This window comes from Pseudomonas sp. NPDC087612 (genome assembly GCF_044743505.1).
Lineage (GTDB): Bacteria > Pseudomonadota > Gammaproteobacteria > Pseudomonadales > Pseudomonadaceae > Aquipseudomonas.
The window spans coordinates 396862-454096 of the sequence record NZ_JBIUWO010000006.1 but is presented as its reverse complement, the minus strand read 5'-3'; the positions used below and the strand labels follow the sequence as shown (position 1 = coordinate 454096).

Below are 57235 nucleotides of genomic sequence, written 5' to 3'. Positions count from 1 at the left end.
GATCAGCGAATGCCGCAGCCTGAACGGCCGGGTCGATGCGCTCGTTGATGCCCTGGTAGAACTTGCCCCACAGCCTTGGCATGGAGAGGAATATGGTCGGCCGTGCACGGCGCAGGTCTGCGCTGAAGGTATCGAGCCCGAGATTGAAGAACACCCGGCAGCCGCTGAACAGCGACACCGCTTCGACCACGGCCCGCTCGGCAGTGTGCGCCAGGGGCAGGTACGACAGCAGGCGGTCGCCGCTGGAGGTGCCGCGGCCGTTGGCATACATGCAGCCGGTCACCGCCGGCGCGGCATACAGGCCGGCAAAGCTGTGCATCACGCCCTTGGGGTCGCCGGTGCTGCCGGAAGTGTAGATGATGGTTGCCAGGGCTTCGGGGGCAGGAAGCTCGACGGCCTGCAACGGCTCGGTGCCGGCAATGATCTGCTCCCAGGCCAGCCCCTGGTTGCAACTGGACATCGGCAGGTCGATCAGCGCCAATTGCTCGGGAATCGAGGCGCAGATCGCCTGCCAACCGGAGGCCTCGCCCTCCAGGCGGCCGACGAACAGCAGCTTGATCTCGGCATGCTCCAGCACATAGCGCACGGTATCGCTGCTGGCGGTGGTGTACAGCGGCACACTGACGTGGCCGGCCATCCAGATCGCCAGGTCGGCGATGATCCAGTGCGCGCTGTTCTTGGCATAGATACCAATGGACGAACCGGCCGGCAGCTCGAGGCGCTTGAGGTGGGCGGCGACGCGGCGTGCCTGATCGCCGACATCGGCCCAGCTGAAGTCCTGCACGCTGCCATCGGCCAGGGGTTGGCTGAGGTAGATGGTCTCGGGGGTAGTGCGCTCCCAGTGGAGGAAGCGATGCAACAGGGTGGTCTGATTATTGTTATTCATTGCCGATCCTGGATCTGGAGGGTGGTGTACCACCCATTGATATTGTTCTGTTCCGGGCGCGTCCTGGTGCATGTCGCTGCTGTCGCTCAGTCGCGCTGGTAGAGCGTGGCAATCACCGTGCCTGCGTCGGCGGTGTGTTGCTGCAGGGCAGTTCGTGCGTTATCGACCTGGCGTCGACCGGCACTGCCGCGCAACTGCTGGACCAGCTCGATGCATTGTGCCAGCGGGCTGGCGGCGCCAGCCAGTCCAAGCGACAACAGGCCGCCGCTGGGGTTGACCACCAGGTTGCCGCCATAGGTGTTGTCGCCCTCCTCGACCAGCTTTTCTGCACTGCCTTCAGGGCAAAAGCCCAGCGCCTCGTACAGCAGCATCTCGCTCAAGGTGCTGGCGTCGTGCAGTTCGCACACCTGCACATCCTGTGGCCCGATGCCCGCCAGTTCATACAGCTCGCGGGCCGCGGCCACCTGGGTGTCATAGCCGATGTCGACAATGCCCTCTGTCGGGCTGGCGCTGGCCAGGGCGAGGATACGGACCTGCGGGCCGGGGCAATGAAGGCGGGCAAAATCGGCGGAACACAGCAGCACGGCGGCAACGCCGGCGCTTGGCCAGGCAAACTGCGCAGAGGTCAACGGCTCGGCGAGCAGGCGGGCTTGCAGCACCTGGTCGAGGGTCAGCGCCCGCCTGAACGCGGCCTCCGGGTTGAGCGCCGCATGCTGGCAGGCCTTGACGGCGATCATCGCGAAGGTTTCCGGGCGCGCCTGGTATCGCGCCATATAGGCGCGAGCGCTGGCTCCCAGGTGCTCCAGCAGCGCATCCGGGTAAGGCCATGGGCCTATAGCACCTTGCACACCCACCACCAGAATGGCTTGGGCCTGGTCTTGCACCAGCGCCTGCCAGGCACAGGACAACATCAACCCGCTGTCTTCGCTGTCCGGCGCAAACTGCCGCACCGCCACCTGGCCCAGCCCGCAGTGCTCGAGCGCCCGCTGCAGGCTCGCGTCGCTGTCTGTTGCGGCATACACCGCGCTCAGGCGGCTGGCGGACAACCCGGCGTCGAGCAGTGCCAAGCGGGCCGTGCGCCCGATCAGGTCGGCCAGGCCCGGGCCCGCTGCTGCGGGGCTGAAAGCGGACATCCCTACGCCAATCACATTGACGCAACGTTGCATCGTGCTCTCCTGAAATACAAAGTTGCCGCTAGCACAACCGGCCAGCGGCAGGTGGCCAGGGATCAGGCCGGCACGGACTCGAACAATTCGACCGCGCCATTTTTCAGCACGATGACGTCACGCTCCACGGCACGCATCTGGACGATGATGCGCGTGGGCGATTCACGCCACATGCGGGTTTCCAGGGTGTCGCCGGGCATCACGATCGAGGCGAAGCGTGCGCGCACGCTCTTGAACAGCCGCGAATCGTTATCGCAAAACGCCTTGATCACATGCCGGCCGAGGTAGCCGAAAGTGCACAAGCCGTGCAGGAACGGCTTCTCGTAACCGGCCCTGGCGGCGTAATCCGGGTCGACGTGCATCGGGTTCCAGTCGCCGCACAGGCGGTAGAGCAAGGCCTGGTTGACCTCGGTGGCATCGGCCAGCACCGCGTCGGGTGCGCGCAACGGCGGCACGTTGAGCTCTTCGCTGGCGACCTGCTCCAGCCCGGCCCCGGGCACCCCCGGGTAGAACCCGGTGACTTCGTTGTAAAACAGCGGCGTGCCGTGTTCGTCGGTGGTCTCGATGGCCAGGATGCTCACCGAGCTCTTGCCTTTGTCGATGGCCGCCTTCAGGCGCATGGTGTGCTTGAGCTTGGCCTTTGGCGGCAACGGCCGGTACATGAAGGTGTACTGCTCGCCATGCAGGCCCTTGGCGAACGGCAGGTTCAGACCCTCCAGCTGCGGCTCGCCGGACTTCGCCGCGCGCAGGAACACTTCAGTGGCCGGCAACACGGCCATGGTCGGCAGCACGCGGAAATCGTCGCCGGCAAACTCGTTCACATACAGCAGCTCAGTGCGGTCCAGCGGGTCCTTGGCGGCGCCGACGGCCAGGGCATAGAGTGCGGCATCGTTCTGGTCATACTCGGTTTCAAGGTAAGACACCGCCTTGCCCGCCACCTCCATGTCGACAAAGGCATTGCCACCTTTGGTCGGTGCGTCCATGCGCTCGAACAGCTCCTTGAAAGCGTCGGCGCCATCGGCGTGATGCACGCTGTGCTGGTCGAAGCGGGTAATGCGCGACCAGTTGTCGCGAACCAGTTCCGGGCTCAGGCCCTGGGTGTGCAGGAACCGCCCCTGGGAACGCTGCCAACGGTACTTGGCGTGGAAGCCGCCACCGACTTCGAACAACTCGCCGCTGTCCTCGCAGGTTTCGCTGCACAGCCAGGCCACCAGTGGCGCGACGTCTTCGACTTTGAGCTTGTCGTGCAGCGCCTGGGGGAAGATGCCGCTGGCGATCACCATGCGTGAGGCGGCTATCGGGGCGATGGTGTTGACGCGAATGTTCTTGCTCGCGCCTTCGATGGCCAGCGAGCTGGCAAAGCCGATCAGGCCGGCCTTGGCGGTGGCATAGTTGCACTGGCCGAAGTTGCCGAAGATGCCGGCACCCGAGGCGGTCATGACGATACGCCCGTAACCCTTGTCGCGCATGATCGGCCACACCGCGTGGGTCAGCCGGTAGGCGCCCTTGACGTGAACATCCTGGATCAGGTCCCACTGCTCTTCGGTCATCTTGTGGAACGAGGTGTCGCGCAGGATGCCGGCGTTATTGATGAGGATGTCGACGGTGCCAAAGGCTTCCAGCGCGGTGGCGACGATCTTCTCGCCCTCGGTCACCGAATGGTGATCGGCTACCGCTTCGCCGCCCAGGGCGCGAATTTCGGCAACCACCGCGTCGGCCGCGGCGCTGGATTGCCCCAGGCCATCGGTACTGACCCCCAGGTCGTTGACCACCACCCGGGCGCCGCGCGACGCCAGCAGCAACGCATGGGCACGGCCCAGGCCGTTGCCGGCGCCGGTGACGATGGCGACTTTACCGTCAAAGCGAATTTCTTGAGACACGTGTGCACTCCTCTGTCTGATCGCGCTCACAGGGTGCGAGCGATGATTTCCTTCATGATTTCGTTGGTACCGCCCCAGATGCGGTTGCCGCGGGTGTCCAGGTACAGCCTGGCGATCGGGTACTCGGTCATGTAGCCGTTGCCGCCATGCAGTTGCAGGCAGGCATCGACTACCCGGCTGCTGAGCTCGGCGGTCCAGTACTTGGCCACCGCTGCGGTCTCGGCGCTCAGCTCGCCGCGCAGCAACAAGGCCATGCAGCTGTCGACCCAGGAGCGGCCGAGCTGTATTTCGGTTTTCAGTTGCGCCAGGACGAAACGCGAGTTCTGGAAATCCAGCACCGGCTTGCCGAACACGATGCGCGAGCGGGTGTAGTCGAGGGTGTGTTCCAGCGCCGCCTCGGCCTGGGCCTGAAAGCCCACCGCGCCGATGATCCGTTCCCAGGCCAGGTCATGCATAAGCTGGTAAAAGCCCTGGCCCTGCTCGCCGCCGAGCACGTTCTCGACTGGCACGCGGCAGTCGTCGAAGAACAGCATGCTGGTGTCCTGGGCATGCAGGCCAATCTTCTCCAGCGGCTGCGAGCGCTCGAAGCCCGGGCGCTCCTTCTCGACGATGACTAGTGAGATATCTTTGGCACTGCCGCTGTTGCCGGTCTTGCACACCACCAGCGCCAGGTCGCAGGACGCGCCGTTGGAGATGAATGTCTTGGAACCATTGAGCACGAAGTGCTCGCCATCGAGGGTGGCGCGGGTGCGTACCGCTTGCAGGTCCGAGCCGGTGTTGGGCTCGGTCATGGCGATGGCGCCGACAGCTTCGCCGGCAATCATCTTCGGCAGCCAGGCCTGCTTTTGCGCCTCGGTGCCGTAGTTGAGGATGTAGTACGCCACCAGCCCATGCACGCCGAAGCCGATCAGGCCAGTGGCGCCGATGCGCATGAATTCTTCGCAGAACACCATGTCGAACAAGCGGTCGGCGCCGGGGCCGCCGTACTCTTCCGGCATCGATGGCAGCAGCATGCCCAGCGCGCCGGCCTTGCGCCACACCGCGCGGGGGACGCACTTGTCCTTCTCCCACTGGGCGTGAAACGGCGCCACCTCCTCTTCCATGAAACGCCGGGCAGCGCGGCGGAACTCGTCGTGCTCGGTGCTGAACAATGTACGGGGGATCAGATATTGCATTGGGTAGTCCTCAGTGGCCCGGCTCAGAGTGTGCGGCCGACCAGATCTTTCATGATGTCGTTGGCGCCGCCGGCTATGCGCAGCACACGGTGATCCAGGTAGTGGCGGGCCACCGGATACTCGAGCATGTAGCCGTTGCCGCCGTGCAGCTGCACGCACTCATCAACGACACGGCTATACAGCTCCGAGCACCATAATTTGGCGGCTGCTGCCGCTTCCGGGCTGAGGGTGCCGGCCAGGCATTGCTCCATGCAGCGGTCGACGTAGTTCTGCGACACCGCCAATTGCATCTTCAGGTCGGCCAGTTTGAACCGGGTGTTCTGGAAGGCGAAGATCGGCTTGCCGAACACCGTGCGGTTGCGTGTGTAGTCCAGGGTGCTTTCCAGTACCGCCAGCGAGCCGGCGACGCTGCTGACGGCAATCGACAGGCGCTCCCAGGCCAGCTCCTTCATCAACTGGATAAAACCTTGCCCCGGCACGCCGCCCAGCAGGTTCTCCCTGGGTACCCGCACGTCTTCGAAGAACAGCATGGTGGTGTCCTGAGCGTGCAGGCCGACCTTGTGCAACGGCCGCGAGCGGCTGAACCCCGCACGCTCGGCCTCGACCAGGGTCAGCGAGATGTCGTCGGCGCCTTTGCCCGAATTGCCGGTCTTGGCCACCACCACCACGAGGTCGCAGTTACTGCCGTTGGAGATAAAAGTCTTGGCGCCGTTGATGACGAAGTGATCACCGTCCAGCACCGCGCGGGTCTTGACTGCCTGCAGGTCGGAGCCGGTGTCCGGTTCGGTCATGGCCACCGCGCCGATGGCCTGGCCGCTGGCCATTTTCGGCAGCCAGGCGTGCTTTTGCGCCTCGCTGCCGAAATTCACCAGGTAGCCGGCGACAATGTCATGTACACCAAAACCGATCAGCCCGGAGGCCAGGCCTGCGCGGTAGATCTCTTCGCTGGCGACCATCGAAAAGCGCCGGTCCAGGCCCAGGCCTCCGTAGGCTTGCGGGGTGGTGGCATTGAGCATGCCGAGCGCGCCGGCGCGCTGCCAGATTTCACGCGGCACCCGCTGATCGGTTTCCCATTGTTCCTGGCAGGGTGCGCATTCCTCGGCCAGGAAGCGTCGCACGCTGTCGCGAAACGCCTCGTGCTCATGATCGAACAGGTTACGCGCAATCATTGAAGGTTCTCTCCTAGGCTCATCGTTCTGCCGCCCTAGCGGGGGCTGTGAATCGATCATAGGAGGCACTATCGGCGGGCTGCCCCCTCACGCCGGGGGGGATTGGCGGGCAGGAGCCGGCGGGAGACCAAGCCCCCCCGTGCGGGGTTGGCCGCTACGTCGGCGGCTGGCTTAGGCTCAATCGGCAAGATTACCCGGGTACGGGGCAGGCGAAACGTCCACGCAACGTGCCGGATGCCTGGGCCCGGGTGATTTTGCGCTTACTCGAGCACACCGTGCTTGCGTGCCCAGGACACCGCGTCATAGCGGCTGGAGACGCCGAGCTTGGCGTAGATGTTCTTCAGGTTCCACTTCACCGTTTCCAGCGAAATGTTCAGCGTCAGGGCCACGCGTTTGTTGGCCATGGCCTGGCTGATCAGTTGCAGGATCGCCAGCTCCCGCGGTGTCAGTACCGAGTGGGCGCCATTGCCTGGCAATTCGCTGCAGCGCCCGGCATAGGCAGGCCCGAAGCCTTCCAGCAAGCGGCCCAGGTATGCCCCGTCTTCATCCGCCAGGGCTTTGCCGGCAAGCTCGGCGAGCATCTTGCGCAGCGCCTCGCCCTCATCCAGGAAGGTGCGAACCAGGCCCAACTGGCGGCCCTCGACAAGCGCCGCCAGCAGATGCGCCTGTGCCCGCTCGGGCTCAAGCAGGTCAGCCTGGGCGCAGGCCAGCAGCAACTGCGCGGTGACCCGCAACTGGCCGCGGCTGAACGCCTTGGCATAGCTGTACAGCACCTCAAGATCGGCCAGCGCCTTGTCCGGGTAATGGGTGGCCAGCAGCAGGCGCGCCCGCGCCAATGCTGCCATAGGCACGATGTCGGCCTTGAAGCCCTTGGCCGCAAGGTAAGGCTGGGCCAGGGTCTGCAGGGTGGCGACCGCCTCGGCGGCCAGGGTCTTGTTATTATCGAGCAAGGCGATGCGCGCCTGCTCTGCCAGGCAATGCACCAGCGCACGGTCCTGGCCGATGGTGCGAAAGTGACGCACCTGGCGCTCGAGGAAGGCCATGGCAACCGCCGGGCTGTCCTGCAGCAAATCCAGGCGCGCACGGCAGATGGTGGCGCGCAGCATGGTGTCGGGCATGGCCCATTGCAGCAGGCCGTTGCGGTTGGCGAGAATCTCCCGCGCCTCGTCGGTGCGGTCCAGTTCGCGGTACACCTCGGCCAGGGTTGCGCCGCCCAGATAGGCGCTGGCCGAACGATGCCCGTGTACTGCCACGGCACGGGCCAGTTGCGGCGCCCCGGTACGCTCGGCATCCAGCACCCGCCCGGCCTGCAAGTAGCAGAGCGTGCGCGTGCCTTCAGCGACCAGGGCCATTTCGCCATCGCGCTCGGACTCGGGTATCGGGCTCTGATCCAGGCATTGCAGGGCCTCGTCGATGCGCCCGGCCGCCAGGTAAGCGATGCCCAGCAACGCCGGCGCACCAAAGCGCGTGACCGAATAGTCGTCCGGTAACGGCTTGAAGTTTTTCAGCAGCTCGATGATCGGTTCGGTGCGGTCGCGTTGCACCTCGATGGCGGCTTGCACCAGCGGCAGCCGGTAGGCGACGTCGGCCTGCTGCGCGGCGCCACTGCGCTGGAACTGCTCCAGCCAGGCTTCGGCCTTGGCCGGTCGGGCGGTCAGGGCGTAGGCCAGGCAACCAAGAAAGAACAACCGTGGCCGCGAGAACAGAATGTCTTGTGGCAGGCGGTCGAGCAGACGCAGCAGCGGGCTGAGCTGGCCGAGGCTCCAGGTTGCCGGGGCGGCGCGCTCGATCAGTTGCGCGGCAAAGCCCAGGTCGCCCGCTTCGGTGGCATGGCGTACGGCCTCGGCGAGCAACTTGCGCTCGGCGAACCAGCGCGCCGCCCGGTCGTGCAGCGCGCGTTGCGCGTTGCCTTCACGCCGCGCCAAACGGGTGGCGAGGAAGTCGGCAAACAGTGCATGGAAGCGATACCAGGGTTGGCGGTCGTCGGCTTCGACGCGAAATATCAGCAGGTTCTCTTCGTCCAGCCGCTTGAGCAGCGCCGTGGCCGCCTCGCAGCCGGTAACCGCCTGCGCCAGGGAGGCATTGAAACGCCGGCAGATACTCACGCTTTCCATGAACCAGGCAAGCTCGGCCGGCAGGTGCGCCATGACGTTCTCGGCCAGGTAGTTTTGCAGGTCGTCGGAACGCCAGCCCATTTCGCGCAAGGTGCCGCGGGCGCCGGGGTCATTGCGCAGGAGGATGATCACCAGTTGCAGGGTGGCCGGCCAGCCGCTGGTGAGCTCGTGGATCTGGTGCAGTTCTTCCGGGCTCAGCTTCAACACCGCCAGGCTCTGTTCGAGGAAGGCGCGCGACTCGCTCAGGTCGAAGGGCAATGCCGCGCAATCGAGCTCGACCAGTTGCCCGCTCAGGCGCAGGCGACTGAAGCTCAGCGGCGGCCCGACCCGCGAGGAGATCACGAAATGCAGGTTGTCCGGGCTGTGGTCCAGCAGCTTCTGCATCAACTGGTGGGCGCGCGGGTCGCAGACGTGCTGGTAATCATCGATCACCAGGTACAGCTCTTTGTTGACGCACGCCGCCCCCTCGACGATGGCCGCGACCACCTCGTCGATCAGTTCCTGGCGCGAGCCTTCCAGCGGGATGCCGCTGTCCAGGGCAATGCCTAGACGTTGCAGGGCGCCGCGCAGGTAGGCGAAGAAGATTGCCAGGTGCTTGTCGTCTGCGCTCAGTGACAGCCAGGCGACCTCGGCGCCCGAGCGCATCATCGACTGGCGCCATTGCGCCAGCAACGTGGTCTTGCCGAAACCCGGGCTGCCGGTGATCAAGCCTACGCGGCTTTGCGCCATGCTGCGCAGCTCTTCCAGCAGGCGTTGGCGCAGGATGGTCTGGGTGCCGATGCGCGGGGGTGCGAATTTGGTCGAAACGAGCAGCTTGTCGCTATGCATGGCCTGACAGGTCTCCGATCCGAACGCATCGAAACAGCGAAGCGGGCGCTGGACGAATTGGCTTGCGTGGCCACGTTCTGTTGTTTTTATGTCGGATTTTGTACCTGAAGATCAGCCAAAAGTCAGCCTCCCCCCCTTAAGTGAGGGGGGAGCGCCAGCTCTGTGCGCTCAGAGCGTGCGGGCCACCAGTTCGCGCATGATGTCGTTGGCTCCGCCATAGATACGGTTGACCCGGCTGTCCAGGTAGTGGCGGGCCACCGGGTATTCGAGCATGTAGCCGTTGCCGCCGTGCAGTTGCAGGCACTGGTCGACCACCTTGGAGTACAGCTCGGTACACCACAGCTTGGCCGCCGCAGCCGCTTGCGGGCTAAGCTCGTGCGCGAGGATCAGTTCCATGCAACGGTCGGTGTAGGTCTGGCCAATTACGACCTCGGTCTTCAGCTCCGCAAGCTTGAAGCGCGAATTCTGGAATTCGATGATCGGTTTGGCGAACACCTTGCGCTCGCGGGTGTAGGCAATGGTTTGTTCCAGTACCGCCTGGCTGGCGGCAATAGCCAGGATGCCGATGCTCAGGCGCTCCCAGGCCAGTTCTTTCATCAGCTGATAGAAGCCCTGGCCCGGCTCGGCGCCGAGCACGTTGGCCCTGGGCACGCGGACGTCCTGGAAAAACAGCATGGTGGTGTCCTGGGCGTGCAGGCCAACCTTGCGCAGCGGCCTGGACTTGCTGACCCCGGTGCGGTCGGCCTCGACCAGAATCAGCGAGATGTCGCGCGAGCCTTTACCGCTGTTGCCGGTCTTGGCGATCACCACGATAAGGTCGCAGTTGGTGCCGTTGGAAATAAAGGTTTTGGCGCCGTTGATCAGGTAGTCGTCACCATCGAGCACGGCGCGGGTCTTGACCGCCTGCAGGTCTGAGCCGGTGTCCGGTTCAGTCATGGCCACGGCGGCAATCACCTCGCCGCTGGCCATTCTCGGCAGCCACTCAAGCTTTTGCGCCTCGGTACCGAAGTTGATCAGGTAGCCGGCACAGATGTCATGCACATTGAAACCACTCAGCCCCGACAACCCTGCCCGGGCTACCTCCTCCACCGCGACCATGGAAAACCGCCGGTCCAGGCCCAGGCCGCCATAGGCCTCCGGTGTCGTGGCATTGAGCATGCCCAGCGCGCCGGCACGCTGCCAGATCTCCCGGGGCACCCGCTGATCTTCCTCCCACTGTTCGTGGAAGGGGGCGCAGGCTTCGTCAAGAAAACGCCGGACCGTGTGGCGAAACGCCTCGTGCTCGGGCTCGAAAAGAGTGCGTGGGATCATGCTGACCTCAGAGTGGCAGTGGATGCGATGGCTTCACCTTAAGCCGTCGTGTGCAGGGCACGCCCCCTCCTGGCGGGTAGGTCGGCGCTGCGTCGCCCTTGCCCACCCTTCCGGGGTGGGCGCCTGCCCTGGTTCGATCTGTTGAACTTGCCCTCAGCGCCTGTACGGACATACCACCTTTTCGGAGTCTTCATGAGCCTCAACAACATCGGCCAGGGATCCAGCCATGAGTGAATACCACGCGCCGCTGCGCGACATGCAGTTTGTTCTCAACGAATTGGGTTACCTGGAACAAGTGCTGGGGCTACCCGGCTGCAGCCACCTGGACGTCGAGCTTGTCGACGCCATCCTCAGTGAAGCCGGCAAGTTCGCCCATGGCGTGTTGGCGCCGCTGAACGTCAGCGGAGATCGTCAAGGTGCGCGCTGGCTCGACGGCGAGGTACGCACCGCCAGCGGTTGGCGCGAGGCTTACCAGCGTTTTACCGAGGGTGGCTGGAACGCCCTGTCCTGTGCTCCCCAGTTCGGTGGCCAGGGCTTGCCGCGGGTGGTCTCGGCGCTGGTGGAGGAAATGTGGAACGCTGCCAACCTGTCGTTCGGCCTGTGCCCGATGCTCACCCGCGGCGCCATCGAGGCGATCGAGTTGCGCGGCTCGGCTTACCTCAAGCACACCTACCTGGCGAAGATGATCAGCGGCCAGTGGACCGGTACCATGAACCTCACCGAACCCCAGGCCGGTTCCGATCTGGCGGCGGTACGCACCCGTGCCGAACCGGCAGGCGACGGCACGTTCCGTATCAAGGGCCAGAAGATTTTCATCACTTACGGCGAGCACGATCTGGCCGAGAACATCGTCCACCTGGTCCTGGCCCGCACCCCCGGGTCACCGGCCGGGGTCAAGGGGATCTCGCTGTTCGTCGTGCCGAAATACCTGGTCGAGGCCGACGGCCGCCTGGGCGCGCGCAACGATGTGCGCTGCACTGCTATCGAACACAAGCTGGGCATCCACGCCAGCCCGACTGCAGTGCTCGCCTTTGGCGACGGCGATGGCGCCACCGGCTGGCTGGTCGGCGAAGAGCACCGCGGCCTGGGATACATGTTCATCATGATGAACGCCGCCCGCTTCAGTGTCGGCATCGAAGGCGTCGGCCTCAGCGAGCGCGCCTACCAGCGAGCCCGTAGCTATGCCCGCGATCGTATCCAGGGCAGCGAGATTGGTGCATCAACGCGCAGCGATGTCGCGATCATCCGCCACCCGGACGTACGGCGCATGCTCCTGTCGATGAAAGCCCGCACCGAAGCCATGCGCGCCCTGGCCTGTGAAGTCGCCGCGGCAATGGACTGCGCCGAACGCCACCCAAGCCCCGCCGCCCGCCTGGAATGGCAGGCGCTGGTGGAGCTGATGATCCCGGTCGTCAAGGGCTGGAGCACCGAAAACGCCGTCGACATCACCTCACTTGGCATCCAGATTCACGGTGGCATGGGCTACATCGAAGAAACCGGCGCCGCCCAGCACCTGCGCGATGCGCGCATCACCACGCTGTACGAGGGCACCACCGGCATCCAGGCCAGCGACCTGATCGGCCGCAAGATCGCCCGCGACGGCGGCAAGGCCATCGCCACACTTGGCCAGCAAATCCAGCAGGTGATCGAAGCGCTGACGGCGACGGACGATGCGCAGCTGCAGGCTAACGCTGGCAACCTGGGCAAGGCCCTGATTGCCCTGAATGCCAGCGTCGCATTCATCGTTGCTCAATTTCCCCTGCAGCCTGCCCGTGTTGCCGCCGGTGCCGTGCCGTTCCTCGAGCTGCTGGGCATCGTCGCTGGTGGCTGGCAGATGGCCCGTTCGGCGCTGGTCGCGCACCGCCAGCTCAAGGTCGGCAACGCCGACCAGGGCTTCTATCGCGGCAAGTTGCTTACCGCGCGCTTTTACGCTGATCACTGGCTGCCGCAGGCCGAGAGCCTGTCGCGCATCGTCGTCCAGGGCGCCGATGCCGTGCTCGAGATGCCAGACCAGCAGTTCTGAATCCTTTTGTTTGACCCTGGCCGCGCCGTCAACGGCGGCGGGCCGACCTGTACGAGACACGACGATGACCGACGCCTTGTTGAACGAACGTGAACTGCAGTTCCAGCTCTACGAACTGCTCGATACCCAGGCACTGCTGCAACGCCCGCGCTACGCCGAGCACGACCGGGCGGTGTTTGACGCCACCTTGCAGACCGCACGGGGTATCGCCGCCGAATACTTCGCCCCGCACAACCAGAAAGGCGACGCCAACGAGCCGACCTTCGACGGCGAGAACGTGCGCCTGATCCCTGAAACCAAGGCCGCCTGGGACGCCTTCGCCGAGGCGGGCTTTCTCGCCGCCCACCACGACGTCGACGATGGCGGCCTGCAACTGCCGGAAGTGATCCTGCGCGCCAGCATGGCCTACTTCAACGCCGCCAATATCGCCACGGTAAACTACTCGTTCCTGACCATCGGGGCTGCCAACCTGGTCAAGAGCTTCGCCAGCGCCTCCCTGCGCGAACGCTTTTTGGCGCCGATGCTCGACGGCCGTTACAGCGGCACCATGGCCCTGACCGAACCCGGCCAAGGCTCGGCCCTTGGCGACCTGCGCACCCTGGCGCGCCCGGCGGGCGATGGCAGCTATCGCCTGTTCGGCCAGAAGATGTTCATTTCCGGTGGTGACCAGGACCTCACCGCCAATATCCTGCACATGGTGCTGGCTCGTATCGAGGGCGCGCCGGCCGGCACCCGTGGCATTTCATTGTTCCTGGTACCCAAGTTCCTGGTTGAACCGGATGGCAGCCTGGGCGCACGCAACGATGTCGCCCTGGCCGGGCTGCTGCACAAGCTGGGTAACCGCAACACCACCTCGACCGTGCTGAATTTCGGCGAACAGGCCGGTGCCGTCGCTTACCTGGTCGGCGAGGCCAACCAGGGCCTGGCCTGCATGTTCCAGATGATGAACGAAGCGCGCATCGGCGTGGCCCTCGGCGCTTCGGCGCTGGCCTACCAGAGCTATATCCATGCCCTGGACTACGCCCGCGAACGCCCCCAGGGCCGCTTGCCCGGGGCCAAAGACCCGCTGTCGCCACAGGTGCGCATCGTCGAGCACGCCGATGTGCGGCGCATGCTGCTGCAACAGAAGACCTACGCCGAGGGCAGCCTGGCGCTGTGCCTGTACGCCAGCAGCCTGTACGAAGATGCCCATACTGCGCCCGACCCGGCAACCCGCCGCGAGGCCGGGGAGCTGCTTGACCTGCTGATTCCCATGGTTAAGTCCTACCCGTCGAAGTATGGCGTGCTCGCCTCGGACATCGGCGTACAGATCCTCGGCGGCTCGGGCTACATCCGCGAGTATCCGCTGGAGCAGTACTACCGCGACAACCGCCTCAACCCAATCCATGAAGGCACCGAAGGCATCCACGGCCTCGATCTGCTCGGGCGCAAGCTTCAGCAAAACCACGGCGCCGGCTACCAGTCGTTCCTCACCCAGGTGCGTCTGACCCTCGACGCAGCCGGCACTGACGATCGCTGCGCCGCCATCGCCTACCTGCTCAGTGGTGCACTGGAGCGCTTGCAGCAGGTCACCGACAGCCTGCTCGGCCAGGTCGCCGCCGACGCCAGGCGCGGCCTGGCCAACGCCACCTCTTACCTCGACCTGTTCGGCCGGGTGCTGGTGGGCTGGTTGTGGTTGCGCATGGCTCTGGTCGCCAGCCGCGCCCTGGGCGCCGGGGCAGCCGACAGCGAAGCGGACTTCTACCACGGCAAGTTGCAAGCGGCGCGCTACTTCATGGACTGGGAGCTTGCCGGTATCGACGCCCAGGCGCGACTGCTGGCCAGCGCCAACAGCACAAGCCTCGACATGCAGGACCGCTGGTTCTGAACCCCACTTTGACGTTCAAGCGCTTTGCCAAGGAGTCACCATGAACCCGCTGGTCACCTACCACCTGCAAGACAACCTGGCCCTGATCGGCCTCGCCCGGCCACCGGTCAATGCCCTCGGCCAGCCACTGCGCGCTGCCCTGCTTGAAGCCTGCGAACAGGCCGGTGCCGACCACGCGGTACAGGCCATCGTGCTGTTCGGCGCCAATGGGCTGTTCAGCGCCGGCGCCGACATCGGCGAGTTCGGCAGTCCGGCATCCTTCGCCACGCCGGATCTGCCCGGCCTGCTCACCCGCCTGACCCACCTCGACAAGCCGATAGTCGCGGCCATCGGCAAGCTGGCCCTGGGCGGCGGCCTGGAACTGGCGCTGGCCTGCGGCTATCGCGTTGGCGAACCGCAGACCCGTGTCGGCCTGCCGGAAATCACCCTCGGCCTGTTGCCCGGCGCCGGTGGCAGCCAGCGCCTGCCGCGGCTGATCGGCGCACAGCCGGCGCTGGAACTGATGATCAACGGCGCCCCGCTGCCTGCCCAACGCGCCCATGAGCTGGGTATCCTCGACCGCCTCGCGCCCAGCCCGGAGCAACTGCTCGAATACGCCTGCAGCTTTGCCCGCGAACTGCTCACCGGCAACGCACCGGCCCAGCCGCCCGCCCCCTTCCCGGAACCCGCCAAGGGGCTGGCGGCGGACTACTTCGACAGTTACTTGAGCGTCAACGCGCCACGCTGGAAAACCCGCCTGGCACCGCGCCTGGTGGTGTCGGCGGTCCAGGCCGCTTGCACGCTGCCGTTGGCCCAAGGCCTGCAGCGCGAGCTTGCGTTGTTCAAGCAGGCAGAGGCCTCGCGCCAGTCTGAAGCACTGCGCCATGTGTTCTTTGCCGAACGCGAGGCTGGCAAAGTCCCGGGCATCGGCGCCGATACCCCGCTGCGCACCATCAACCGGGTCGCGGTGATCGGTGCCGGCACCATGGGTGGCGGCATCGCCATGAACTTCGCCAATGCCGGTATCCCGGTTACGCTCCTGGAACGTCAAGGGGACGCCCTGGACCGCGGCCTGGCGCAGATCCGCCAGACCTACGGCATCAGCGTCAAGCGTGGCAGCTTGAGCGAAGCCCAACGGGAACAGCGCATGGCCCTGCTCAGCGGCACCCTTGACTACGACGACCTGGTCGATGCCGACCTGGTGATCGAGGCCGTGTTCGAGCAGCTGCAGGTCAAGCAGGAGGTGTTCCGCCAGCTGGATCGGGTGTGCAAACCGGGCACGATTCTGGCGACCAACACCTCGTCGCTGGACGTCGACCAGATCGCCGCCGTGACCTCGCGCCCGCAAGACGTTATCGGCCTGCACTTCTTCAGCCCGGCCAACGTCATGCGCTTGCTGGAAGTGGTCAACGCCGACAGGACTGTTGGCGATGTGCTGGCGACCACCCTGAAAATCGCCCGGATCATTGGCAAGATCCCGGTGGTGTCGGGCGTGTGCTTCGGTTTTATCGGCAACCGCATGCTCGAACCCTACGCCCGCGAAGCCCACCGCCTGGTGCTCGAAGGCGCGACCCCGGCCCAGGTCGACGGCGTGCTCAGCGCCCTGGACCTGAACATGGGAGTGTTCAGCATGCTCGACCTCGCCGGTATCGACGTGAACTTCCTGGTACGTGATGCAAACCGCGCGGCCATTGCCCATGACGACAGCTACTGCCGCATCGGTGACGAGCTCTACCGCCTGGGCCGCCATGGGCAGAAAACCGGACGCGGCTTCTATCAATATGAAGGTCGCGAGCGCCACGCCGACTACGAAGTGGTGGCCCTGGCCGAGCGCCTGGCCGGTGAACTGCACATCCCCCGACGGCGCATCGATGACGGCGAGATACATGCCCGCTGCCTGTTCATGTTGATCAACGAAGGCATGCAACTGCTCGACGAAGGCATTGCCCTGCGCGCTGGCGACATCGACCTGGTGTGGATCAACGGCTATGGTTTCCCGGCCCATCTCGGTGGCCCGATGCACTACGCCGAGCAGTTCGGCCTGGACAAGGTCCTGGCCGGTATCCAGCACTATCGCACGGCGCTGGGCGACTATGGCCAGATGTGGTTCACCCCGGCGCCGTTGCTCGAGCGCCTGGTAGCCGCCGGCAAAACCCGTATCGAACGCTACTGAGCCAGCCCCTTTGACAACCAGGACCTGCTCGATGAAACAAAACCTAGACCTTGGCTGCACCTTCTCTCTTGCCGGCCGTACGCTGATGGTAACCGGCGCTTCCAGTGGCATTGGCGCGCACCTGGCCCGCGTCGCCGGGCGCGCCGGTGCCCGGGTGGTGCTCGCGGCGCGGCGGGTCGAGCGCTTGCAGGAACTGGCGCAAATCATCGGTGAAGACGGTAGCCAGGCCATTGCCGTAGCGATGGATGTGACCGAACGGGCCAGCGTCGAAGCCGCGTTCGATGCCGCCCAGGCGGCCTTCGGGGTGGTGGATGTGCTGCTCAACAATGCCGGCATCGGCCAGGGCCAGCGGGTGCTGGAGATCAGCGAAGAGGACTGGCGCGCCATGCTCTCGACCAACCTCGACGGCGTCTGGCGCGTGGCCCAATGCGCCGCCCAGCGCCTGGCGCAGGCCGGGCGTGGCGGTAGCATCGTCAACATCGCCTCCATGCTCGGTGTGCGCGTGGGTACTGGCTACAGCCACTACTGCGCCGCAAAGGCTGGTGTTGTGCAGTTGACCAAGTCATTGGCCCTTGAGCTTGCGCGTTATGAGATACGAGTCAACGCCATTGCACCGGGCTACTTCAAGACCGAGATGAACGATGCCTATTTCGACAGTGCAAAGGGCCAGGCCTACATTCGCGACGCGGTGCCCATGCGTCGCCTGGGGCAACTGGCGGAACTTGAAGGGCCGTTCCTGCTGTTGGCCAGCCAGGCCGGCACTTATATGTCGGGTGCGGTGCTGGCGGTAGATGGCGGGCAGTTGGTGGGGAGTTTGTAAGCGCGTGACGCTCAATCGGGCGGTGACAGTCAATTGTTCCCACAGTGATCGGCGACAAATCGCGATTATGTAGGTGTTTTCTGTAAGACCGTTCTGAATCATACTTCCGCCGCCGTTGCGCTATTGTGCCGAGCCTTTTATGGCCCTAGGCTGCTGCCGTCGTTGGAAGATCAACGATCGGATTTAGCAGTCCGGAACATTCATATGAGGTCGACGGCACACCGCTGTTATGGCGGTTGTACGTGGGGCGCCTTCGGGTGCGCCGGGGTCCTCTATGACCGGTCTGCTAACCCGCGTACAGCTGCCACCCTTCGTTTAGCAGCGAGTCGTGGTTGCTCCACTCCTACATAGAGGTCAACCATGAAAAAGCCAGTCCCCGATCCCCCCAGCCTCGACCTTTCCACCGCAACCACCGCCAGCACCCCGTTTGGCAGCAATCACATGTTCACTGTTCGCGCCGGTATTCCTGCCGAAGAAGCACTGCTGCATGCCTGCCAGTTGCTGGAATGCGCCGAGGCCACGGTCAGCGACGCGCTCGACCACCTGACGCTCAACGACCACTCCCTGGTGTACGGCGCCGGCCAGCACATCGAGACGGCGCGGGCGCTGATCGATGCCGTGCTTGATGGTGGGGGCGTGAACCGGGTCTTTAGCCCCCGCTAGACGGTGGGATCAGGGGCGAGTGGAGCAAGGGCAGCTATTGGCTCAATACCCCAGGAGCCAATCATTGGCTATCATGCCTGCCCGTCAGACAACCGGAAGTCCGATCCTCATGCTCAAGCCCCTGGCCCTGCTGACTCTCGCTGGTGCGTGTGGCTACGCCAGTGCCGCATCCAGCGACCTTGCCGGCGTCTGGCAAGGCACTCTGGGCAAAGCGCCAATCACCGCCTGTTTCAACGCCGCCCCCGAGCGCAACGGTAGCTACTACTACCAGCGCTTTCTCACGCCGATCCCGCTAGCCCAGGAAAACCCCGGCGAACCCTGGGCCGAACACGGCAATACGGGTTTCTGGCACCTGGACGCACCCCAGGGCGATCACCTGAGCGGAACCTGGCGCAAGGCCCCGGGCGCCACGCCGCTACCTCTGGCGCTGACACGCACCAGCGCCGAAGGCTGTGGTGGCGACGCCTTCAACCAGCCGATGGAGGCAGCCCCGCTGCCGGTCAAGGTCGAGAAGAAAACCTTCGGCGAGCACGCCTATCAAGTACGCACCCAAGGCGCCCAGGTCACCTTGAAGCTCAACGGCGACAGCCCGGCCATCCATAAAATCAATCAACACCTGGCCCGCCTGGCCGCAAGCCCCGAGGGCCAGAACACCTTCTTCAGCGAACGCCGCGAGTTCCTCGGCCGCAACGGCTCCGCCGCAACCAGCGAGATCAGTGTCGAGCCCACCTACTGGTCATCACAGTGGATCACCGTCAGGTTCTACCGCTGGAGCGCAGGCTATGGTCGCGGCGGCATCAGTTGGGGCCTGCACAGCTGGAACCTGCAAACCGGCGAAAGCGTCGACCCCTGGACCTGGATCGGTACGCGCTTTGCGTGGGACAGCCCCTACACCGGGCATGTCGAACTGCCGAAAAAATTCGCCAGCTGGTTGCAGACCCAGGCCAGCGCAGACAGCGATTGCCCGGATGTCGCCAGTTACAGCAGCTACGACCTGAGTTTCGACACCCAGGGCCTGCGCCTGGCCAACCAGCCCAGCGGCGATGGCTGTGATGTCGACCTGAGCTTCACCTGGCAACAACTGCAGCCGCTGCTCTCGGCGCAGGGTCGGGCCGCGCTGCCGAGCTTGCAGGTGCCGTGACAGGTTCGCCAAACATAGACAACTCCCCGAGGTAGCCAGTCAATGGACCCGACCGACACCCAGGCCCTGCAGCAACTGCGCAGCGCCATCCCCATCGGCCTGCGCCATGCCCTGGCCTTGCTGGAGCGCTGCGCAGGCGACCCGCAGCAGGCCGCCGAGTGCTACAAGGCCGAACTGCTGCAGGTGCTGGTGGACAAGTCCGGGCTGCCCGCCGATCAGGCCCGGGCGCACCTGCATGGCGCAGGCTATGACCTGAGCCGCGCCTTGAGCGCCATCGAGCAGATGCGCTACAGCCTGACCGAGCGCATCTTGCGCCAGCATCACCAGGACAAGGGCCGCGCCCTGGACCTGATAGCCCAGGCGCTGGAAACCGCCGAGCAACTGCCGCGCCAGTACTGGCTGGACTTCGCACAGCTGGAGCAACTGCCCCCGGCTACCCGCTGCTTCATGGTGTTGCACGAATGGCTGGCCTTCGAGGACTGGGAAGGCTTTGACTGTGCCCTGCACTTTCATTTGCCGCAGGCCATCGCCCAGCTTCGGCACCTGCAGCGGGATGCGCTGGCCGATACCCTGGACCAGGCCGAGCAACGCCAGCAACAACTGCGGGCAGCCCATGCCGGGGGCGAAAGCGCCGCAGAGTTTGCCGTTCGGGTCAACCAGGATGCGCTGTTCAACACCTGCCAGCAGCGCTTCAGTGAGCAGCGCGCGCACCTCGATGAGTGCCTGTACGCGTGGGTAGAGCGCCATATCGAGCAGTTCCCCGCCTGAAACGGGGTCGTCAGGCTGCAAAAGCCGGTAGACTGCCGCCCTCACCGAACACGGACCTCGGATCAACGCCGCCATGGAACTGCACTTCAGCATCACCGCCGCCCATCTTCACACCTGGATGGCCGAACGGCTCGAGCAGGAATTGCTCAAGCAGGATCAGCAGCAAGCGCGGGCCATGGCCACCTTTGCCCGTTGGCAAAGCCGCCTGGTCGGCCCGCTGATGTTCACCCTGTGCCTGGTCGGCGGCTTGCTGGCGATCTATTTCCCCGAACGACGCTTCACCCCGCAAAAGGTCATCACCCTGGGGCTGTTCGTGCTGCTGTTCATCCCGCTCTGGTGGCGTTTTTCCGGGCGCTGGATCAAGCACCTGCAAGCACGCATCGCCGCCAACCACGCCAAGCCCCGGGCACCGTTGCGCGGGCTCAATCAGCGGCTGATCGAAGCCCGCTTGCGGGCGCCACTGAAATCGCTTGAAAGCACCTATTGCCTGCGCTTCGACGAGCAGGGCTTTAGCCTCGACAAAGCCGGTGCCGGCACCAGCAGCCTGGCCTGGGAACAGATCGCGCAGGTGCTGGAAACGCCTTACTGCTACCTCGTGGCCAGCGCGCCGATGGTGAGCCAGGGCCAGTCCTTGGTGATTGTCAAAGACAGCGAGCTGATGCCGCCTGAGCAATACCAGCAAGGCTTGCGTGCGTTCCTCGGCCACTGCCCGGTGGCGCCCTCGACAATCGTTGAGGCCACCGGGCACACCGATCAGGGTACGGCCATCACTGATAGCGAGCCGGCCAGCAGGAACATCGGCACGAACGACAGCACCGTGGACACCGCCACGACGAACGCCATCAGCCGATGATCGCCACCATACTGGGTTGCCAGCACATATGAATTGCTCGCACAGGGCGCTACCGAGTACAGCAGCACCAGCGTGGCGACCAAAGGCGGCACGGGCCAGGCGCTGATCAGCGCATAGGCCAGCAGCGGGAACAGCCCCAGGCGGATGCTAGCGGTGAGCAAGCCGGTCTTGCACAAGCGGGCAAACTCGCCACTGGGTATCTGCAAGGCCGCCCCGACGCAGATCAGGCTCAACGGCAAGGCCGGTGCACCCAGTGCGCTCAGCGGCTGGGCAAGCGCTTGCGGCAGCAGCACGCCGCTCAGGTTGAGGGCAAGCCCCGCGCCACTGGCGAGGATCAGCGGGTTGAGGCAAACCTTCAGGACAATCCCCCACACCGAGCCGTCCCTGCTGCCGAACGCCAGCAATACCACGGTATTGGAAATCGCCACCATGTAGGCAACCACCACCGCTGCAACGCCGTAGTCCTCGGGCGTGAGCAACTGCGAGGCCACCGACAGGAAGATGAAACTGTTGAAGCGCACCGAGCCCTGCATGATCGAGGTGAAGGTTGCATGCACCACGCGCAGGTAGCGACAGCCCAGCAGTACGCCCAAGGTAATCACCAGGGTGACCGCACCGAGGATCAGCACCGTCGATTTGGCCGTGCTGCCCATGGTGCCGGCGGTGGCGATGGTATGCACCAGGTACGCCGGAAAGAACAGCCAGTGGGTGAGCTTCTCGGCGCCCTTCCAGAAGCCGCTGTCCAGCCACTCGCCACGCCTGAGCACGACACCGATCAGGATCAATATGAATGACGGCGCAATGGCCGCCAGCGCTGTTGCTGCATGCATGATGCTCAGGTTTCCTTGCAATGATTGATAAAGCCCGGGGCGCTGGCATCGGCCAGCAGCCCGACCGCCACCAGCGCTTCGTTTGCCAGCGCCGGGGCAAAACGCACCCCCGAGCCGGAAGCACCGACCAACGCACAGGCGCCAGGCCCCCCGGGCAGGCACACGACCCTGGGTTCGCCATCGGCGCAGTAGCTGTCAAATGCCGCGCGCGCGCGCAGCGAACGGATGGGCAGGCCGGGCAGCTCTTGTTGGAGAATGCTCTGCGCTTCGCGCGCTTCGTCGGGCAAGGCGTCGACGCGACCGTCAGCGACAGCGCGCCAGTCGGCAGAGGTGATGCTTAACAGCCAGCCATCGCGGCGCTGGTTGGGCATCACAAAGGCCTTGCGCGCTGGCATGTAGATGACCCCTTGCGTTGGGTCCGGTAGCTGTGCAGCTTGCAGGTCGAACGCCACGATCTTCTTGATCAGGCTGCCCGGGATTGCCCCCAGCAACGCGTTGCTGCGGGCACCGCTGGCGAAGATCACGCGCCGCGCCGTCACCGCGCCGGCGCTGGTCTGCAGGCACCAGGCACGGCCATCGCCGTCCAGGCGCTCAACCCGGGCGGCAAGCCGGGTCAGGCGACCCTCGCCAGGTGCCAGGTAAGCGCTCACCAGGCCCGGAACATCGATGACAAAGGCATGCCCGGCCTGGAACAAGGCCGGCTTGGCCGAGGCGCCACGGTACTGGTGCATGAGCGCTGCCAGGCGGCCTTCGAGTGGCTTGGCGTCGAACAACAGCGGCCTTTGCCCCTCGCTGGCGACAAAGCTGAACGCAACCTTGGCGACCCCCGGCCAGCGCTGGCTCAGTGCCTGGTAATGGGCGAAGGCCAGCTCCGAGCGCCGGCGCCGGCTGCCCGCGCCGCAAAACGGCGTCACCAGGCCCGCCGACAGCGCCGAGGCACTGGCGCGCTGGCCGTCATCGACCAGCATCAGTGACAAACCGGGCAAGCACTGGCGTACCCGGGCCACCAGGGTCGCGCCGACAATGCCGGCGCCGACCACCACCAGGTCAGCCTGCATGGACATTCCACCAAACGGTGCTGATGACCAGCGGTTGCACACCATCATTGTGAATCTGGTGCAGGTGATGCGGCTCGAACAGCAGCACATCGCCCTGCTCGACCCGCAGCGTGCTGCCCTGGTATTCCAGCACCCCGCCGCCGTTGGCGATCATCCAGCATTCGCGTACTGCGTGCTTGTCCGGGCGCGAGGTGCACTGGGGCGCCACGGTAAATAGCCCGCCCCTGAACGGCGTGACCCCTGCGCCCAGTCCGGCGAAGTCCGCTTGGCGCAGCACCACACCCGGTACATGCGACTCGGCGGGCAGTGGCTTGACCTTGGGGTTGGCAATGCCGTTCATGCTTTTACCTCCCGAATGGAGCGTGACAGTTGCTTGAGGATCGCCTCGCGATCCTGGTCCAGTGCCGGTGCGGCGCGACGCTTGCGTGGGTCAGGCGCGTCAGAAATCTTGATCGGCGAACCCACCAGGCGGTAGCGCCCCACTTGCGGGTCGTCGATGTCGATGAGCATGTTGCGCTCGGCCACCTGTGGATGGGCGACGGCCTGGTCGACGCGGTTGATCGGGCCGGCGGGCAGCCCGGCCGCAGCGAAGTGCTCGGTCCAGGCGCTGACCGGTTTTGCCGCCAGGGCGGCATTGAGCGTCTGTGCCAGCAATGCCTCGTTGTCCTTGCGTGCTTCGGCGCTCGAGAAGCGTGGATCGAGCAGCATGTCCGGGCGCTCAATGGCCTCGCACAGCACGGCAAACAGCTTGTCGTTGCCGGCCGCGATGATCAGCCCGCCATCGAGCGCCTGGTACACGCCAAACGGTGGGGCGATCGCCGGCCGGTAGCTGCCCACCGGCCCGGTCACCTCGCCAGTGGCGAAATAGCGCCCGATGAAGTATTCCATCAGGGCCAGCTGGCAATCGAACATGGCGATATCGACCTTCGCGCCATGCCCGCTGTGCTGGCGCTTGAGCAAGGCCATCAGCAGCCCGCAGGTAAGAAACAGGCCAGCGCTGATATCGCCGATCGACACCCCGACGCGCACCGGGGTACGTCCTGGTTCACCGGTGACGCTCATGATCCCGCCCATGCCCTGGACGATCATGTCGTAGGCGCGCCGCTGGGATGACGAACCGGTGTGCCCGAACCCCGAGGCGGCGCCGTAGATCAGCCGCGGGTAGCGCGCATGCAGGGTATCCCAGCCATAACCGAGCTTTTCCATGGTGCCTGGGCGAAAGTTTTCGGTCAGCACATCGGCGTGCTCCAGCAGGTCTTCGAAGATCTGCCGGTCTTCGGCCTTCTTCAGGTCCAGGGCGATGCTTTGCTTGCCGCGATTGAGCGACGAGAAATAGGCAGACTTATTGCCAAACCACGGGCCATAGGCGCGGGCGTCGTCGCCCTTGCCCGGCTGCTCGACCTTGATGACCCGCGCCCCATGGTCGGCCAGCAGCATGGTACAGAACGGGCCCGCCAGTACCCGGGTCAGGTCGACGATGAGCAATCCTTCAAGGGCAGGTTTCATGAGCTGGCCTCCGGTTGGCCGTTGGTGACGGCTCGGGTTGCAGCGCGGCGTTGCTGCTTGAACGCCTGCACGCTGACCTCACCCGGCTGCCCTAGCCTGTGCCAGATCGACTGCGCCAGCGTTGGCAGCAACGGACAGGCCAGCACCGCCAGGCCCTTGAGCCACCAGTACCGACTGTTGTCGTCAGCCAGGCTGGCGAACAGCGCCTCCCAGCCGGCGATGCTGCGGCTCACCGCCTGCGGATCGAAGCTGGCGAAGGTCAGGGCCTGGGCCTGCTCGGCGTAGGCTGCATCGAATGCAGCCGTCACCGGCGCATCGACCGCCGCAGCCTTGGCGGCACTGCCGAGTGCCGTGTTCACCCGCTCGATCAGGCCCGCGTAGCGGCCATTGAGGAACTGCTCGAAGTCTTGCCGGGTGAAATCCGTGCGCTGGTGAATCGGGCTGGTGCTGGCCAGGAAGTACCTTAGGGCATCGCAAGGTACCCGCCCTTCGCGGGCCATGTCCTCGACCCACACCGCCCAGCCGAGGCTGGTGGAAAACTTGCGCCCCTCCAGCGTGTAGAAGTGGTTGATGAGAAAGTGCTCGAACGGCTTGGAAAGGCCGTCGGCCATGGCCATCGCCTGGATGCTGACCAAGTGCGAAACACTGTTGTCGATGCCAAAACCATTGACCGTGATGACCGGCGAGTCGCGATCGAACGGGTTTTGCGCCAGGCCCGTCGCCCGGGCAAAGCAGTCGCCGACAAAACGCACCGCGCCAAACAGCAGGCCATGGCCAAACAGCGTCCGCGCCTGGCCGTCCAGCTGATAGGGCAAGCCCCATCCGGCATGGTTGGTGACCCGTACCCGGGCTGGCAGCCGGCGTAGATGGCGCCGGGCGATGTCGATGAATGGGTCTGGGGTCTGGGTGGCCTGCAACTGCGCGAGCAGCGCCTGCGGCTCGCGGATCTGGAAGAACAGGTTGTCCAGTGCCCGCGCGGGCACCTCTTCGCCCCAGCGTGCACGTGGCGCGCGCACCTGGTCCGGCTCGAAATGCGCGCCACAGTCTTCACAGAAGAACCCGGAAATGGCCTGATCGCACTGCGGGCAGTGCCCGGTCAGAAAGCTGCCACTGACAAACGTCTGCCTGGCGGTGGACCACGGCATCTGTTCTTCGACGCAGCTCACCTGGCCCTGGGCTCTCAAGCGATCGACCAGGTCGACATGCGCGGCCAGGTATTGCTCGCGGTGCTCGGGGTCGAGCGGATCGACGAACAGGTCGACCTGGATGTTCATGTAGGCCAGGTCGTTGATGATCCCTGCGCAGCTTTCCTGGGCCAGCGACGCGGGATCGACGTCCGCCTGCTGGGCGCGCAGCGGAATGTAGGAGTCGAAGGGGTCGCTGGCGCAGACGATGCTGGCCCGGTGGCCTTCGCGGCGCAGGTGGCGCGCCAGTATGTCCAGGTTCAGGTACGGGCCGGCGACGTGGCCAAGGTGCAGCCGGCCGTTCGGCGCCGGCATCGCCGGTACCAGCAGGTATTGTTTTGCCGTGACCTCAGACATGTGACGCCTCCCGTTGCTGAGCAATGTCCACCTTGACTTCGCTGGCCAACTGCCCGAGCACCGCGTGGATGTCGTCCTCCAAGGCGCACTGGGCAATCAGATAGGCAATTTCGTAGGCCTTGAAGCGCTCGGCGGGCAAGGCCATTTGCGCGCCCTCGCCGGCCACCACCTGAAGAAAGCGCATCTCGCTGCGTTTCCACAGGCGTTCGTAGCCTTCGACCCGGGTCACCTGGCCGGTGCGCGGCGGCATGATCACCCGTTGCCCGGCGCGGGTAGCGGCGCTGGCGATGCGATCCACGCAGCCGTCCGGGATCACCCCGCACGCCAGTTGCAGCACGGCCTGATACGGGGAGTAGCCCAGCAGGCTGTTGGGCAGCAGGTGCGAGTTGATGAACTCGCCGCCCAGGCGCCCGCCGATCTCGAGGATCTTCGGCCCTTGGGCGGTGACCATCAGGTCGACGTGAAAGCCGCACCAGTCAATGCCGGTGGCCGCGACCGCCGCGCGAACCATGGCGCAGATACGGTCCTGCAGCGCGCCGTCGAGCTGCGAAGGTGTGGTGTTTTCGTACTGGATCGGGATCGAGCGGTCGAATGTCTTGTCGATGATTGCGTTGATCACCACCCGGCCGTCGGCGACCAGCCCCGACACCGAGTGCTCGCTGCCGACCAGTTGTTCCTCAAGCAGCGCATGCTCGCCATACAGCGCGTACATCTCGCCTTTGTCCGCGGTGTTGTAGGCACGGAAGGCGCGGTACACCTGCAGCGCATCGCAGCCTTGGTCGAGCACAAAGATGCCGCGGCTGCCCGAGTTGCCGGCAGGCTTGAGCAAGGCTGGCAGGCCGACGCTTTGCAGGCCGTCAAGGAACGCCTGTTCGTCGCTGACCACGGCGTAACGGGGGTTGGCGTTGGCCACCGCGTCCAGGCAGCGGCGCGTGCGCGCCTTGTCACGCACATTGGCAGCGGCCTCGGCCGAGCTCCCCACCAGGCCCAGGCGCTGGCTCAGGCGGCTGGCCAGTTCGACCTCCAGGTCCTTCCAGGCAACGATGCCTGAGAGCGTGATGCGCTGCTCGTCGAGGTAGCCAAGAATCGCCTCCTGAGCGGCGTCATAGTCGCCCAGGCGAGTGGCGATCAGCCCTGCGCAACCCATGGACTTGAACACCTCTGGCGTGGGCGTGGCGACCAGCACTTTGAAGCCAAGCGCATGGCCCGCGGCGATTTCGGCGATCCTTTCGCCGGCCAGGGCACGGGTGTCGAGGTAGAGGATGTAAGGTGCTTCAGACATGATGTGGTCCTTCATTCAGTCAGTTGTTGGTCTTGCATCAGGAACGTCGGCGGCGCCGCTTCTGCGCCCCACTCGACCAGCCCCGGCGGCGTGCCGACGTCGTAGTGCGGCTTGCCGAGCACGGCATTGGCGATCTTGGCGCTGCGCCAGGCGGCCAGGCTGAGGTTCGGGTCGGCGATGCCGCGCAGGTGACGCGCGGCGTTCTGGAAGAACAGCCGTGGGTGGTCGGCTCGCGACCATTTCACCGAATAGTCTGCGCTGAGCTCGGGCAGGCCATTCTTCGTTGCCATCTCGAAACGCAGCGGCTGCAGCGCTGCCGGCATCTGAAACTCGGAACCGGTCGCCAGCAGCACCAGGTCGGCACCCAGGTTGCGCGTGCCGGTGGCATTGCCGATACGCAGCGCCAGCCCGTCGTCGACCGCGCGCAGCGACTCCAGGGTGGCCCCGGGCAGCAGCCGGCAGAATTGATTGCGCCCCTCGATGTAGGTCACCTCGTAAAGGCGCCGGTAGATGCTCTCGAGCAAGGCCTGGACCACCCCGTCACTGGCCATGTGCTGCTGGGCGAGTGCGCCTTGCCGTTGCTCGGCGGGCAAGCCGAAAAAGTGATCGCTGTAGCCGGGGACAAACCACTCGTTGACAAAGGGCGAGTCGTCCATCGGCAAAAAGTTGCTGCGCCGGCTGACCCACACCAGCGACGCCGGTGCGCTCGCTTCTGGCAGATTGAGCATCATCTGCATCAGTTCCGCCCCGCTCTGGCCGCCACCGATGACCACCACGCGCTTGCCGCTGACCTGCGGAGCCTTGACCACGAACTGTGAGGAATGCATCACCGCCGGCCCCAGGCAGGCTTGCGCACACTTGGGAATGAACGGCCGCTGGCCGGCACCGACCACCAGGTTGGCGGTCCTCGCCGTGCCCTTGGCGTGGTTGATCACCCACTCGTTGCCATCCCTGGACACCCGCAGCACCTCACTGTCGAACGTCAGGTTGTGCAGCGACCGGCAGACCCAGACCATGTACTGCTCGAACTCCTTGCGGCGCACCGTGGGAAAGCGCGCGTTAAGGAACGAGTAGAACCGCTCGGTATTCTTCAGGAACGCGATGAACGAATACGGGCTGCAAGGATCAGCCGGGGTTACCAGGTCCTTGAGAAAGCTGGTGGTCAGCGAAGAGTTCACATGCATCATGCCCTCGTGCCAGCGAAAGTCGGCACGGCGCTCGAAGAACATGCTCTTGAAGCCTTTGCAAGGCTCCAGCAACGCCGCCAGGCTCAGGTTGGCTGGGCCGATGCCCAGGCCGATGACGTCGAAGCGCTCGCCGTGACGCGACACGCCCTTGGCGCCTACCGACGGGATTTCATAGGTATTCATGGATAACACACTCCCTGCATGCTTCAGGAAACCGCAGCGCGCCCGGGTGGGCTCAGCGCTGGCGTGATTGCATCGGTTGCGAGCCCGTGGTGACACCGGCCTCGGTCGCCATCCTTGCCAACTGCCGCCCGCACTGCACGGCCGTGGCAATGCCACTGCCGCAGTACCCACCGCCCCAGGACACCGGGCCGCTGGCCCCCAGGCGCGGCAGGCCGTTGTCGGTAAAGCCGAGGCTGCCCGACCACACCCTGGCCACCGGGATTGCCGCAAGAGACGGGAAATAGCCAGCCAGCCGCGCCTGCAAGGCGGCGACCACGGCCTGGGGGCTGGCATCCAGCGGTACCAGGCCCAGGCGACTGCCGAACAACAAGCGGCCGTGGTGCACGCGAAAGTAATCCTTGTCGGCGGTGGCGGTGCCATAGACGCGGGCACGCCGGGATATCAGCTGCAAATCCCGCGCGCCGAGCACCTGGCTTTCGCACAGGTGGGTCTGGAACATCGTCAGCGGTTGCAACGCAGCCTCTGTGCAGAGGCCCCAGGCTTCCTCGCTGGCGATCAGTACCCGCGCCGCGTTGACCCGCGCCGCAGGCAACTGCAGGTTGACCGAGTCTGCCTGCGGATCGAGCGCAAGCACCGGGCTTGAGTAGTCGATGCGCACGCCAAGGGCCTGGGCGTGATTGCGCATGGCAAGCAGCAGACCGGCGGGATCAATCAAGGCAAAGTGCTCATTGAGCAGCCCCGCCACCACCCCTTGCGCAGCGGTTTGCGCACTGACCTGACGGGCGTCCAGCCAATGCACACCGCCGCCAAACAGCGTGCTCGCCTCGGCATGACGCTGCTTGAGCGTGCGCGCCGCATCATCATCCATTGCCAGGGTAATGTGCCCGGGCTGACGCCACTGGCAGTCGTATTCGAAGGTGTCGATCTGGCGCTTGAGTTCGCTGATCGGCTCCAGCACCGCGCGCAGGCGCTGCTGCGCATCGGCGCCTTGGGAGCCTTGCGCGTCGCGATTGGGCAAGGCCGGGGGCATGGCCGCTACCGAGCCGAAATTGAAGGCGCTGGCGTTGCCCGCCCATTCGCCGCGTTCGAAGACGCGTACGCCAAAGCCCCGGCCAGCCAGCTCGATTGCCGCACTCAAGCCACAGTAGCCGGCGCCGATGATGGCCATTTCGCAGGCCAGCGCCTTCATGCCTCACCCCGTACGAGCGCTTGCGTAGCTTGTTGTGCTCCTTGCTCGACGAACCGGCGGTATTGGGCCTCGAAGAAAAACTCCGACTGCCCCTGCGGCGGTTGCAGTTGATCGAGCCAGCAGGCGGTCTCGCTGTACCTGGCCAGGAACGGCTTGCCCAGCCAGCGGGTATCGCGCGCCTGAATGAACTTCAGCAGGAAATAGCGTTGCCCTTGCAGGTCGAGGGTTCCGCTGACCTCGACCTTGCCCGGCCCGGCGCTCATCGAGGGGCCCCGCGCGGTTTTCGCCAGGCCCGAGACGGATTCGATGGCCTCGTTGTAAATCGACAGGGCCCGCGCCAGGGGCACCTGGAAGTAGTCCTGCGGGCCGGTATCACGCTCCACGAACATGTAGTAGGGCACGATGCCCAGGCGCACTTGCTGCTCCCAGTTGCGTTTCCAGGTGCTGGCACTGTCGTTAATGTGCCTGAGTACCGGCCCCTGGGCACGGATCACGATGCCCAGTTGCTGGAGGGCAAACACTGCTTCCTCGGCGACTGGCGTGGTCAGTTCCCGCCAATGGTTCAAATGGGCCATGAGCGCGACGTTCTTGCCGCTGTCCACCAGGCGGCGCAACAGCGCCATCAACTGCGGCGTATCGGTGTCGCTGACGAAACGGTACGGCCAGTAGCTCAGTGCCTTGGTGCCGATCCTGATGGTGGTGACATGGCTCAGCGCCGGTTGCAGAAACGGTTCCAGGTAGCGCGTCAGGTGCGCGGCCGTCATCACCATGGGGTCGCCGCCGGTGAACAGCACGTCGGTCACCTCAGGGTGGCGCGCCAGGTAGCGGTGCAACTGTTCGCCATCGTTTGAAGCAAACTTCAGCGACTTGTCGCCAATGAACTGCGGCCAGCGAAAACAGAAAGTGCAGTAACTGTGACAGGTCTGACCGTGGCTGGGAAAGAACAGCACCGTTTGCGCGTACTTGTGCTGCACCCCTTGCAGCAGTTGCCCATCCAGGGAAGGCGCGTTCAACTGCTGGTGCGCCGGGTGCGGGTTCATGCCGTCGCGCACGCGCTGGATGAGCGCGTTAAGTTGCTGTTCACCGACCTCGTTGCGTACGCAATACGCCAGTTGTTCGAGGTCTTCGGCGTCAAGCATTTGCGCCTGGGGAAAGGTCAGGCGAAAGATCGGATCGTTTGGCACATCCGTCCAGTCGATCAGTTTGTTGACCACGTAATCGTTGACTTTGAACGGCAGTACACGTGCCACCAGGCTGATGGATTCCATCAGGTGGGGCGCATGCCTGACCAGTTGCGGGATCTGCCCGAGGCGCTGGTGGCTGAATACACGCATGGGCGGCGACGCCAACTGCGTTCGACGTGCACTAGTGCTCACGTTACAGGTGTTACTTGCTGAAACTTTCGTAATCAGGTTATCCATAACCACTTCCGACCTCAGATTATTAAATATTGTATTGAGTCAGTTTTCAGACGAAGGAAACCGCCACCGAAACTTCAGGGTCTCGGTGTTTCACACGTTGTTATTCAGATGCACGCAAGGACGTTGATACGCGGCAGGCGCCGCAGTTCAATTACCTTTCAGGCGCAGCGTAGTGACGCTCAAGTTGATCAAACATCGTCTTGTTCACCAGGCGCTGGCGCTCGGCGAACGGCACCACCAGCGACGGATCTTCGTCCAGGCGGCCGTCGCGCAGCAGCGTAGCCAAGGCGCGTTGCATGCCCAGTGAGGCGCTCTGCAGGCCGGCATTGGCGTAGAGCACGATGCCGTAGCCGAGCGCTGCCAGCTCATCGCGGCTCAAGGTCGGGGTCTTGCCACCGATGACGATGTTGATCAGGTTCGGCGTGCTGAACAGCGCTGGCAGGCGCCTGATGTCCTCGAGGCTTTCGGTAGCCTCGATGAACAGGATATCGGCACCCGCCTGCACATAACGGTGGGCGCGCTCGATGGCCGCCTCCATGCCTTCTACCGCGCAGGCATCGGTGCGGGCGATGATCAGCAGGTTCGGGTCCTGGCGGGCATCGACCGCCGCCTTGAGCTTGCCGACCATCTCGGCGCAACTGATCACTTCCTTGCCATTGAAATGCCCGCACTTCTTCGGCAGCACCTGGTCCTCGAACTGGATGGCATCTGCCCCGCTGCGCTCCAGCACCCGTACCGAGTGGCGCACGTTCAGGGCATTGCCGAAGCCGGTGTCGGCATCGACGATCAGCGGCAAGTCGGTGGTATCGCGAACCCGGGCGGCATGGGCAGCCATCTCGTCCAGCCCGACGAAGCCAAGGTCCGGCAGACCGAGCGCCATGTTGGTCACCCCTGCGCCGCTCAGGTACAAGGCTTGAAAACCGATATCGGCAGCGATCCGTGCGCTCAGGGCATTGAATACACCGGCGACCAGCAGCCCCTGGCGGGCTTCGACCTGGCGACGAAAAGCGGCTCTGCGCTGCAAGCTTGAAAGGCTCATGGAAACTCCTTATGGATTGAACTTGAACAGTTTCTTCGGGGTTTGGCACACCACGTCGTGGCGCTCGAGCGGGTCAGGCACCCAGTCGGCCAGCGCCGACTTCGCCGCGGCGTAATCGACCCATTGGCGGTGCTGGGTATGAGGCCAGTCACTGCCCCAGAGCAGCCGCTCACTGGTAAAGGCCTGCATCAAAAGCCGCGCGGCCCGTTGCCCAAAGGCCCGGCCGCCGGGGTCGGCAGCCGGCTGCGCACAGCGATAGGCAGCCGACAACTTGACCCACAGCCGGGCGCTGTCGCCCTGGCGCAGCAAATACTCAAAGCCCGGGTCGGCCTCGGCCTGGCGTGGGTCCGGGCGGCCAAAGTGGTCGACCACTACCTTGCAGCCGCTGGCCAGCAGTACGCTGAGCAGGCCCGGCAGGTCATGGGCCTGGCACTGCACCTCGACGTGCCAGTCCAGGGCCTTGATGCGTGCCAGAAAACCTTGCCACAGCAGGCTGCGCAGCGCCGGCAGGGGGACACCGATCAGGTTCAGCCGGACGCCGACCACACCCTGCAGCGCCAGCGCTTGCAACTGTGGCTCGTCGATATCCGGCGCGACCACCACCACGCCACGAAAGCGCGACGGATAGCGTTCGAGCGCGGCCAGCAGAAAGGTATTGTCGGTGCCAAGAAAACTCGGCTGTACCAGCACGCCATGGGAAATCCGGTTGGCTGCCAGGTGGCGGGCGTAATCATCCACGCAGGCGTTGTAGTCCGGCGTGTGTCGCCGCTCCGGAGCCAGGCGCAAGCCCTGGACGAAAACGTGAGCGTGGCTGTCTATCGCGCTGATCACCGCTGCGCCTTGTGCGCACCAACGATCGGCAAACCCTTCGGCGGTGTGTGCCTGGCTGATCGTCCTTTCGCCATCCTGGGTCATTGCGCTTCCTTGTTATTGCCTGCCAGTCTGCAAGGCTTTATTGGATCCGATCCTTGGTGCCATCCTATGAAAATCTTGGATTGATATCTATTATGTCAACGATCAATATTCATACCGTGGGCTTATGGAAAACCGTCACCTGCGTTACTTCCTGGCAATCGCCGACACCGGCAGCATCACCCGCGCCGCAGAACACCTGGGGATTGCCCAGCCGGCGTTGAGCCAGGCCCTGGTGCGGATGGAAAACGAGCTGGGGGTCAAGCTGTTCGAGCGGTCGCGGCGCGGCGCCGTGCTGACCCCTGCGGCTACCGCGATCATCGATGACATCCGCGTCAGCCTGGCCAGGATTGACGCCGCCACCCAGCGTGCCCGCGCCATCGGCGCCAAACGGGCCGGCCGGCTGATCATCGGCTTCGTCTCCACGGCATTGTTCGGCGCCCTGCCCCGGGCACTGGACCGCATGCAGGCAAACTACCCGGGTGTAGAAGTGGTGCTGCGCGAGATGAGCAACGCCGAGCAGGGCCTGGCCCTGCAACGGGGCGAGATCGATATCGGCCTGCTGCACACGCCGGTGTCGATCCAGGGCAACATGCGCGAGAAGCTCATCAGCCAGGACCCGCTGATTGCCGTGCTACCCAGTGGCTACGCGCTGGGCGAAGACGGCAAGGTGGGCATGGAGCAACTGGCCGCCACCGGGCTGGTATGGTTTCCCGAACAGCAGTTGCCGTTGATTCGCAATGCCATTGTCGGCACGTTTCGCCGCCTCGGGCACCCGATCGAGATTATCCAGGAGGCCAACCGCACCCTGACGGTCGTCGCCTACGTTGCCGCCGGCCGGGGGGTTTCGCTGTTGCCGGCAACGGTGCAGGCCCTGCAATTCGAAGGCATGAAGTACAGCGAGATCCGCGATGGCGCCGACTTGCCGCACTTCGAGCTCAGTGCCATCTGGCCTGCCCAGTCCAAGCCGACCATGGCCGACCGCTTCGCCGAGCTGTTGTTTGCCCGCTAAGCGCTGGCAGGTGAAACCAGGTTCCACCCCCCTTCACTGCGCTTTACGAATCATGGCCAGGGCTTTTTCCAGCAGTTTCATGTCCGGCGGATTCTTTTGCCCGCCTTTGGAGCCCAGCCAGCGCTGCACCGGATTGTTGCGGCCATGGGTAAGCAGCTTGCCCTCCCCGCTTATCTCGCTGGCCATGAGCGCGCGTTTGAACAGCTTGCCTTGCGCATCGGTTACCCGACAGGTCAGAAGCTGATGCTTTTCGAGAAAAACCAGCAACGCTGTCAGGCCGGCTTCGACACCATCCCTGAGCTCAGGCTCTTGGCTGTAAGCCTCAAGAATCTGATCGATATCCCATACTGCGTAGTCTTCGCTCATTCAGTCCCTCACCATCGCCTTGAGCAGCGCATCATTCAAATACGCCACGTTTAACCGCGTCCACGGATTCACCCGGGCCTGCTCGGGCGAAAAGATATGCCCGGGGGCAATCATGAAGCCCTTGGGCAATAGCTGGCGGGTCAGCGCTTTGGCATCCTCGACCCCAGGAAACCGCGCCCACAGGTACAGGCTCTGCTCTGGCCGCACGAACACCTCGGCACCGATCTCGTCGAGCATCTGCAGGCCCGCCGTGGTCGCCGCTTTCAGGCGCTCCTGCAGGCGGATCAGATGGCGCAGAAAATGCCCTTCGGTGAGGATCACGTCAACGGTGCGCTCGCACAGCTCCGAGCTGCTGGTGTGCAGGAGCATCTTCAGGTCGCCCAGCTCGTCGATAACCTCCTTGCTGCCGGCAATGAAGCCGACCCGCAGCGCCGCCGACACCGACTTGGAGAAACTGCCGACGTACAGCGAGCGCTGCAACTGGTCGAGCGCCGAGACCTTGATCGCCGAGGCCGGTTTGAAATCGGCCAGGGCGTCGTCGTCCACCAGGATGAACTGATGCTCTGCGGCCAGTTGCACCAGCCGATGGGCCTTGCTTGGGGAAATGTCCGAGCCGGTCGGGTTGTGGCCCACCGACTGAATGAAAAACAGCTTGGGCTTGTGGACGCGCAGGTGCTGCTCCAGCACCTCGATATCCGGGCCATCCGCCAACCGCGGCACCGCGAGCATCCGCGCACCTTGCAGTTGCAGCTTGCCGAACAGCGGGTAATAGCCCGGGTCTTCGACCAGCACGCTGTCGCCCGGGGCGACGAAGCGGCGGATAATCAGGTCCAGGGCATGGTTGGCGCCATGGGTGGTGACGATTTGCCGGGGGCTGGCGCTGATTGCATAACTGGCGAGCTTCTGCACCAGGTGCTGGCGCAGGCTGGCGTTGCCCAGGCGGTTGCCATAGCGGAACAGCGTGGTCACCCCGGTGCGCATGATCTGCCGGGTGAACTTGTCCAGGCGCATGTCCATCAGCCACTCGACCGGCGGGAAGCCCTCGCCCAGCGGTGAGTGGCCGGGCTCGCGGACGAACTGCTGACGCATCAGCCAGATGGTGTCCATCGCCCGCTCGTAGGGCATCGGTTCTTCGGCTTCGTGGCCGTTGGGTGCGCCTTGCTTGACGAAAAAGCCCTGCCCGTGGCGAGCCTCGACCAGCCCCTGGGCAGCCAGCGCTTCATAGGCGTTGATCACGGTGTTTTTCGAATGGCCGAACAGGCGCATGCACTCGCGCAGCGACGGCAAGCGCTCGCCGACCCGGTAGGTGCCATTGCCGATCTGCCCGGCCAGGGATGCCGCCAGTTGTTCTGCGAGTGTCAGCCGCGCCATCGTCAGGTGTCCTGAATGCCTTTTATCCACTGAGGGTACAGCTTGGGTACTGTCTGTCCAAACTGTACCTTCTTTAGCACAACAGTTCGGACTAGGGTGGCGCCATCTCACAACAATAACTGCAAGAGAGCCCTCCCCATGAGCATCGACTCCCGCCTGCCCATGTTCCGCGCCATGTCGCCTGCCGAACGCTTGAGCCACTTGCAAGCAGTGCTCGAACTGCCCGAGCAGGACCTCGCCCTGCTTCGCGACGCCGGCGCCCTGCCCCTGGAAATCGCCGACGGCATGATCGAGAACGTCCTCGGCACCTTCGAATTGCCTTACGCCGTGGCCAGCAACTTCCAGATCAACGGCCGCGACGTCATCGTGCCGCTGGTGGTCGAAGAGCCTTCGGTGGTCGCTGCCGCCTCGTTCATGGCCAAGCTGGCCCGCGAGGCCGGTGGCTTCCAGACCTCCAGTTCGCTGCCGCTGATGCGTGCCCAGGTGCAGATCGTCGAGATCGACGACCCCTACAATGCCCGCCTGAGCCTGATGCGCCGCAAGGACGAGATTATCGAGCTGGCCAACCGCAAGGACCAGTTGCTCAACAGCCTCGGTGGCGGCTGCCGCGACATCGAAGTACACACCTTCGCCCAGAGCCCGCGCGGGCCGATGCTGGTCGCCCACCTGATCGTCGACGTGCGCGACGCCATGGGCGCCAACACCGTCAACACCATGGCCGAGGCGGTGGCGCCGCTGCTGGAGGAAATCACCGGTGGCAAGGTGCGCCTGCGCATCCTTTCCAACCTCGCCGACCTGCGCCTGGCCAGGGCTCAGCTGCGCATCGCTCCCGAACACCTGGGCACGGGCGCCTACAGCGGTGAAGAGGTCATCGAGGGCATCCTCGATGCGTACAATTTTGCCGTGGTCGATCCCTACCGGGCCGCCACCCACAACAAGGGCATCATGAACGGCATCGACCCGTTGATCGTCGCCACCGGCAACGACTGGCGCGCAGTGGAAGCCGGCGCCCATGCCTATGCCTGCCGCAACGGCCACTACGGCTCGCTGACCACCTGGGAAAAAGACCGCCAGGGCCATCTGGTCGGTACTCTGGAGATGCCGATGCCGGTCGGCCTGGTCGGCGGCGCCACCAAGACCCACCCGCTGGCGCAACTGTCGCTGCGCATCCTCGGGGTGAAAACTGCCCAGGAACTGGCCGAAATCGCCGTCGCCGTGGGCCTGGCGCAAAACCTCGGGGCGCTGCGGGCACTGTCGACCGAAGGCATTCAGCGCGGGCACATGGCCTTGCACGCACGCAACATTGCCCTGGCGGCCGGTGCCCGCGGCGATGAGCTCAACTGGCTGGTCAAGCAGATGGTCGAGGCCCGCGATGTGCGCGCCGACAAGGCAGCAGAACTGCTCAAGCACAAGCGGGCGCAGTAATGGACGCGGTACGGCTGGTCGAAGTCGGCGCCAGGGATGGCCTGCAAAATGAAAAGCTGACGCTGTCGCCGCAGATTCGCGTGCAATTGCTCCAGCGCCTGGCCGACGCCGGGTTGCAAACCCTGGAAGCCGGGGCGTTTGTCTCGCCGCGCTGGGTGCCGCAGATGGCCGGGTCCGATGAGGTGTTCAAGGCGTTGCCTGTGCGCCCGGGGGTAACCTGGACGGCGCTTGTGCCCAACCTCAAAGGGCTGCAGGCGGCAATCGCCGCGGGTTGCCAGGAGGTCGCGGTGTTCGCCGCCGCCTCCGAGGCGTTCTCGCAAAAAAACCTCAACTGCTCGATCGAACAAAGCCTGCGCCAGTACCAGCAGGTCATGGTCCGCGCCCGTGACGCCGGCATCCGCGTGCGCGGCTACGTGTCGTGCGTCATGGGTTGCCCGTTCACCGGTGCAGTAAAACCTGAAGCCGTGGCTGCAGTCAGCGCTGCATTGTTCGGCATGGGCTGCTATGAAATCAGCCTTGGCGACACCCTCGGCACCGGTACGCCGGCGGCGACCCGGGCACTGCTCGCGGCCTGTCGCCAAGTGGTGCCGGTCAGCGCGCTGGCCGGGCATTTCCACGATACTTACGGTATGGCCATCGCCAATATCCATGCGGCGCTGGAAGCCGATGTACGGGTGTTCGACAGTTCGGTCGCAGGCCTGGGTGGCTGCCCGTATTCGCCCGGCGCCACTGGCAATGTCGCCAGCGAAGAGCTGGTGTACCTGCTCGACGGCCTGGGCGTGAACCATGGCGTCGATCTTGGCGCCCTGATCGATGCCGGTGAGTTCATCAGTGCCGAACTCGGCAGGCCGACCGGCTCCAGGGTCGCCCGTGCCCTGCTCGCCCAACGCCGCCTGTGTGCAATGCAATAAGCGTTATCTCTTCACCTTCATAACAATAAAAGCCCGCAAGGGCAGTGGGAGAATCCCGATGAAAGCCGAACTGTTCGAAGTCTGGGGCGACACCGTCGACGGTCGTCACCTGATCTGTTCCATCGCCATTGGCGCCAGCGTCAGCCTCGGCGCGTATTTCACCGCCCAGCACCTGCTGACGGGCTGGGTGGAGTCGCTGCAAATGGCCCGCGCCTACGCCATGCTGGTCGGTATTGTCGGCTGCCTGGCCGGCGGCGCCATCAGCGCAGCGCTGTTCAAGCCCAAGCGCATCGTTGTCGAGCACCTGGCAGATCCGGCCTGGCGGGCGAAAATCCTTGTCGAGCTGCAAAACGAATTCGGCCCGCTCGGCAGCTTGAGCGACCTGCCTGCGGCGACGATTGCCGAACTGCGCGAGATGGACCTGTATGACCTGTTCGCCGACTACGAAAAAGGCCTGCGCTCACCCCCGGACAACCCTGACGTGACACCTGCCGTGGTGGTCCGCGCAGCCAGCGCCGCCGGAGGCCGGTCATGATTGCCCTGTTGATGGATCAGTTTCTGATCGCCCTGGGCATGGGGGTTCTTGGCGCGGTGATCTTTGCCGGTATCGGCCTGATCTCCGGCAGCGATGAAACCACCACCCTCGCGCCGCTGACACTGTTGGTGGTACTGCTGGGTGTGCCCGCCCCCGGCGTGCTGACCTTCTTTCTGGCCGGCGCCGTGGCCAAGCACATGACCCATGCGGTGCCGACCGCCTTGCTCGGCATCCCGGGCGATACCATGGCCACGCCGTTGATGCGCGAAGCGAACTTTTTGCGCAACCTCGGGGTTCCGCACATTGCCCTGCGCAAGATGATTTCCGGCGCGGTGATTGCCGCCCTGATCGCCGTGCCCATGGCGGTGTTGTTCGCGGTAATGCTGGCGCCGTTCGGCGACATGATCAAGCATGCCGCGCCGTGGGTATTCCTGTTGGCGGCGGTGGCCATCGCCTGGTTCTCCAAAGGCCGCCTGGCAGCGGTGCTGACCCTGATCCCGTTCGTCATGGTGATTATCGGCCTGCAGACCCTGACCGCGCAGCATGGGGTCAAGCTCAGCGTCAGCTACTTCCTCGGCATTGCCATCGGCCCGTTGATCGCCGCGCTGTTCTCTCTGCTGGCGCCGGCCGAGCGCGCCAGCATGCGTCGCCAGCAACCGCGGACCTTCTCGTTGTCGCCTGACGTCAAAAGCTGGGGCGGTTTCTTTCCCAACCCGCTGCGCGTGCTCGACAGCAAGCAGAGCCTGTGGACGGCCGTTACTGCGGTGGTCTCCAGCGCCACCTTCGTGTTCAGCCCGGTGGCCATGACCGTGATTCTCGGCGAGGCGGTCGGTTCGCGGGTCAAGCACGTCTACCATCGCCTGACCACAGTGATCACCGCGCGCAACGGCGTCACCGAGTCCACCTACATCGCCGAAGCGCTGATTCCGCTGATCGCCTTCGGCCTGCCGCTGAGCCCGGTCGCCGCCGGCCCGGCTGCGCCGCTGTTCAACGCACCACCGCGCTTTAGCGTCGATGCCGCCAGCGGCCAGGTCAACAACCTGCACTCGCTGCTCAGCACCTGGGAGTTTCTCGGCTACGGCATGCTGGCGGTGATCGTCGCCATCCTGATCGCCTACCCCTTCACCATGAACTACGCGCACCGGGCAGCCTCCTACGTGTCGCGCAAAATCAGCCATGAAGCGGTGATCGCGACCTTTGTCGGCCTGATCCTGGTGATCGGCATCTGGGAAGGCGGCCTGCTCGGTTTGCTGGTGATTGTCACCATTGGCCTGCTGGGCGGATTTCTCTCGCGCTTTCTGGGCTTCAACATCGGCGTGCAGTTCATGGGCTACTACACCGCCGTGCTCACCGTGCCCGCCCTGGTTGCCCTGATCGGCGCCTGACCCCCACTCCCTCCTGTAACCGCCATTTTTCGCAGCCTTTGCGCTGCGAGGGCTTGCTGCGCTCACTAGAAAGGAAATAACAATAATGAAGATCCTTGCACGCACCAAAACCGCAAACCTTGCGTCACTGTTGATCTGCTCGACAGCCTCGCTTGGCGCCTCGGCAGCCGGCCTGGTCGACGACACCACGGCGTCGCTGAACCTGCGCAACTTCTACCACAACCGCAACTTCGTAAACCCGGCCTACCCCCAGGGCAAGGCCGAGGAATGGACGCAAAGCTTCATCTTCGACCTGCGTTCGGGCTTCACCCAGGGTACGCTAGGCTTTGGCGTCGACCTGCTGGGGCTGTACTCGGTCAAGCTCGATGGCGGTCGCGGCACGGCCGGTACGCAACTGCTGCCAGTGCACGATGATGGCCGCCCGGCCGACGACTTTGGCCGCCTGGGGGTTGCGCTCAAGGCCCGCTATTCGAAGACAGAACTGAAGGTCGGTGAATGGGTTTCGCTGTTGCCGATCTTGCGCTCGGACGATGGCCGCTCGCTGCCACAGACCTTTCGCGGCGCCCAGCTGACTTCACGGGAAATCGACAACCTGACCCTTTATACCGGCCAGTTTCGCGGCAACAGCCCGCGCAACGACGCCAGCATGGAGCGCATGTTCATGACCGGCCGGCCCGACGCCACCTCGGACCGTTTCAACTTTGCCGGCGGCGAGTACCTGTTCAACGACAAGGCCACCCAGGTGGGCCTGTGGTATGCCCAGCTCGAGGACATCTACCAGCAGCAGTACTTGAACCTGATTCATAGCCAGGCTGTGGGCAGCTGGAAGCTGGGCGCCAACCTTGGCCTGTTTCTGGGCGATGAAGACGGCGCGGCCAAGGCAGGCCAGCTGGACAACAAAACCACAACGCTGATGCTGTCTGCGAAAACCGGCGCACACACCTTCTCCCTCGGCCTGCAGCGGGTGTATGGCGAGACCGGCTGGATGCGGGTCAACGGCACCGCCGGCTACCCGCTGGCCAACGACACCTACAACTCAAGCTACGACAATGCCCGCGAGCGCTCCTGGCAGTTGCGCCACGACTATGACTTCGTTGCCCTCGGCGTGCCGGGCCTGACCCTGATGAACCGCTACCTGTCGGGTGATCATGTGCACACCAGCGCCACCAGCAACGGCAAGGAATGGGGCCGCGAGACGGAGCTGGGCTACGTGTTCCAGAGCGGCCCGCTCAAGGACCTGTCGCTGCGCTGGCGCAATTCGACCCTGCGCCGGGATTTCAGCAGCTACGACATCGATGAGAACCGCTTGATCGTCAATTACCCGATCAAGTTTCTTTAATCCCTGGCGCCCTCAACAATCTGCCGCCCCTGCCGATAACCACTGTGTCAGGCCGTATACTCGGCCTGACATCTATTTTCAGGGGCAGACAGGATTCGATATGAACGAGATGGGTATGGCGTTGGCCAACAAGTATTGCCAGGGTGCCGGTCTGGAGATTGGCGCTGCCAGCCATAACGCTTTTTACTTGCCAGACTGCCTCAATCTGGGCCCCTGTGACGGTGAGTCGTTTCTGTACCCGCTGGACTTGCAAGACTTCAACCTCTACAAGAACGAACAGGCCAACTACCAGGTCCCGCCTGCCCGGATCGACGCCCTGGGCGATTTCACCGACATACCGTTCGCCGATCAAACCTTCGACTACCTGATCAGCTCGCACGTCATCGAACACGTGCCCAACCTGTTTGCCGCCTATGTCGAGGCCGCGCGGGTGATCAAGGACGATGGCGTGTTCTTTTGCATCTTCCCGAAAAGGAACGCCGACCCCAATGACCGGGTACGCGCCCTGACCACCCTGGAGTCGATGATCGATGCGTTCGAAAAACGCGTCGACATGAGCGTGATGCCTGAATACAACTGGCGCGGGCACTACCATGTGTTCTCGCTGCAGAGCATGCTGCGGGCGATCAACATGATCAACTCGGTAGGCCTGGGGCACTGGCTGATCGAAACCATCGAAGAGACCGATTCGAAAGTCGGCAATGGCCACACCGTGGTGTTGCGCAAGCAACCCGGGCTGTCGGCCTTGAGCGCCAGCGACGCCAGTCAGTTCAACCAGGAGTTCAACGCACGCTTTCAGGCCCAGGACCTGAACGGTGCGCTGCACCTGGTGAAGGTCGCGCTGTCGTACGATTTCTTCAATGCCCAGAACCTGTACCTGGCCTTCGCCCTCAATTGCCAGCTGGACAATGCCCGCGAGGGCGTGGAGTTCCTGCGTCAGGCACTGATCCTGACCCCGGAGAACGAAGAGTTTCGCAAGCTCTTCGTCCAGGTCACCGGCGGGCCGTTCATCAACCCGGTGCAGTAACAGTCGCAGGGCGGCGTGATCAATCATCGTCCCCTGCACCCTGCCCCTTATTGCGTCACGCCCACCACCCGCTCAGGCGCGGCTTGTGCGTTGCCAATCGGCGCCTTGAGCAACAGGAAATACGCCAGCGCCGAACACAGCGCGACGATCGCACTGATCATGAACGCGGTGTTGAACGAGCCCGAGTACTGGATGCTGAAGCCGGTGACAATCGGCGCGACGGAGCCTGCGATGTAGCCGCCAAAGTTCTGGATCGAGCCGAACGAGGCCACCCGGCGGCTGTCGACGATGGTGTTGACGATCATCCAGGCCGTGGCACTGGCCATGTTGATGCTGAACAGCGCCAGGCACAGCAGGACGATGCACGCGGTCAAGCCGCTGACATACGACAGCGGCAAGGTGAACAGCGCGGCCAGCACCAGGCCGGTGATCACGCTGAACTTGCGACTGGCCAGGATGCTCAGGCCGCGGCGCACCAGCAGGTCGCAGAAGCGCCCGGCGACGATGGTGCCGACAGCGCCGAAACCATAGGCCAGCGACACCACCCAGGCGGTTTTGTACAGGTTCAGGCCATGCTCGCGCTCAAAATAACCGGGCAGCCAGGTCAGGTGCAGCCAGAGCATGTAGATCACCCCCATGAAACCGAGGATCGCGCCCCAGGTACTGCGGTGCCTGAACAGGTCGAGCCAGCCGGCAAAGTACGAAGCCTTGGGCTCTGCCGTTGCCTGTGGCGCCTGGTACTCACCTGGCAACGGCTTGCCTTGCGCGGCTAGTTCGGCCAGGTACTGCGCCTTGCTCTTGAAGAAGCTCAGCCAGCACAGGGCCAGGACGATGCCAAGCACGCCGGTGATAATGAACATGCCGCGCCAGCCGAAGTTGACCATGAACAGCGTCAGCAACGGCGGCGCCAGGCACGGGCCCAGGCAGGTCGAGGACCAGACGATGCCGGTAGGCGTGCCGCGCTCGTTGGCATCGAACCACTCCGACAGCGCCTTGGCCGCCGAGGGGAACATCGGCGCCTCGCCAATCCCCAGCAGCACGCGCAAGCCCATGAAGCCGGCGAAACTGTTGACCATGCCGAACGCCGATTGCGCCACCGACCAGGCCAGCAACGAGGCGCCAAGGGCGATCTTGCTGCCCAGGCGGTCGATGATCAGGCCCATGGGCAACTGGGCGAAGGCATAGGCGATGGAAAACGCCGAGAGCAGGATGCCCATCTGCGACGGGCTGATCATCATGTCCTTCTGGATCGAGGTGTTGGCGATCGACAGCGCGCTACGGTCCAGGTAGTTGACGATGCCGATCAACAGCAGGAAGACAACGGTGATGCGTTGGTACTTCTTCAGTGCGTTCATCTGATGGCCTTTATTATTATTGTTGCAGCGGTTTTATCGCCGGGGCGATCCTTCAGGCGGTCACACACTCATCCCTGGAACGTCTTTCAATCAGCTCTGCCGGGCGCTCACAGCGGCATCGAGCAGGCCGCGCCGGGCAAGGCTGTCGATCAGCGCGCGCACGCCGAAATCCCACTGCGGCGCCAGGTCGCTGGTGGTCACCCGGTTGCACAGGCTGCCCAGCTGCCCGTTGCTGATGGTCACCACATCGCCGGGTTTGTGGGTAAAGCCGTTGCCCGGCTGGTCGCGGTCCTGTTTGGGCGCGAACAGGGTGCCGAGAAACAGCACCAGGCCGTCGGGGTACTGATGGTTTTCGTTCAGGGTCTGCTGCACCAGGTCGAGCGGGTCGCGGCTGATCTGGCGCATCGAGCTGCGGCCCTGGAGCACAAAGCCGTCCAGGCCTTCGACCCGCAAGTCGACCTCGGCGCTGCGCACATCCTCAAGGCTGAAGGTCTCGTCGAACAGCCGCAGCAGCGGCCCCAGTGCGGTCGAGGCGTTGTTGTCCTTGGCCTTGGACAGCAGCAAGGCGCTGCGCCCTTCGAAGTCGCGCAGGTTGACGTCGTTGCCGAGGGTGGCGCCCTGCACCGTGCCGTTGCTCGACACCGCCAGCACCACTTCCGGCTCGGGGTTGTTCCAGCTCGACTTCGGGTGAATGCCGATATCGGCGCCATGGCCGACCGCCGACAACGGCTGGGCCTTGGTGAAGACCTCGGCGTCCGGGCCGATGCCCACTTCCAGGTACTGCGACCACAGCCCCTGCTCTACCAGGACCTTGCGCAAGGCTTCAGCCTGCGCCGAGCCCGGAACGATCTGCGACAGATCGGCGCCGATGCGGCTGGCTAGCGTCGCCCTGATTGCGTCGGCCTTGGCCGGGTCGCCCTTGGCCTGCTCCTCGACCACCCGCTCCAGCAGGCTGGCGGCGAAGGTCACGCCGGCGGCCTTGACCGCCTGCAGGTCGATCGGCGCCAGCAGCCAGGGCAAGGCCGGATCGCGATGATTTGGGTCGCTGTTGGCCAGCAGCGCCGGCAACTCGATCAGCGCCTCGCCCAACGGCAGCGACCGTAGGTAGGCCACCGGCTCAGCTACTTCGAGCAAGGCCGAGACGGTCGCCACATGGGCGCTGATATCGTGCACGGCGCCGGCTTTGACCAGCACCACGGCCGGGCCCTGCTGCGCCAGCCAGACGCGGCCGATCCAGGTACCGGTGTTGAATAGCGCAGCGTCTTTGCTCAGGTGTAGCGGTGTTTGGGTGTTCGCGTGCTCTCTCATGTCAGCGCTCTTGTTGTCGGTTAATGCGAAAGTGTCGGGCACTGCAGTTGCCCGGCGAGCTGGTTGAGGTTATCGATCAGCTGTGGCGACAGGCTCAAGCCTTCGCTCAAGGCCTGCTTGCGCCGTTTCAAGCCCGCTTGCCCAGGCAGGCGCACCGGCCGCTCGGGGTCGAGCGGGCGGCTGGCGAGCAGCAGCTGGCCGAGAAACGAGGTTTCAGCGGTGAAGGCGTCAAGCCCGCCAAAAAAGCGCGGATCGATCACCACGGCGGTTGCCGAGGCGCCCCACTGATCCGGCGCGTCCTTGCGCCCATAGCCCGCCAGCCCCGAGGTTAGTGCCTCGACCAGCAGCGCCAGGGCAAAGCCCTTGTGGCCGAAAGCCTGGCCGCCCAAGGGCAGGATGCTGCCGCTGGGGGTGGTGAAAAAATCTTCCGGGTTGTCGCTCAGACGCCCGTCGTTGCCCAGCAACACCGGGTGCGGCAGTCGCTGCCCGCTGTCGCGGCACTGGCCGACCAGGCCGAGGGTCACGGTCGACATGCTCACATCGAGCAGGATCGGCTCGCCACGGGTCGGAATACCGGCGGCAATCGGGTTGGGCGTGTACACAGGTTCAATACCGCCGTGGGCGCAAACCAGCGCCACCGACGGGTCGCTGGAATACAGCATGGCCACCAGGCCACGCTCGGTGAACGGCTGCAGGTAGGCCGCCAGGCAACCGATGTGCGCCGCCCGGCGCACCACGGCAATGCCAATGCCTTGTGCCGTTGCGCCCTGGGCCGCGCAGTCGAGGGCGCGGCTGACGCAGTACGGGCCGAGCAGATAATGACCGTCGAACAGGCTGGAAATACCGCTGTGCGCAAGCTGTTCGAGCAGCCCTGCCCGGGCCTTGACCTGCCCTGCCTGGATGCCGCCGATATAGCGGCTGACCAGGTTCAGGCCATGGGTGCGATGGCCCAGCAGTTCGCCTTCAAGCAGTACCCGGGTGACCACCCGGGCGACCTCGGCATCGGCACCGGCGGCTTCAAACAATTGCTCGACGAAGGCTGTGAGGCTTTGCACATCAACGCGGCGGGCGTCGCTCATCGCTGTTGCTCCGTGATCAGTTCAGGGCCGCGTTGCTTGGCTTGCCATCGACCAGGCGCTGGATACCCAGCGGGTTGGCATCGCGCAGCGCTTCGGGGAGCAAGGCATCGGGCACGTTCTGGTAGCACACCGGGCGCAGAAAGCGATCGATCGCCAGGGTGCCGACCGAGGTGCCGCGGGCATCGGAGGTCGCTGGGTACGGGCCGCCATGGACCATCGCATCGCAGACCTCGACGCCGGTCGGGTAGCCATTGAGCAGCACCCGCCCGACCTTGACTTCGAGCACCTCGAACAGTTGGCCAAAGGCGGCCAGGTCGTCGCTGTCGGCCAGCAAGGTGGCGGTCAGCTGGCCATGCAAGGCGTTGACCGCGCGCAACAGCTGGGCCTGATCATTGACCTCGACCACCACCGTGCACGGGCCGAAGACTTCTTCCTGCAGCAGCTCATCCTGCTCCAGCAGCAGGCTGACATCGGCCTTGAACAGCTGCGGCTGCGCCTGCTTGCCGGATTGCGCCAGGCCGCTGAGTTTTTCTATTCCCGGGTGGGCCAGCAGCGCCTGGATACCCTTGCCGTAGCTTGCCAGGGTGCCGGCATTGAGCATGGTCTGCGGCGCCTGTTCGGCCATATGGCCGCGCAGCTGCTCGATAAAGGCACAGAAGGCCGGCGAGCGGATGCCCAGCACCAGGCCCGGGTTGGTGCAGAACTGGCCACAACCCTGCACCACCGAGGCGCTCAAGTCCTTGGCCAGCTGCGCACTGCGACTGGCCAGGGCCTGGGGCAAAACCAGCACCGGGTTGATGCTCGACATCTCGGCGAATACCGGGATCGGCTGCGCCCGCGCGGCGGCCATGTCGCACAGCGCGCGGCCGCCCTTGAGCGAGCCGGTAAAGCCCACGGCCTGGATGCCCGGGTGCTTGACCAGCGCCTCGCCGACGCCGCCACCAAAGATCATGTTGAACACACCCGCCGGCATGCCGGTGCGCTCGGCAGCGCGCAGCAGCGCCTCGGCAACCCGCTCGGCAGTGGCCATGTGGCCGCTGTGGGCCTTGAACACCACCGGGCAACCGGCAGCCAGGGCGGCGGCGGTATCACCGCCGGCGGTCGAGAACGCCAGGGGGAAGTTGCTCGCACCGAACACCGCCACCGGGCCGACACCAATACGGTACTGGCGCAGGTCCGGGCGCGGCAATGGCGTGCGCGCTGGCAAGGCGCGGTCGATGCGCGCGCCATAAAAATCGCCACGGCGCAGCACCTGGGCAAACAGGCGCATCTGGCCGCTGGTGCGTGCCCGCTCACCGGCAATGCGCGCACTGGGCAGCGCGGTTTCCTGGCAGGTCACGGCGATAAAGTCCTCGCCCAGGCCGTCGAGCTCGTCGGCGATGGCCTCGAGAAACTGCGCCCGGCGCTCGGCCGAGAGTTTGCGATAGGCCGGGAACGCGGCGCTGGCCGCATCCACGGCATTGTCGACTTCGTCCAGGCTGGCCTGGTGAAAGGCGCCCGGCAGGCGCTCGCCGGTGTGGGCATCGACGCTGTAGACCAAGGTGTCGCCCAGGGCACTGCGCTGGCCGCCAATGAAGTTGTATCCGCTAAAGCTCATGTGCATGTCGCCTCGTCAAGAAGGTTGCAGGGCTGTCAATCAGGTCACGGCACCGATCTGCCAGGGCACGAATTCGTTCTGCCCGTAGCCGTGCTGTTCACTCTTGCTGCGCTCACCGGAGGCGATGCGCAGCATCTGCTCGAAGATGTAGGCGCCGCGTTCTTCGATGCTGGTGCTGCCGTCGGCGATGCCGCCGCAGTTCACATCCATGTCTTCAAGCTGGTGCTCGAACACCCGGTTGTTGGTGGCCAGCTTGATCGACGGCGCCGGCGCGCAGCCGTAGGCCGAACCGCGGCCGGTGGTAAAGGCAATCAGGTTGGCGCCGCCGGCGACCTGGCCGGTGGCCGAAACCGGGTCGTAGCCCGGGGTGTCCATGAACACCAGGCCTTTGGCGCGCACCGCTTCGGCGTACTGGTAGACGTCCACCAGGTTGCTGGAGCCGGCCTTGGCCACTGCACCGAGGGATTTCTCCAGGATGGTGGTCAGGCCGCCGGCCTTGTTGCCGGCCGAGGGGTTATTGTTCAGCGCGGCGTTCATGCGCTGGCAGTAGTCTTCCCACCAATGGATGCGGGCGATGAGTTTCTCGCCCACTTCACGGCTGACCGCGCGGCGCGTGAGCAAGTGCTCGGCGCCGTAGATCTCCGGGGTTTCCGAAAGGATTGCGGTGCCGCCGGCTGCCACCAGACGGTCAACGGCATTACCCAGGGCCGGGTTGGCGGTGATCCCCGAGTAGCCGTCGGAGCCGCCGCATTGCAGGCCGACTACCAGATGGCGGGCGCTGACCGGCTCACGCTTGACCCGGTTGGCCTCGGCCAGCAGCGCCTCGACCTGCGCGATGCCGGCAGCGATGGTCTTCGAGGTACCGCCAATGCCCTGGATGGTAAAGGCGCGCAGCTGATCACCGGTTTGCAGCTGCTGGGTTTGCAGCAGGCTTTCGATCTGGTTGGTCTCGCAGCCCAGGCCGATGATCAGCACGGCGGCAAAGTTGGGGTGGATGGCGTAGCCGCCCAGGGTCCGGCGCAGAAGGCCCAGGGCTTCGCCGCTGGGGTCTACCGCGCAACCGGCGCCGTGGGTCAAAGCGACCACGCCGTCGATGTTCGGGTAGGCGGCGAGCGCCTCGGGGTGGATGTCGCGGCGAAAGTGGTCGGCCACGGCGCGGGCGACGGTGGCCGAGCAGTTCACCGAAGTCAGAATGCCAATGTAGTTGCGGGTCGCGACCCGGCCGTCGGCACGCACGATGCCCTGGAACTGCGCCTCGCTGGCAGGCGTTGGCCTGGCATCGACGCCGAAGGCATAGTCGCGGGCAAAATCGCCCATCTCGACGTTGTGCACGTGCACATGTTCGCCGGCCTCGATCACTTGCGAGGCAAAACCGATGATCTGCCCGTAGCGGCGCAGCGGCTGGCCTTGCTCCACGCGCTCGGTGGCGACTTTATGCCCGGACGGGACCGCCTGGCGCACGGTGATGGCTTCGGCGTCCAGGTGCTGGCCTTCAACCAGGGCCTGGCGGGCAATCAGTACATTGTCCAGGGGGTTCAAGCGGATAACGGCAGGGTCGCCGCTGCGGGTGCTGGCAATCAGTTGCATGGGACCTCTCAGGGCGGATGCGGCCGGCTTCTTGTTATGGCGCCGCCCGTGCTGTGCCGGGCGAATCTGCGATAACTCTAAGGAGCCCGGCGCAACATTCCCAATGAGATGATCCGATCAAGCGATAACCCAGGGTTATCGCAAGCTGTCAGTCAGCCGTTTTTATCAATCGCCAGCACTGCCCTGCTCTTCCCGTCGCTGGCGGGCGAACTCCAGCAACAGCTCGACAAACGCCTGCGCCGAGGCGCTCAAGGGTTCGTCCTTGCGGGTGATCACCCCGTACTCCAGCGGCGCCAGTTGCAACGGCGACTGCAGCTCGCAGAACTGGCCGCTGCTCAACTGCGCAGCGACCATCGAGCGCGGCAACATGGCGATCATCGGCCCGGACTCGAGCAAATGCAGGAACATCGGCATCGAGATGGTATCGACGCTGTCTGCCGGGGTGGCGATGCCGACCGCCCTGAAGGCCTGCTCCAGGCGCTCGCGCAGCGGTGTGCCGACCGGGTACAGCACCCACGGCCAGTCGCTCAGTGCCTGCAGCGAGGCACTGCCCGGCTGGTTGAGCGGGTGATCCTTGTTGACCACCAGGCTGAAGGGCTCTGGCTCCAAGGCCTGGAAGTCGAACAGCTGGCTGAAGCGCTCCTCGGTGAAGCGGCCGATCATCAGGTCGAGCTTGTTCTGCTCAAGCATGGCCAGCAGATGGTCGCTGGATTGCTCGACCACTTCGATCGACAGCAGCGGGCTGCGCGCCTTGATCGCGGCAATCGCCTGGGGTAGCACCAGGGGCGTTGCAGCAAAAATCCCGCCGACGCGAATAAAGCCATGGCCGCCCTTGCGCAGGCGGTTGACCTGGTCGACGAACTGCTGCGACTCGGCCAGCGCCCCTTGCGCATAACGCACCACGTACTCACCGAGTTCGGTGGGCGGCATGCTGCGCGGCAGGCGCTCGAACAGGGCAAAGCCGAACTGCTCTTCAAGGTCGCGCAGCATCTTGCTCAAGGCCGGCTGGCTGAGGTTCATGCGCGTGGCGGTGGCGTGCATGTTGCGCGTGCGCGCCAGGGTGTCGATCAGCACCAGGTGCTTGAAGCGGATCCAGTTGCAGAAACTGGCGTGGGTAATGTCTGAAGCCATCAACGAACTGCCTCTTGCCGATGAATACGCGGGGCTACTGCGCCCGCAGGTAGTGCAACAGGGTTTCCAGGGCCACCGAGCGCGGCCGCGAACGCAAGGTCAGCAGCCCCAGGTTGACCATCGAGATCGGCAGTTCCACCGGCAGGATGGCAACCATGGCGTAACGGGCATAATGCTCGGCGACGTCGTTGGGCACCACTGCAATCATGTCCGAGGCCTCAAGCATCGCCGTGGTGGCGAGGATCGAGGCGGTCTCGACGATGTCCAGCGACTGCACCATGCCGGCTGCCTGCAGAGCGTTCTCGACCCGCCGGCGCATGGGGCTGCCGATCGGGTGGAGGATCCAGGTCAGCTCGGCGAGGTCGGCCAGCGCAAGGCGTGCGGCGCTGGCCAGCGGATGCCCGGCACGGGCGACCACGCGCATCTGCTCGTCGCTGTCGAACAGTTCGATGTTCAGCTCGTGACTGTCGCTCTGGTCCGGCAGGCGCCCGACCACCAGGTCGAAATCGCCGCGCAGCAGCGACGGCAGCAAGGTGTCGCTGGTACCGACCTCCAGCGAAATACGCACCTTGGGGTGCTCGCGCTTGTAAGCCAGCACCGCCTGGGTCAGCAGCCCCGGCACCGGGCCCATGACGCTGCCGACCCGTACCAGGCCGCAGGCGCCGCGGGCAAGTTCAGCGATCTGCGCCTGGGCGTGCTCGAATTCGTGCAGGGCGCCCTGGGCATAACGGATCATCACCTCGCCATACAGGGTCGGCTGCATGCCCCGGGGCAAACGCTCGAACAGGCGCACGCCGAGGCGCTCTTCCAGTTGCTGCAGCAACAGGCTGGCCGCGGGTTGCGTGGTGTGCATCGCCGCCGCGGCGCGGCGCAAATTGCCGAACTCGCCCAAGGCGTTGAGCAAGGTGATTTGCCGGCTGGAGATCTTCAGCGCCCCCAGGCTGGCAGGGGTCGGTAGCGCGACGTCGGGTTTAGGAGGCATATCAAATCCGGTATCCCTACTTAGGAATTGGCGATTATGCCTGTATCGCTCGACAACCTACAGTCAGGCCTCCCTGTGCCACCCCAGAACAAGAGCCCGCCATGAGCATACGCATTACCCACTTGAGTGTTCGCGACATCCGCTTCCCTACTTCGCTGTCGCTGGACGGCTCCGACGCGATGAACAGCGCCCCGGACTACTCGGCTTCCTATGTCGTGCTGCACACCGATGCCGACAGCCTCGAAGGTCATGGCCTGACCTTCACTATCGGGCGCGGCAACGAGATCTGCGCCGCCGCCGTGCAATCGCTGGCGCCGCTGATTGTCGGCCTGACCCTTGAAGACATCACCGCCGACATGGGCGGCTTCTGGCACCGCTTTACCGCAGGCGACAGCCAGCTGCGCTGGCTCGGCCCGGAAAAAGGCGTGATCCACCTGGCCACCGCCGCCATCGTCAATGCGGTCTGGGACCTGTGGGCCAAGCACGAAGGCAAGCCGGTGTGGAAACTGCTCGCCGACATGAGCCCCGAACAGCTGGTGGGCTGCCTGGACTTCAGCTACGTCACCGACGTGCTCACCCCCGAAGAAGCCATCGCCCTGCTGCGCCGTCAGGTGCCAGGCAAGGCCGAGCGCGAGGCGCAGATGCTGCGCGAAGGCTACCCCGGCTACACCACCGCACCCGGCTGGCTCGGCTACAGCGAAGAGAAAATGCGCCAGCTGACCCGCGAGGCTATCGCTGACGGCTGGACCCACATCAAGCAGAAAATCGGCGCCAACCTTGAAGACGACATGCGCCGCGCCAGCATCCTGCGCGACGAAATGGGCTGGGAGCGCACCCTGATGATGGACGCCAACCAGGTCTGGAGCGTCGATGAGTCGGTGGCCAACATGCGCCGCCTGGCAGTTTTCGAGCCGCTGTGGATCGAAGAGCCAACCAGCCCCGACGATATTCTCGGCCACGCCGCAATCCGCCAGCGCATTGCGCCGATCGGCGTCGCCACTGGCGAGCACTGCCACAACCGGGTGATGTTCAAGCAGATGTTCCAGGCCAGCGCGCTGGATTTCTGCCAGCTCGATGCCGCACGCCTGGGTGGCCTCAACGAGGTGCTGATCGTGCTGCTGATGGCGGCCAAGTACGATGTGCCGGTGTGCCCCCATGGCGGCGGCGTCGGCCTGTGCGAATATGTGCAGAACATCGCCCTGTTCGACTACATCGCCGTCTCGGCCTCGTTGCACAACCGCGTGCTGGAGTACGTCGACCACCTGCACGAACACTTCATCGACCCGGTGGTGATCCGCCGCGGTCGCTACATGCCGCCGCAACGCCCTGGCTACAGCATCGAAATGCACGCGCAAACCCTGGAGCGCTACCAGTATCCCGATGGCGCCGTGTGGCTGGACATCAACCGTGACTGACTGACCTGAGCCTGCGCGCCGCAACACGTGCGGCGCGCAGTACGCACATTTGAACGGGGAAAAAACAATGACAATCCTCACTAACGCGACAGCGGCCGTCGCGCCTGCCGTCGCCGACGACCAGCGCCTGAACCGTCTGCTGCTGCGCAAGCTGATGCCGCTGCTGATCGTGGTCTATGTGATGAGTTTTCTGGACCGCACCAACATTGCCCTGGCCAAGGCCAGCATGGGCATCGACCTGGGCCTTTCGGCCGCAGCCTATGGCCTGGGTGCCGGGCTGTTCTTCCTGACCTACGCGCTGGCCGAAGTGCCGAGCAACCTGATCATGCACCGGGTCGGCGCGCGTTTCTGGATCACCCGCATCATGATCACCTGGGGCCTGCTGTCGGCGGGCATGGCCTTCGTCCAGGGCGAAACCTCGTTTTACATCATGCGCCTGCTGCTGGGCGTGGCCGAGGCCGGGTTGTTCCCCGGGGTGATGCTCTACCTGACCTACTGGTTCGACCGCGAGCAACGGGCGCGGGCTACCGGCTATTTTCTGCTCGGGGTGTGCCTGGCGAATATTCTCAGCGGTCCGCTGGGCGGAGCCTTGCTCGAACTCGATGGCCTGCTGGGCTGGCACGGCTGGCAGTGGCTGTTCGTCATCGAAGGCCTGCCGGCGGTAGCTCTGGCCTATGTGGTGTGGAAGAAACTGCCGGACGGCCCGGCCTCCGCGCCCTGGCTGTCGGCGGCCGATGCCCGCGACATCGAGCAGCGCCTGAACGCCGAAAAAGCCTTGGCGCCGCAACAGAGCCGGCTCAGCCAGATGTTCGCCGACAAACAGATCTGGCTGGCGATCGCGGTGTACTTCGTGCACCAGATCACCATCTATACAGTGATCTTCTTCCTGCCGGGCATCATTGGCACCTACGCCGCCCTGACCCCGTTGCAGATCGGCCTGCTGACCTCGGTGCCGTGGATTGCCGCCGCCATCGGCGCCGCCACCCTGCCGCGCCTGGCTACCTCACCGGGGCGTTGCCGCACCCTGCTGTTCTTCGGTTTGCTGACCATGGCCGCCGGCTTGCTGCTGGCGTCGTTGTCGAACTCGTTCATCGGCCTGATCGGTTTCTCGCTGACCGCGCTGATGCTGTTCGTGGTGCAGTCGATCATCTTCGTCTTCCCCTCCAGCCGCCTCAGCGGCAGTGCCCTGGCGGCGGGCCTGGCCTTCGTCACCACCTGCGGGTTGCTCGGCGGTTTTGTCGGGCCGTCGGTGATGGGCCTGATCGAACAGACCACCGGCAACACCCGCAACGGCCTGTGGCTGATCGCCGCGCTGCTGGTGCTGGCGGCGCTGATCAGCACGCGCTTGCGCCAGGGTCAGGAGCCCTAGCACAGCCCGAGGTGACTCCGTCCATCGCAAACCGGCCAGGCCTGTCCATTTTTTGACAAGGCTTGGCCTGCGGATTGCAGAGGCTGGCAATCACCGTCGGGCAGTGACGTAATACTGACGCGACGGCCAGCCCCCCAACGCTTATGGACGCCAGCAATCGCCTTGCTCGGTCACCGGAGAAGTCACGTGTCTACCCTCACTGAAATTGCAGCCAACCACGCCAGAATGATCAACGCCGTGGCCGCCGGCACGAGCGAACCGAGCGAGCGCCCGGCGCTGCTGGTGGTGGGCTTGCAGGCCCCCGCCGGCCTTGACGGGGTAGTCCCGGTACCGCTGGAGCTGATGCTTGCAGCCCAGGAACCCAGCCACTTCACTTGCCTGTCATAAAGGCTGGATAGTCGCTGTAGCCCGGCTCGGCGCCGCCAAACAGGCGGCTGCCATCGAACTGCGCCATCGGCCAGCCGTTTGCCAGCCGCGCCGGCAAGTCCGGGTTGGCGACAAAGGGCCGGCCGAAGGCAATCAGGTCGACCAGCCCGGCCTCGAGCAAGGCCTGCGCGCGATCCTCGTCGTAGCGCCCGGCAACGATGATGGCGCCGGCAAACACCTGGCGCAGCTCATGGCGGAACGGCTCGGGGATCTGCGGGGCATCGTCCCAGTCGGCTTCGGCCAGGTGCAGGTAGGCAATGCCTTGGGCGCCCAGGGCCTTGGCGGCCTGGAGGATGGTCGGGATGACGTCCGCGCAGTCCATGCCGCGGGCGGTGATGTAGGGCGCCAGGCGCACGCCGGTGCGCTGCGCACCGATTTCGTCGGCCACCGCCGCGGCCACCTCCAGCAGAAAGCGGGTACGGTTTTCGCGGCTGCCACCGTAGGCGTCATCGCGCAGGTTGGAGGTGGTGCGCAAGAACTGGTCGATCAGGTAACCGTTGCCCGCGTGAATCTCGACGCCATCAAAACCCGCCTCGCGGGCATGCCGGGCGGCAAGCCGATAATCCTCGATCACCGCTTGAATGTCTGCCTGGCTCAGGGCCCGTGGCGGGCTGACCTCGACCATGCGCCCGACGCCATCATCGCCCACCACCCACACCTGGGCATCGGCACGCAGCGCTGACGGCGCAACCGGCTGGCCATCGGCATGGAAGCTCGCATGGGACATGCGCCCGACATGCCACAACTGCAGGAAAATCCGCCCGCCTTGGCCATGCACGGCGTCGGTCACCTGACGCCAGCCGGCTACTTGCCCGGCACTGTAGATGCCGGGGGTAAAGCTGTAACCCTTGCCCTGCGGGCTGATCTGCGTGGCTTCACTGATGATCAGGCCGGCACTGGCGCGCTGGGCGTAATAGGCCGCCATCATGGCGTTGGGCACATCACCGGGCTGGCTGCTGCGCGAGCGGGTCATCGGCGCCATGACGATACGGTTGGGCAACTGCAGTGGGCCCAGTTCAAAGGGTGTGAACAACGAAGCTGAAGTAGACATGCGTGTGGCTCTCCTGAAGTCAGACAGGTGCGTGGTCGCACTGCTGGTAGTCGTGGGTAATGCCGAGGTCGTCGCGATCGAGCGGGCAGTCCAGTTCCAGGACCAGGCCGCCGGGCAGGCTGACAAACAGTTGGCAGATGCGTTGCTCCGGTACCAGCGCGACCTGGTAGGCCAGGCCACTGGCGCGGACGCGTTCGAGCACTGCCGACGCCGGCTGCCGGGTACGCAGGGCCAGATGGCTGAGCTCGGTGTGCGCCCCCTGGATCAGATGCACCAGGGCCTGGTCGCCCTGGTACAGCCATTGCCCGGGAAATGGAAACGCCGGCCTCGGCCCGGGCTCGACGCCCAGCAGGGTTTGCAGCGCAGCCTGAAGCTCGCCGTCGGCGGCGGTGGTGAAGGCCAGGTGATCGAACTGCAGGTCAAGGGTCATGCTGAGCACCTCTGTGTGGGGTGTCAGCATGATGTTTGATTGAAAGTCGCTGATAAACAGGGCTGGACTGCAATGACTTGTTAGCAATTTTTATAGATGAGTTGAAACCCGCCACTAGGTGCCGGCTGAGGCCAGGTGCAATTTGCGGCTGAGCGTCGCAGGCAGGCGTTCAAATGGTGAGAATATGCTTATAAAAATCCTTAATCGCAATAAATCACCAATAATTTCAACTTTAAGGCGATCAGCAAAGGCTTCTTCACCAATCACTGGCAAAATTAGCAATTATTTCTAGATGTAACAGCGCTAGAATTGGATCCCATCTGCGATTGGCATCGGTTGCTTGCGGGCAACCGGCGCTGCGCAAAACCGTAGGCACAGGAGAACGCCGCCATGATGTTGAAGGATCCTTCTACCAAGTACCGTCACTTCACCACCGTCGACCTGCCGGACCGCCAGTGGCCGAACCGGGTCCAGCAGGTCGCCCCGACCTGGTGCAGTGTGGACATGCGCGACGGTAACCAGGCGCTGATCGAACCGATGAACGCCGAGCGCAAGCGGCGCTTCTTCGACCTGCTGGTCAAGGTCGGCTTCAAGCAGATCGAGGTGGGTTTCCCGGCGGCGTCGCAAACCGACTTCGATTACGTGCGCGAGCTGGTCGAGAGCGGCGCGATCCCTGACGACGTTACCATCCAGGTGATGACCCAGGCCCGCAGCCACCTGATCGAGCGCACCTTCGAAGCCCTCAAGGGCGTGCCCCGGGCGATTGTCCACGTCTACAACGCCACCGCGCCGGTGTTTCGCGAGGTGGTGTTCGGGGTCGACCGCGCCGGCTGCATCGAGATCGCCACCCAGGCCACCCGCGAGATCAAGGCCCACATGCAGGCCAACCCGCACACCCAGTGGACCTACCAGTACTCGCCCGAGACCTTCTGCTTTACCGAGCTGGATTTCGCCCTGGAGATCTGCGAGGCGGTGACCGAGGTGTTCCAGCCCTCGCCAAGCAACAAAATGATCCTCAACCTGCCGACCACCGTCGAGGTCTCGACCGCCAACGTCTTCGCCGACCAGATCGAGTGGTTCTGCCGCCACTTGAGCTGCCGCGACAGCGTGGTCATCAGCGTGCACCCACACAATGATCGCGGTACCGGCGTGTCGACCGCCGAGCAGGCC

Annotated in this window: 48 protein-coding genes (2 of these 48 running past the window's edge); 19 read left to right on the top strand and 29 right to left on the bottom strand. The window is 64.7% G+C overall.

From position 1 onward, the window contains the following. The 7 genes from ACIOVF_RS15405 to ACIOVF_RS15375 form a co-directional block, all read right to left on the bottom strand. A protein-coding gene (locus ACIOVF_RS15405; RefSeq protein ID WP_045198960.1) for an AMP-binding protein crosses the window boundary here: on the bottom strand, positions 1 to 886 show its 5' portion. 809 nt of this gene lie to the left of the window's left edge; only the first 886 of its 1695 coding nucleotides appear in the window; the start codon lies at positions 884 to 886; its stop codon lies beyond the left edge, outside the window. A gap of 86 nt (positions 887 to 972) precedes the next feature. Next, complete coding sequence (locus ACIOVF_RS15400) at positions 973 to 2052, bottom strand: thiolase C-terminal domain-containing protein (protein ID WP_401290557.1); 1080 nt, start codon at positions 2050 to 2052, stop codon at positions 973 to 975. Positions 2053 to 2114: 62 nt separating this feature from the next. Next, complete coding sequence (locus tag ACIOVF_RS15395) at positions 2115 to 3932, bottom strand: SDR family NAD(P)-dependent oxidoreductase (protein WP_401290554.1); 1818 nt, start codon at positions 3930 to 3932, stop codon at positions 2115 to 2117. A gap of 26 nt (positions 3933 to 3958) precedes the next feature. Further along, positions 3959 to 5098 (bottom strand): acyl-CoA dehydrogenase family protein, encoded by a 1140-nt coding sequence (locus ACIOVF_RS15390; protein ID WP_275560032.1) that lies wholly within the window; start codon positions 5096 to 5098, stop codon positions 3959 to 3961. A gap of 32 nt (positions 5099 to 5130) precedes the next feature. Next, positions 5131 to 6276 carry an acyl-CoA dehydrogenase family protein gene (locus ACIOVF_RS15385; protein ID WP_401290551.1) on the bottom strand — a complete coding sequence of 382 codons (1146 nt, stop codon included), beginning with the start codon at positions 6274 to 6276 and terminating at the stop codon, positions 5131 to 5133. 260 nt (positions 6277 to 6536) lie between these two features. Continuing rightward, positions 6537 to 9218: a LuxR C-terminal-related transcriptional regulator gene (locus ACIOVF_RS15380; protein ID WP_045198951.1), complete on the bottom strand. Its 2682-nt coding sequence runs from the start codon at positions 9216 to 9218 to the stop codon at positions 6537 to 6539. Between the two features lie 168 nt (positions 9219 to 9386). Continuing rightward, complete coding sequence (locus ACIOVF_RS15375; protein ID WP_401290548.1) at positions 9387 to 10529, bottom strand: acyl-CoA dehydrogenase family protein; 1143 nt, start codon at positions 10527 to 10529, stop codon at positions 9387 to 9389. A gap of 226 nt (positions 10530 to 10755) precedes the next feature. Between ACIOVF_RS15375 and ACIOVF_RS15370 the strand changes: the two genes are divergently transcribed. The 8 genes from ACIOVF_RS15370 to ACIOVF_RS15335 all read left to right on the top strand — a co-directional run bounded on the left by ACIOVF_RS15370 (position 10756) and on the right by ACIOVF_RS15335 (position 20816). After that, positions 10756 to 12552: an acyl-CoA dehydrogenase gene (locus ACIOVF_RS15370; RefSeq protein ID WP_401290545.1), complete on the top strand. Its 1797-nt coding sequence runs from the start codon at positions 10756 to 10758 to the stop codon at positions 12550 to 12552. A gap of 64 nt (positions 12553 to 12616) precedes the next feature. Then, positions 12617 to 14419: an acyl-CoA dehydrogenase gene (locus tag ACIOVF_RS15365; RefSeq protein ID WP_045198945.1), complete on the top strand. Its 1803-nt coding sequence runs from the start codon at positions 12617 to 12619 to the stop codon at positions 14417 to 14419. 40 nt (positions 14420 to 14459) lie between these two features. Next, entirely contained in the window at positions 14460 to 16571 is a 2112-nt protein-coding gene (locus tag ACIOVF_RS15360; protein WP_045198943.1) for a 3-hydroxyacyl-CoA dehydrogenase NAD-binding domain-containing protein, read from the top strand. 31 nt (positions 16572 to 16602) lie between these two features. Further along, positions 16603 to 17391: an SDR family NAD(P)-dependent oxidoreductase gene (locus ACIOVF_RS15355; RefSeq protein ID WP_045198941.1), complete on the top strand. Its 789-nt coding sequence runs from the start codon at positions 16603 to 16605 to the stop codon at positions 17389 to 17391. Between the two features lie 360 nt (positions 17392 to 17751). Beyond that, positions 17752 to 18054 carry a DUF6124 family protein gene (locus ACIOVF_RS15350; RefSeq protein ID WP_052676534.1) on the top strand — a complete coding sequence of 101 codons (303 nt, stop codon included), beginning with the start codon at positions 17752 to 17754 and terminating at the stop codon, positions 18052 to 18054. A gap of 109 nt (positions 18055 to 18163) precedes the next feature. Further along, a complete protein-coding gene (locus tag ACIOVF_RS15345) occupies positions 18164 to 19195 on the top strand; it encodes a hypothetical protein (RefSeq protein ID WP_401290540.1) in 1032 nt (343 codons plus the stop codon). Between the two features lie 42 nt (positions 19196 to 19237). Continuing rightward, on the top strand, positions 19238 to 19963 hold the full coding sequence (locus ACIOVF_RS15340) for a hypothetical protein (protein ID WP_401290537.1): 726 nt from the start codon (positions 19238 to 19240) through the stop codon (positions 19961 to 19963). 73 nt (positions 19964 to 20036) lie between these two features. Further along, positions 20037 to 20816: a YcxB family protein gene (locus ACIOVF_RS15335; protein WP_258717098.1), complete on the top strand. Its 780-nt coding sequence runs from the start codon at positions 20037 to 20039 to the stop codon at positions 20814 to 20816. Here ACIOVF_RS15335 and ACIOVF_RS15330 read toward each other — a convergent pair. The 11 genes from ACIOVF_RS15330 to ACIOVF_RS15280 form a co-directional block, all read right to left on the bottom strand. Next, the gene (locus ACIOVF_RS15330) at positions 20717 to 21646 is read right to left on the bottom strand and encodes an AEC family transporter (protein ID WP_045198935.1); all 930 of its coding nucleotides are present in this window, start codon (positions 21644 to 21646) and stop codon (positions 20717 to 20719) included. The two genes, ACIOVF_RS15335 and ACIOVF_RS15330, sit on opposite strands and share 100 nt — an antisense overlap. Positions 21647 to 21651: 5 nt before the next feature. Next, positions 21652 to 22704, bottom strand: coding sequence for an FAD-binding oxidoreductase (locus ACIOVF_RS15325; protein WP_195883996.1), 1053 nt, complete (start codon positions 22702 to 22704; stop codon positions 21652 to 21654). Then, a complete protein-coding gene (locus ACIOVF_RS15320; RefSeq protein WP_401290532.1) occupies positions 22694 to 23044 on the bottom strand; it encodes a cupin domain-containing protein in 351 nt (116 codons plus the stop codon). Before ACIOVF_RS15320 ends, ACIOVF_RS15325 begins: the two co-directional genes overlap by 11 nt. Then, positions 23041 to 24210 carry a CaiB/BaiF CoA-transferase family protein gene (locus ACIOVF_RS15315; RefSeq protein WP_045198930.1) on the bottom strand — a complete coding sequence of 390 codons (1170 nt, stop codon included), beginning with the start codon at positions 24208 to 24210 and terminating at the stop codon, positions 23041 to 23043. Before ACIOVF_RS15315 ends, ACIOVF_RS15320 begins: the two co-directional genes overlap by 4 nt. Further along, positions 24207 to 25751, bottom strand: coding sequence for a methionine--tRNA ligase (locus ACIOVF_RS15310; protein ID WP_401290529.1), 1545 nt, complete (start codon positions 25749 to 25751; stop codon positions 24207 to 24209). The genes ACIOVF_RS15315 and ACIOVF_RS15310 overlap by 4 nt, the downstream gene beginning before the upstream one ends. Then, entirely contained in the window at positions 25744 to 27033 is a 1290-nt protein-coding gene (locus tag ACIOVF_RS15305) for an acetyl-CoA carboxylase biotin carboxylase subunit family protein (RefSeq protein WP_401290526.1), read from the bottom strand. Before ACIOVF_RS15305 ends, ACIOVF_RS15310 begins: the two co-directional genes overlap by 8 nt. Positions 27034 to 27044: 11 nt before the next feature. Beyond that, a complete protein-coding gene (locus ACIOVF_RS15300; RefSeq protein WP_401290523.1) occupies positions 27045 to 28403 on the bottom strand; it encodes a lysine N(6)-hydroxylase/L-ornithine N(5)-oxygenase family protein in 1359 nt (452 codons plus the stop codon). A gap of 52 nt (positions 28404 to 28455) precedes the next feature. Further along, on the bottom strand, positions 28456 to 29592 hold the full coding sequence (locus ACIOVF_RS15295) for an FAD-binding oxidoreductase (RefSeq protein WP_258717092.1): 1137 nt from the start codon (positions 29590 to 29592) through the stop codon (positions 28456 to 28458). Then, the gene (locus ACIOVF_RS15290; RefSeq protein ID WP_045198925.1) at positions 29589 to 30926 is read right to left on the bottom strand and encodes a KamA family radical SAM protein; all 1338 of its coding nucleotides are present in this window, start codon (positions 30924 to 30926) and stop codon (positions 29589 to 29591) included. Before ACIOVF_RS15290 ends, ACIOVF_RS15295 begins: the two co-directional genes overlap by 4 nt. A 238-nt stretch (positions 30927 to 31164) precedes the next feature. Next, on the bottom strand, positions 31165 to 32052 hold the full coding sequence (locus ACIOVF_RS15285) for an oxaloacetate decarboxylase (RefSeq protein ID WP_401290519.1): 888 nt from the start codon (positions 32050 to 32052) through the stop codon (positions 31165 to 31167). Between the two features lie 9 nt (positions 32053 to 32061). Then, on the bottom strand, positions 32062 to 32967 hold the full coding sequence (locus tag ACIOVF_RS15280) for an amidohydrolase family protein (RefSeq protein WP_401290516.1): 906 nt from the start codon (positions 32965 to 32967) through the stop codon (positions 32062 to 32064). Positions 32968 to 33091: 124 nt separating this feature from the next. Here ACIOVF_RS15280 and ACIOVF_RS15275 point away from each other — a divergent pair, with 124 nt between their 5' ends. Beyond that, on the top strand, positions 33092 to 33976 hold the full coding sequence (locus tag ACIOVF_RS15275) for a LysR family transcriptional regulator (RefSeq protein WP_045198920.1): 885 nt from the start codon (positions 33092 to 33094) through the stop codon (positions 33974 to 33976). Positions 33977 to 34009: 33 nt separating this feature from the next. On the opposite strand, the gene ACIOVF_RS15270 is transcribed toward ACIOVF_RS15275, so the two are convergent. Next, positions 34010 to 34342, bottom strand: a complete 333-nt coding sequence (locus ACIOVF_RS15270; protein ID WP_401290514.1) for a hypothetical protein — start codon at positions 34340 to 34342, stop codon at positions 34010 to 34012. Beyond that, on the bottom strand, positions 34343 to 35713 hold the full coding sequence (locus ACIOVF_RS15265; RefSeq protein WP_401290511.1) for a PLP-dependent aminotransferase family protein: 1371 nt from the start codon (positions 35711 to 35713) through the stop codon (positions 34343 to 34345). A 138-nt stretch (positions 35714 to 35851) separates the two neighbouring features. Here ACIOVF_RS15265 and ACIOVF_RS15260 point away from each other — a divergent pair, with 138 nt between their 5' ends. The 6 genes from ACIOVF_RS15260 to ACIOVF_RS15235 all read left to right on the top strand — a co-directional run bounded on the left by ACIOVF_RS15260 (position 35852) and on the right by ACIOVF_RS15235 (position 42335). Then, positions 35852 to 37138 (top strand): hydroxymethylglutaryl-CoA reductase, degradative, encoded by a 1287-nt coding sequence (locus tag ACIOVF_RS15260; RefSeq protein ID WP_258717088.1) that lies wholly within the window; start codon positions 35852 to 35854, stop codon positions 37136 to 37138. Then, entirely contained in the window at positions 37138 to 38049 is a 912-nt protein-coding gene (locus ACIOVF_RS15255; protein ID WP_093383089.1) for a hydroxymethylglutaryl-CoA lyase, read from the top strand. The genes ACIOVF_RS15260 and ACIOVF_RS15255 overlap by 1 nt, the downstream gene beginning before the upstream one ends. Positions 38050 to 38107: 58 nt before the next feature. After that, entirely contained in the window at positions 38108 to 38584 is a 477-nt protein-coding gene (locus ACIOVF_RS15250; RefSeq protein WP_045198914.1) for a hypothetical protein, read from the top strand. Continuing rightward, a complete protein-coding gene (locus tag ACIOVF_RS15245) occupies positions 38581 to 39969 on the top strand; it encodes a tripartite tricarboxylate transporter permease (protein ID WP_045198912.1) in 1389 nt (462 codons plus the stop codon). Before ACIOVF_RS15250 ends, ACIOVF_RS15245 begins: the two co-directional genes overlap by 4 nt. 85 nt (positions 39970 to 40054) lie before the next feature. Then, positions 40055 to 41308 (top strand): OprD family porin, encoded by a 1254-nt coding sequence (locus tag ACIOVF_RS15240; RefSeq protein ID WP_401290506.1) that lies wholly within the window; start codon positions 40055 to 40057, stop codon positions 41306 to 41308. Positions 41309 to 41408: 100 nt separating this feature from the next. Then, complete coding sequence (locus ACIOVF_RS15235; RefSeq protein WP_230090851.1) at positions 41409 to 42335, top strand: class I SAM-dependent methyltransferase; 927 nt, start codon at positions 41409 to 41411, stop codon at positions 42333 to 42335. Between the two features lie 47 nt (positions 42336 to 42382). On the opposite strand, the gene ACIOVF_RS15230 is transcribed toward ACIOVF_RS15235, so the two are convergent. From ACIOVF_RS15230 to ACIOVF_RS15200, 7 genes are all read right to left on the bottom strand, one after another. After that, positions 42383 to 43690, bottom strand: coding sequence for an MFS transporter (locus tag ACIOVF_RS15230; protein WP_093383098.1), 1308 nt, complete (start codon positions 43688 to 43690; stop codon positions 42383 to 42385). A gap of 90 nt (positions 43691 to 43780) precedes the next feature. Beyond that, a complete protein-coding gene (locus ACIOVF_RS15225; RefSeq protein WP_195883983.1) occupies positions 43781 to 44998 on the bottom strand; it encodes a fumarylacetoacetate hydrolase family protein in 1218 nt (405 codons plus the stop codon). 20 nt (positions 44999 to 45018) lie between these two features. Then, positions 45019 to 46077 (bottom strand): Ldh family oxidoreductase, encoded by a 1059-nt coding sequence (locus ACIOVF_RS15220; protein WP_195883982.1) that lies wholly within the window; start codon positions 46075 to 46077, stop codon positions 45019 to 45021. Positions 46078 to 46093: 16 nt separating this feature from the next. After that, a complete protein-coding gene (locus ACIOVF_RS15215; RefSeq protein WP_401290500.1) occupies positions 46094 to 47674 on the bottom strand; it encodes an aldehyde dehydrogenase (NADP(+)) in 1581 nt (526 codons plus the stop codon). Between the two features lie 39 nt (positions 47675 to 47713). After that, positions 47714 to 49261, bottom strand: a complete 1548-nt coding sequence (locus ACIOVF_RS15210) for a UxaA family hydrolase (RefSeq protein ID WP_258597681.1) — start codon at positions 49259 to 49261, stop codon at positions 47714 to 47716. A 165-nt stretch (positions 49262 to 49426) separates the two neighbouring features. Beyond that, entirely contained in the window at positions 49427 to 50392 is a 966-nt protein-coding gene (locus tag ACIOVF_RS15205; protein WP_401290497.1) for a LysR family transcriptional regulator, read from the bottom strand. 34 nt (positions 50393 to 50426) lie between these two features. After that, positions 50427 to 51374 carry a LysR substrate-binding domain-containing protein gene (locus tag ACIOVF_RS15200; RefSeq protein ID WP_213601325.1) on the bottom strand — a complete coding sequence of 316 codons (948 nt, stop codon included), beginning with the start codon at positions 51372 to 51374 and terminating at the stop codon, positions 50427 to 50429. 101 nt (positions 51375 to 51475) lie between these two features. Here ACIOVF_RS15200 and ACIOVF_RS15195 point away from each other — a divergent pair, with 101 nt between their 5' ends. The 3 genes from ACIOVF_RS15195 to ACIOVF_RS15185 all read left to right on the top strand — a co-directional run bounded on the left by ACIOVF_RS15195 (position 51476) and on the right by ACIOVF_RS15185 (position 54545). Beyond that, positions 51476 to 52789 carry an L-fuconate dehydratase gene (locus ACIOVF_RS15195; RefSeq protein WP_401290494.1) on the top strand — a complete coding sequence of 438 codons (1314 nt, stop codon included), beginning with the start codon at positions 51476 to 51478 and terminating at the stop codon, positions 52787 to 52789. Positions 52790 to 52856: 67 nt separating this feature from the next. Next, positions 52857 to 54158: an MFS transporter gene (locus tag ACIOVF_RS15190; protein ID WP_401290491.1), complete on the top strand. Its 1302-nt coding sequence runs from the start codon at positions 52857 to 52859 to the stop codon at positions 54156 to 54158. Positions 54159 to 54344: 186 nt separating this feature from the next. Then, complete coding sequence (locus ACIOVF_RS15185) at positions 54345 to 54545, top strand: hypothetical protein (protein ID WP_143013286.1); 201 nt, start codon at positions 54345 to 54347, stop codon at positions 54543 to 54545. On the opposite strand, the gene ACIOVF_RS15180 is transcribed toward ACIOVF_RS15185, so the two are convergent. Together ACIOVF_RS15180 and ACIOVF_RS15175 are read right to left on the bottom strand one after the other, a co-directional pair. Continuing rightward, entirely contained in the window at positions 54529 to 55635 is a 1107-nt protein-coding gene (locus ACIOVF_RS15180; RefSeq protein ID WP_401290488.1) for an alkene reductase, read from the bottom strand. The genes ACIOVF_RS15185 and ACIOVF_RS15180 overlap by 17 nt on opposite strands. Before the next feature lie 19 nt (positions 55636 to 55654). After that, positions 55655 to 56065 (bottom strand): hypothetical protein, encoded by a 411-nt coding sequence (locus tag ACIOVF_RS15175; RefSeq protein ID WP_401290486.1) that lies wholly within the window; start codon positions 56063 to 56065, stop codon positions 55655 to 55657. Between the two features lie 390 nt (positions 56066 to 56455). Between ACIOVF_RS15175 and leuA the strand changes: the two genes are divergently transcribed. Next, positions 56456 to 57235: the beginning of a 2-isopropylmalate synthase gene (leuA, locus tag ACIOVF_RS15170; protein WP_045198894.1), read on the top strand. 918 nt of this gene lie beyond the right edge of the window; the window shows 780 of its 1698 coding nt (coding positions 1-780); it begins with the start codon at positions 56456 to 56458; the stop codon falls past the right edge of the window.

What these genes read in the sequence shown, in the direction of transcription:
- ACIOVF_RS15180 (WP_401290488.1), bottom strand. Translation starts at nt 55,635, where the DNA reads ATGTCTACTTCAGCTTCGTTGTTCACACCCTTTGAACTGGGCCCACTG.
- ACIOVF_RS15290 (WP_045198925.1), bottom strand. Translation starts at nt 30,926, where the DNA reads ATGCGTGTATTCAGCCACCAGCGCCTCGGGCAGATCCCGCAACTGGTC.
- ACIOVF_RS15255 (WP_093383089.1), top strand. Translation starts at nt 37,138, where the DNA reads ATGGACGCGGTACGGCTGGTCGAAGTCGGCGCCAGGGATGGCCTGCAA.
- ACIOVF_RS15375 (WP_401290548.1), bottom strand. Translation starts at nt 10,529, where the DNA reads ATGATCCCACGCACTCTTTTCGAGCCCGAGCACGAGGCGTTTCGCCAC.
- ACIOVF_RS15345 (WP_401290540.1), top strand. Translation starts at nt 18,164, where the DNA reads ATGCTCAAGCCCCTGGCCCTGCTGACTCTCGCTGGTGCGTGTGGCTAC.
- ACIOVF_RS15335 (WP_258717098.1), top strand. Translation starts at nt 20,037, where the DNA reads ATGGAACTGCACTTCAGCATCACCGCCGCCCATCTTCACACCTGGATG.
- ACIOVF_RS15200 (WP_213601325.1), bottom strand. Translation starts at nt 51,374, where the DNA reads ATGCCTCCTAAACCCGACGTCGCGCTACCGACCCCTGCCAGCCTGGGG.
- ACIOVF_RS15285 (WP_401290519.1), bottom strand. Translation starts at nt 32,052, where the DNA reads ATGAGCCTTTCAAGCTTGCAGCGCAGAGCCGCTTTTCGTCGCCAGGTC.
- ACIOVF_RS15210 (WP_258597681.1), bottom strand. Translation starts at nt 49,261, where the DNA reads ATGCAACTGATTGCCAGCACCCGCAGCGGCGACCCTGCCGTTATCCGC.
- ACIOVF_RS15175 (WP_401290486.1), bottom strand. Translation starts at nt 56,065, where the DNA reads ATGACCCTTGACCTGCAGTTCGATCACCTGGCCTTCACCACCGCCGCC.
- ACIOVF_RS15360 (WP_045198943.1), top strand. Translation starts at nt 14,460, where the DNA reads ATGAACCCGCTGGTCACCTACCACCTGCAAGACAACCTGGCCCTGATC.
- ACIOVF_RS15355 (WP_045198941.1), top strand. Translation starts at nt 16,603, where the DNA reads ATGAAACAAAACCTAGACCTTGGCTGCACCTTCTCTCTTGCCGGCCGT.
- ACIOVF_RS15350 (WP_052676534.1), top strand. Translation starts at nt 17,752, where the DNA reads ATGAAAAAGCCAGTCCCCGATCCCCCCAGCCTCGACCTTTCCACCGCA.
- ACIOVF_RS15280 (WP_401290516.1), bottom strand. Translation starts at nt 32,967, where the DNA reads ATGACCCAGGATGGCGAAAGGACGATCAGCCAGGCACACACCGCCGAA.
- ACIOVF_RS15300 (WP_401290523.1), bottom strand. Translation starts at nt 28,403, where the DNA reads ATGAATACCTATGAAATCCCGTCGGTAGGCGCCAAGGGCGTGTCGCGT.
- ACIOVF_RS15230 (WP_093383098.1), bottom strand. Translation starts at nt 43,690, where the DNA reads ATGAACGCACTGAAGAAGTACCAACGCATCACCGTTGTCTTCCTGCTG.
- ACIOVF_RS15320 (WP_401290532.1), bottom strand. Translation starts at nt 23,044, where the DNA reads ATGAACGGCATTGCCAACCCCAAGGTCAAGCCACTGCCCGCCGAGTCG.
- ACIOVF_RS15240 (WP_401290506.1), top strand. Translation starts at nt 40,055, where the DNA reads ATGAAGATCCTTGCACGCACCAAAACCGCAAACCTTGCGTCACTGTTG.
- ACIOVF_RS15190 (WP_401290491.1), top strand. Translation starts at nt 52,857, where the DNA reads ATGACAATCCTCACTAACGCGACAGCGGCCGTCGCGCCTGCCGTCGCC.
- ACIOVF_RS15310 (WP_401290529.1), bottom strand. Translation starts at nt 25,751, where the DNA reads ATGTCTGAGGTCACGGCAAAACAATACCTGCTGGTACCGGCGATGCCG.
- ACIOVF_RS15315 (WP_045198930.1), bottom strand. Translation starts at nt 24,210, where the DNA reads ATGAAACCTGCCCTTGAAGGATTGCTCATCGTCGACCTGACCCGGGTA.
- ACIOVF_RS15220 (WP_195883982.1), bottom strand. Translation starts at nt 46,077, where the DNA reads ATGAGCGACGCCCGCCGCGTTGATGTGCAAAGCCTCACAGCCTTCGTC.
- ACIOVF_RS15235 (WP_230090851.1), top strand. Translation starts at nt 41,409, where the DNA reads ATGAACGAGATGGGTATGGCGTTGGCCAACAAGTATTGCCAGGGTGCC.
- ACIOVF_RS15265 (WP_401290511.1), bottom strand. Translation starts at nt 35,713, where the DNA reads ATGGCGCGGCTGACACTCGCAGAACAACTGGCGGCATCCCTGGCCGGG.
- ACIOVF_RS15270 (WP_401290514.1), bottom strand. Translation starts at nt 34,342, where the DNA reads ATGAGCGAAGACTACGCAGTATGGGATATCGATCAGATTCTTGAGGCT.
- ACIOVF_RS15385 (WP_401290551.1), bottom strand. Translation starts at nt 6,276, where the DNA reads ATGATTGCGCGTAACCTGTTCGATCATGAGCACGAGGCGTTTCGCGAC.
- ACIOVF_RS15295 (WP_258717092.1), bottom strand. Translation starts at nt 29,592, where the DNA reads ATGAAGGCGCTGGCCTGCGAAATGGCCATCATCGGCGCCGGCTACTGT.
- ACIOVF_RS15195 (WP_401290494.1), top strand. Translation starts at nt 51,476, where the DNA reads ATGAGCATACGCATTACCCACTTGAGTGTTCGCGACATCCGCTTCCCT.
- ACIOVF_RS15225 (WP_195883983.1), bottom strand. Translation starts at nt 44,998, where the DNA reads ATGAGAGAGCACGCGAACACCCAAACACCGCTACACCTGAGCAAAGAC.
- ACIOVF_RS15250 (WP_045198914.1), top strand. Translation starts at nt 38,108, where the DNA reads ATGAAAGCCGAACTGTTCGAAGTCTGGGGCGACACCGTCGACGGTCGT.
- ACIOVF_RS15380 (WP_045198951.1), bottom strand. Translation starts at nt 9,218, where the DNA reads ATGCATAGCGACAAGCTGCTCGTTTCGACCAAATTCGCACCCCCGCGC.
- ACIOVF_RS15305 (WP_401290526.1), bottom strand. Translation starts at nt 27,033, where the DNA reads ATGTCTGAAGCACCTTACATCCTCTACCTCGACACCCGTGCCCTGGCC.
- ACIOVF_RS15245 (WP_045198912.1), top strand. Translation starts at nt 38,581, where the DNA reads ATGATTGCCCTGTTGATGGATCAGTTTCTGATCGCCCTGGGCATGGGG.
- ACIOVF_RS15205 (WP_401290497.1), bottom strand. Translation starts at nt 50,392, where the DNA reads ATGGCTTCAGACATTACCCACGCCAGTTTCTGCAACTGGATCCGCTTC.
- ACIOVF_RS15325 (WP_195883996.1), bottom strand. Translation starts at nt 22,704, where the DNA reads ATGCAGGCTGACCTGGTGGTGGTCGGCGCCGGCATTGTCGGCGCGACC.
- ACIOVF_RS15330 (WP_045198935.1), bottom strand. Translation starts at nt 21,646, where the DNA reads ATGCATGCAGCAACAGCGCTGGCGGCCATTGCGCCGTCATTCATATTG.
- ACIOVF_RS15370 (WP_401290545.1), top strand. Translation starts at nt 10,756, where the DNA reads ATGAGTGAATACCACGCGCCGCTGCGCGACATGCAGTTTGTTCTCAAC.
- ACIOVF_RS15340 (WP_401290537.1), top strand. Translation starts at nt 19,238, where the DNA reads ATGGACCCGACCGACACCCAGGCCCTGCAGCAACTGCGCAGCGCCATC.
- ACIOVF_RS15275 (WP_045198920.1), top strand. Translation starts at nt 33,092, where the DNA reads ATGGAAAACCGTCACCTGCGTTACTTCCTGGCAATCGCCGACACCGGC.
- ACIOVF_RS15260 (WP_258717088.1), top strand. Translation starts at nt 35,852, where the DNA reads ATGAGCATCGACTCCCGCCTGCCCATGTTCCGCGCCATGTCGCCTGCC.
- ACIOVF_RS15365 (WP_045198945.1), top strand. Translation starts at nt 12,617, where the DNA reads ATGACCGACGCCTTGTTGAACGAACGTGAACTGCAGTTCCAGCTCTAC.
- ACIOVF_RS15215 (WP_401290500.1), bottom strand. Translation starts at nt 47,674, where the DNA reads ATGAGCTTTAGCGGATACAACTTCATTGGCGGCCAGCGCAGTGCCCTG.
- ACIOVF_RS15400 (WP_401290557.1), bottom strand. Translation starts at nt 2,052, where the DNA reads ATGCAACGTTGCGTCAATGTGATTGGCGTAGGGATGTCCGCTTTCAGC.